This window comes from Bradyrhizobium sp. 2TAF36, from assembly GCF_052114925.1.
Taxonomy (GTDB): Bacteria; Pseudomonadota; Alphaproteobacteria; order Rhizobiales; family Xanthobacteraceae; genus Bradyrhizobium; species Bradyrhizobium barranii.
In genome coordinates, this window is record NZ_JBFRFR010000002.1 from 115,343 (window position 1) to 172,409 (window position 57,067).

A 57,067-nucleotide genomic window follows, 5' to 3' on the forward strand; every position below is an offset into this window, starting at 1 on the left:
ATGATCTTCAGGAGCTCGGCATTCAGCGCCTTGGCTGACGCGAGATCGGTGCCGAACGGCTTTTCGATTACGAGCCGACGCCAGGCGCCGTTCTCCTTCATCATGCCGGTGCGGCCGAGCTCGCGCGCAGTCGGCGCGAACGCGGCGGGCGGCGTTGCCAGATAGAACAGTCGGTTACCGCCGGTGTCCTGCGCGCATTCCAGCGAATCCAGATGCGCGCGCAAGCGGTCGAAGGACGGGGGATCCTTCGGATCGGCCTCGACGAAGGTCACGCATTCCAGCAGCTTCCGGGCGATGTCGTCGTCCACGGGACGGGTTGCGAACTGGCGCAGCCCCTTCAACAGGCTGTCGCGCAGCTCGTCATCCGACTGGCGGTTGCGGGCCACACCGACGACGCAGAACTTCTCCGGCAACAGGTGCTCGGCGGCCAGATTGTACAGCGACGGCATCACCAGCCGATGGGTGAGGTCACCGGTCGCGCCAAAGATGACGAAGGCGCAATTTTCGGGCTTGCGCTTGGCCTGCGGGTCTTTTGTCACGAATGATCGGCCTTCGCTCTGTTACTTGTTACTTCGGCTCTTATTTGGGTTTCGAAGCGCCCGGCTGCTTCGGCTCCTTGTGGCCGCYGAAACCCGCGCGCATTGCGGAGAGAATTTTTTCGGCGAAGGTGTGTTCCTTGCGGGAACGGAAACGTGTGTAGAGGGCCGCGGTCAAGACTTCGGCCGGCACGGCCTCGTCGATCGCCGCATTCACGGTCCAGCGGCCTTCGCCGGAATCCTCGACGAAGCCGGAATATTCCGCAAGCGCAGGGCTGTCGGCGAGCGCCGTCGAGGTGAGGTCGAGCAGCCAGGACGGGATCACGCTGCCGCGCCGCCACACCTCCGCGATATCGGCAAGGTCGAAATCGTAGCGATGATCCGCCGGCAAGGCCTCGATGTTGGCATTCTTGAGAATGTCGAAACCTTCGGCATAGGCCTGCATCAGGCCGTATTCGATGCCGTTGTGGATCATCTTGACGAAATGGCCGGCGCCCACGGGACCTGCATGGATGTAGCCCTGCTCGATGCGGGGATCGCGCCCCTCACGTCCCTCCGTGCGCGGAATGTCGCCGGCGCCGGGCGCAAGCGCCGCGAAGATCGGATCGAGCCGGTCGACCACTTGCTTCTCGCCGCCGATCATCATGCAATAGCCGCGGTCGAGCCCCCAGACGCCGCCTGAAGTGCCGACATCGACATAATGGATGCCGCGCTCCTTCAGCGCCTTGCCGCGGCGGACGTCGTCCTGCCAGAACGTATTGCCGCCGTCGATGATGACGTCGCCGGCCTGCATCACGCCCGCGATCGTGTCGATCGTCGTCTCGGTGATGTGGCCGGCGGGCAGCATCACCCAGGCTGTGCGCGGCCGCTCCAGCTTGGCGACGAACTCTTCCAGCGTCGCCGAGCCCTGTGCGCCGTCTGCGGCGAGACCCGCGACGGCCTTGGCGTCCTTGTCGTAGACTACGGTCGTATGACCGTGGCGCATCAGGCGGCGAACGATGTTGCCGCCCATCCGGCCGAGGCCGATCATGCCGAGTTGCATCGAGAGATTCCCTTAGTTCAGCGCATCGTTAAGCGCCGCGTTGAGCGCCGCGAGACCTTTCTTGAGCCCGCCCTTGAGGTGGACCCGGAGCGCACGCCGGCCGCGCTCGGTAAGCACGTCGAAGTCGCCGCGCGCCTGCGCGGCCTTGATCACGCCGAAGCTCGCCTTCTGGCCCGGCACCGACAAGTCCTTGGCATCGTCGGCCGTGATCTGGAGAAACACGCCGCTGTCGGGCCCGCCCTTGTAGGCCTGCCCGGTCGAATGCAGGAAGCGCGGTCCGAACTCGGCGCAGGTCGCGACGTGACGCTTCTCGCGCACTTCGAGACGCATCGCCTGGAGTGCGTCGATCGTCGCCTTGTCGCGCGCGATGTAGCCGAGCAGGGCGACATAGTCGCCATGGCCCGAGCGGGAGAGATGCGCTTTCAGCCACGAGGTGAGGTCGCCGTTGGCGCCGGCGGCGCGCAGYGCCGTGGCGTTGGCCTCGTCGGTGTAGAGATCGGCCTCATCCGTGCTGACCACCGGCTGTTCGGCCGGCAATGCACCGGTCTTCTCGAACGACGCGGTGAGCTCGCGGGTCTTGATCTTGGCCGCTTCCACGTCCGGCTGGTCGAACGGGTTGATGCCGAGGATGCTGCCAGCGACCGCCGTCGCCATCTCGAAGCGGAAGAACTCCTGACCGAGATGGTCGATCGATTTCATCACGATGCGCACGACGGGATGGCCGGCGGCTTCGACCGCGGCGAGCTTGGAGTCATGCGCTGGGTCCGCTTCGCCTTCGGTGCGAATGTCGATGAAGAAGCGGTCGTTGCCGTAGAGCGCGGGCTCGCCGAGTGGTTCGCCGGCGATCGGGATCAGGCCCTTGCCTTCCTTGCCGGTCGATTCCGCGATCAGCTGTTCGGCCCAGGCGCCGAAATCGGCGATCTTCTTCGACGACAGGATCGTCACCTTGTCGCGCCCTTCGAGGCCGGCGAGGCCCATGGCAAGGCCGAGCTGGACGCCCGGGTTCTCACCTGGCGGCACGTCGGGTCCGCAGGAGCGGGCCATGGAGAGCGCGTGTTTGATCAGCGTCTTGACGTCGATGCCCGCGGTTGCCGCCGGCACCAGGCCGAACGGCGAGAGCACCGAATAGCGGCCGCCGATCGAGGGTTCGCCATGGAAGATGCGGGCGTAGTCGAGGCTCTTCGCTGCCTTCTCCAGCGACGAGCCGGGATCGGTCACCGCGATGAAGCGGTGGCCGGTCTTCACTTTCGGCCCGACCGCCTGTGCGACGCGTTCGTGGAAATAATCCTTCATCGCGTTCGGCTCGGTGGTCCCGCCGGATTTGCTGGACACGATGAACACGGTGTTGGCGATGTCGATCCTGGCCTCCATTGCCCGGACCTGTGCCGGGTCGGTGGAATCCAGCACGTGCAATTTCGGGAAGCCGGACTTCCGCGCAAAAGTCTCGGCCAGCACCTCGGGGCCAAGGCTCGATCCACCCATGCCGAGCACGACGGCATCGGAGAACTTTTGGCCCTTCACGCGGCTCGCATAGTCCTCGTAGTCGGCGACGTCGGCCTTCGCCGCGCTGTCGAGCCAGCCGAGCCATTTGTCCTCATCGGTGCCGGTCCAGACCGATTTGTCGCGCTGCCACAACCTGCGGATCTTTGCCGACGCGCGCCATTCCTCGGTGCTCTTGGCCACCGCCTTGCCGAGGCCGTCGCCGAGCGAGAGAAGCTGGTGGTCGATCGCGGGCCCGAGCACGGTCGCCCGCTTGTGGGCGACGGCGCCATAGAGCTTGTCGGCGGCATCGGCGAACTGCTTGACGCCGTCCTTGACGAGCTCCTCGGTGATCGCCTCGAGCGAGACGCCGGAGCGCTCCAGTTCTTCCAGCACGCGGCGGGCGTCGTCGACGTTCTCTTCAAGGCTGTCGCGCGGCTTGCCGTGGTCGCGGAACGCATCGAGCGTCGCCGGCGGCACGGTATTGATGGTGTCGGGACCGATCAGCTCCTCGACATAGAGGACGTCGCTGTAGTCCTTGTTCTTGGTGCCGGTGGAGGCCMACAGCATCCGCTGCGGCTTGGCGCCCTTGGCAGCCAGCTTGTCCCAGCGCGCGCCGGAAAACAGGCGCTTGTAATCCTGGTAGGCGACCTTGGCGTTGGCGATCGCGACCTTGCCCTTCAGCGCGGCGAGCCGCTCCTTCTCGGATGGATCGTTGGCGCGGGCGATCTTCTCGTCGAGCTGCTTGTCGACGACCGAGTCGATGCGGCTGACGAAGAAGCTCGCGACGCTCGCCACGTGCGACGGGTCGCCGCCGCCGGCGACGTATTTTTCCAGACCGGCGAGATAGGCCTCGGCGACCTGGAGGTAGACGTCCCTGGCGAACAACAGCGTGATGTTGATGCTGATGCCGTCGCCGATCAGCGTCTCGATCGCCGGCAGGCCCTCCGGCGTCGCCGGCACCTTGACCATCAGGTTCTTGCGGTCGACATCCTTCCAGAGCCGCCGCGCCTCGGCGACCGTGCCGGCGGTGTCCATCGCCAGATAGGGCGAGACTTCCAGGCTGACATAGCCGTCGCCGGCCCTCAGGCGGTCATAGACCGGGCGGAGCACGTCCGCGGCGTTCTGGATGTCCTCGATCGCGAYGGCCTCGAACAGGTCGGCCACGGTCCGGTCGCCGCGCTTCAGCGCCTTGCCGATCGGGGCGTCATACTCGTCCGAACTGCCGATCGCCTTCTCGAAGATCGACGGGTTGGAGGTGACGCCCTTGACGCCGTCGGTGTCGATCAGCCGCTTCAGGTCGCCCTTGGCGATGAAGCCACGGGCCAGGAAGTCCAGCCAGACGGCTTGTCCGTGCTTTTCCAGTTCTTTGACGGGATTCATGATGTTTATTTATCTCCAAGCCTGCGGCGAGGGGTTTCCGCACCGGTCCTGACGCGCTATCCTCTAACCTACATGCTCCCGGGAGGGAACCAATCAAGGGGATAGGCGTCTACCCTCCAGTGTAACTCCGTCGCGATCATGGCGATCCAGGCGGAAGTAGCCGTGTTGCGTAAAAAGTCGTCGGCCGGAGCAGTGGCCAAGGGCTCGTTACCAACGTAGCCGCTTCGTCTCGTCAGCCCAGTCTGCGTGGAGTGTCATCAGCGGATTACGGTCCGCCTGATAGATCGTCGCTCGGCCGCGAATGGCCATGCTGGGGAAAAGCATGCACGCACATCATGACCGCCTGACGCTCGCTGTTGCCGACAGCCCGCAATCGGTCGCGCCGGCCGCATGCATCGATGCGACCCACGATCTCGAAATCAGCCCGTGTACGACCCAGCTGCGGCTGCTGGTCGCGGCGGGTTTCGCGATGACCCTGTTCAGTGCGACCCTTGCCTTCGACTGGTGGGACGGTCTGGGCGACTACGATACGACGGTCGGCTATGCCGGCGTCGTGCTATTCGGCCTGGTGACCGGCCGGCTGATCTGGCTGCTGCCCGCCGAGCGGGGACCGGTGGTGATCGTCACCCCCTATGGCATCCGCGACCTCCGCATCGGCAACGAATTTCTGCTGTGGGACTCGATTGCGGAGGTTTCGACTGAGGAAGGCCGCGGCCACAAGGCGATCGTGCTGACGCTGACGCCGGCCTTGCAGCGGCAGCTCTGCACCATGAGCACCTTGGCGCACCGTGCGGAGAACGAACGGCAGAATGAACGGCAGAATGAACGGATTGTCATCCGCTCCGAGGGTTTGGCGACCGATTTTGATACACTGCTGCGCGCTTGCCGCGATTGTCATGCTGCGAGCGCTGCGCGCACCGCATTGCAGCAGGAAGATGAACGCGGCACGCAAGGCTTCGCCGTACAAGCGTCATAAGATTGCCGCTCGCAGATCGCTCCATGTTGCAGTGCCGGATGGGCTCATCCCCGGTAATGCCCGGATGTTGCGACCAAGTGACATTTTCTGGAAATGAGCGAAGATAGATACAGATTCGCACAAATTACAGGCATGTGCCTGTTCGTAACTCAACGAGTGCCTACGTTGTGCGTTGCGTCGTGTTGGCACCAGGGTGTCCAATGATCGTCATGTGCTCACGCTGATTCGAAATGGCCTGAGGAACGGTCCGGTAACTGCTTTCGTTTCAGCTTGTGGCGGAACTCACGCGGAGAGGGATCATGTATAACGATTCTCTATTCAACGCTTTCGCTAAGTCGTTCGAGGCGAGAAGCCAACACGACATGTCGATGGCGGAATATCTGGAATCGTGTCGAAGCGATCCCATGAAATACGCGAACGCGGCCGAACGACTGCTAGCAGCGATCGGTGAGCCTCAGACGATTGACACGGCCAAGGACCCACGCCTTGGCCGTATTTTTTTGAACCGCACCATCCGGACCTATCCGGCCTTCGCCGGCTTCTACGGCATGGAAGAAACCATCGAGCGCATCGTCGGTTTCTTCCGTCACGCGGCGCAGGGGCTCGAAGAGCGCAAGCAGATCCTCTATCTGCTCGGCCCGGTCGGCGGCGGCAAATCCTCGCTCGCCGAGCGGCTCAAGTCGCTGATGGAAGTGCAGCCGATCTACGTGCTCAAAGCCGGCGATGAATTGAGCCCGGTGTTTGAAAGCCCGCTCAGCCTGTTCGATCCCGATCATCTCGGACCGATGCTGGAAGAGAAGTACGGCATTCCGCGCCGTCGCCTCACCGGCCTGATGAGCCCGTGGTGCTACAAGCGGCTGGAAGCCTTCGGCGGTGACATTTCTCAGTTCAGAGTCGCAAAAATCCAGCCGTCGCGGCTGCGCCAGATCGCGGTCTCCAAGACCGAGCCTGGTGACGAGAACAACCAGGACATCTCCTCGCTGGTCGGCAAGGTCGATATCCGCAAGCTCGAGACCTACGCGCAGAACGATCCCGACGCCTACAGCTATTCGGGCGGCCTCAACCGCGCCAACCAGGGCATCCTCGAATTCGTCGAGATGTTCAAGGCGCCGATCAAGATGCTGCACCCGCTGCTCACCGCAACGCAGGAGGGCAACTACATCGGCACCGAGAATATCGGCGCGATCCCGTTCACCGGCGTGATCCTCGCGCACTCGAACGAAGCCGAGTGGTCGAGCTTCAAAGCCAACAAGAACAACGAGGCCTTCATCGACCGCATCTGCGTGATCAAGGTGCCGTACTGCCTCCGGGCCACCGAAGAGCAGAAGATCTACGAAAAGCTGATCCAGGGCTCGGAGCTCGCGGCCGCGCCGTGCGCACCCTCGACCCTGGAGACGTTGGCGCGGTTCTCGGTGATGTCGCGCCTGCGCAAGCACGAGAACTCCACGCTGTTCGGCAAGATGCGGGTCTATGACGGCGAGAGCCTGAAGGAATCCGATCCGAAGGCACGGAGCGTCCAGGAATATCGCGATGCCGCCGGCGTCGACGAGGGCATGGACGGCGTCTCCACCCGCTTCGCCTTCAAGATCCTGGCTGCGACCTTCAACCACGATCCGCAGGAAGTCGCTGCCGACGCCGTGCATCTGATGTATGCGCTGGAGCAGTCGATCCGCCGCGAGCAGCTCCCCGAGGAAGTCGAGAAGCGCTATCTCGAATTCATCAAGGCGGACCTGGCGCCGCGCTACGCCGAGTTCATCGGCAACGAGATCCAGAAGGCCTATCTCGAATCCTACTCGGATTACGGCCAGAATCTGTTCGACCGCTACGTCGACTACGCCGATGCCTGGATCGAGGATCAGGACTTCAAGGATGCCGACACCGGCCAGCTGCTCGATCGCGAGCTTTTGAACCAGGAACTGACCAAAATCGAGAAGCCGGCGGGTATCGCCAACCCGAAGGACTTCCGCAACGAGGTGGTCAAATTCTCGTTACGGTCGCGGGCCCAGAACGGAGGCAAGAATCCGACCTGGATTTCCTACGAGAAGATTCGCGACGTGATCGAAAAGCGGATATTCTCGCAGGTCGAGGACCTGCTTCCGGTCATCTCCTTCGGGTCGAAGAAGGACGGCGAGACGGAGAAGAAGCACGGCGAGTTCGTCGCACGCATGGTGGAGCGCGGCTACACCGAGCGTCAGGTTCGCCGGCTCGTCGAATGGTACATGCGTGTGAAGCAGGCCGGTTGAGGCGGATGGAGCGGATGGAAAAGTGCCCATTCACATTATTGACAGGCGCCTGAATCCAGGCGGCAAGAGTCTTGAGAACCGGCAGCGGTTCTTGCGTCGGGCCAAATCCCTGGTGCAGGGCGCCGTCAAGAAGACCTCGCAGGAACGCGACATCAAGGACGTCCTGGAGGGTGGTGAGGTCACGATACCGCTCGACGGCATGCACGAGCCGCGTTTCCGCCGTGAAGGCGGAACGCGCGACATGGTGTTGCCCGGGAACAAGAAGTTCATCGAGGGCGATTACCTCCAGCGATCCGGCCAGGGCAGCGCCAAGGATTCCGGTCCCGGCGAAGGCGACAGCGAGGACGCGTTCCGCTTCGTCCTCTCCCGCGACGAGTTCGTGGATCTGTTCCTCGACGACCTCGAGCTGCCGGATCTTGCCAAGCGCAAGATCGCGCAGACCGAGAGCGAGGGCATCCAGCGCGCCGGCTACACCACGTCCGGCTCGCCCGCCAACATCTCGGTCAGCCGGACGGTGAAGCTCGCGCTGGCGCGGCGCATCGCGCTCAAGCGTCCCCGCAAGGAGGAGATCGAGGAGCTGGAAGCCGCGATCGCGGCGTGCACCGACGAGGACGAGCGTGTGGTGCTGCTCGCCGAGCTCGAAAGGCTGAAGGCGAGGACCAAGCGCATTCCCTTCGTCGATCCGCTCGATATCCGCTACCGCCGCTACGAGAAGGTGCCGCGGCCGGTGGCGCAGGCGGTGATGTTCTGCCTGATGGACGTCTCCGGCTCGATGTCCGAGCACATGAAGGATCTTGCCAAGCGCTTCTACATGCTGCTCTACGTGTTCCTGAAGCGGCGCTACAAGCATGTCGAGATCGTCTTCATCCGCCACACCGACCGCGCCGAGGAGGTGGACGAGCAGACCTTCTTCTACGGTCCGGCCTCGGGCGGCACGCTGGTCTCCAGCGCGCTCCACGCCATGCACGAGATCGTGCGCGAGCGTTTCAATCCGGCGGACTGGAACATCTACGCCGCGCAAGCCTCCGACGGCGACAATTCCTATTCCGACGGCGAGCTCACGGGCATGCTGCTGACCGACAAGATCCTGCCGGTCTGCCAGTTCTTTGCCTATCTCGAGGTCGGGGAGTCCGGCGGCAGCGCCTTCGATCTCTCCGACTCCTCACTCTGGACCCTCTACGACCGCCTGCGCAACAGCGGCGCACCGCTCTCGATGCGCAAGGTCAGCGAGCGCAGCGAGATCTTCCCGGTGTTCCACGATCTGTTCCAGCGCCGCGAAAACTCCCAGGAGAAAGCCGCTCCATGACGGAACGCTTGTTCGAAGGCGCCGATTGGGATTTCCACACCTTGCAGCGCATCACCGATGCCTGCGAGGAGGTGGCGACGAAGGATCTCGGGCTCGACGTCTATCCGAACCAGATCGAGGTCATCACCGCCGAGCAGATGCTGGATGCCTACTCGTCCGTCGGCATGCCGCTGTTCTACAAGCACTGGTCGTTCGGCAAGCACTTCGCGTTCCACGAGGCCTCGTACCGCAAGGGCCTGATGGGGCTTGCCTATGAGATCGTGATCAACTCCTCGCCCTGCATCTCCTATCTGATGGAGGAGAACACGGCGACGATGCAGACGCTGGTGATCGCCCACGCCGCCTTCGGCCACAACCACTTCTTCAAGAACAACTATCTGTTCAAGCAGTGGACCGACGCCGACGGCATTCTGGACTATCTCGACTTTGCCAAGAACTACGTGATGACCTGCGAGGAGCGCTACGGCCGCGTCGAGGTCGAGCGCACGCTCGATGCCGCGCATGCGCTGATGTCGCACGGCATCGACCGCTATCCCGGCAAGAAGAAGCTGGATCTGCGCGCCGAGGAGAAGCGGGCAGGGCGCCGCCGTCAGCACGAGGAGGAAGTCTTCAACGACCTCTGGCGCACCGTGCCGAAGGGGGCGTCGAAGACCCGGTCCGCGCTCAGCATCGAACGCCGCCGCAAGCTGCTCGGCCTGCCGCAGGAAAACCTGCTCTACTTCCTGGAGAAGAGCGCGCCGCGGCTGGCGCCCTGGCAGCGCGAGCTTTTGCGCATCGTCCGCCACATCGCGCAATATTTCTATCCGCAGAGCCAGACCAAGGTGATGAACGAGGGGACGGCGACCTACGTCCACTATCGCATCATGACCAAGCTGCATCAGCAAGGCCGCATCTCCGACGGCAATTTCCTCGAATTCCTGCAGTCGCACACCAACGTGGTGTTCCAGCCCGAATTCGACGATCCGCGCTTCTCCGGCTTCAATCCCTATGCGCTCGGTTTTGCCGTGATGCAGGACATCGAGCGCATCGTCACCCGGCCGGAGGACGAGGACCGCGAGTGGTTCCCCGACATTGCCGGCAAGAACGACGTGATGGGCGTGCTGCGCGACGTCTGGGCCAACTACCGCGATGAAAGCTTCATCGCGCAGTTYCTGAGCCCGAAGCTGATGCGGCATTTCCGCATGTTCCACCTGCACGACGATCCCGAGGAGCGCGCCGGCATCCGGGTCGATGCCATCCACGACGATCGCGGCTTCCGCCGGGTGCGGCGCGAGTTGGCGCGGCAGCATGATGTCGGCTTCATCGATGCCAACATCGAAGTGGTCGACGTCGATCTCTCCGGCGACCGCCGGCTGATCCTGCATCACCACGTCATCAAGGGCTCGCAGCTCAACGAGACCGACGCCAAGCGCGTGCTCCAGCACCTCGCCGATCTCTGGACTTACGACGTCTCACTGATCGAGGTCGACGCCAACGACAAGGTCCTGCGCGAATATGTCGTAAGCCCGCGCCCGATCCCGGCGGCGGCCTGAGACGGCTGGTAGCTGCTAGAACATCGACGTGGCGGTAGCTCGCCCGCGGCCCATCCTTCGAGACGCCCGCCTCTGGCGGGCCCTCACGATGAGGACGGAGTGTGCGGGAGCTATGTCGACAGACAGCGCTTCTGCTTAGCCTCATCCTGAGGAGACCGCGGAGCGGTCGTCTCGAAGGACGAGGCGCTTGCTCTGGCCGTCACCAAGAATTTGCATCGACTTGACGTGGTCTAAGTCGATCGCTTCTTCGCCGGCTTCTTCTTGGACGCGTTCAGCTCCACCCCCGCGCGAATGAGCGCCTTCAACGCCTTCTCGTTGATCTTTTCGCCTTCGCGAATGTCGATCGCGCGGCGCACGTTTCCCTCGAGGCTGGAATTGAACAGGCCGGCCGGGTCATCCAGCGCCGCGCCCTTGGCGAAAGTCAGCTTCACGACGGCCTTGTAGGTCTCGCCGGTGCAGATGATGCCGTCGTGCTCCCACACGGGAACGCCGCGCCATTTCCATTCCTCGACGACGTCAGGATCGGCCTCCTTGATCAGGCCGCGGATGCGCCCCAGCATCTCGCCGCGCCAGTCGCCGAGCTCCTTGATCCTGCCRTCGATCATCCTGGAAGGCGAAGCGCCGTCCGTCTTGGTCGCGCTGCCTGTCTTCGCGGTCACAGCCTTCTTCATGATCACGCCTCTTGCCGCGCGCCGCTGCGACGGCTGACATAGGGCAGCGCGAACATGTAGAGCCCGGTCGCGAGCAACGGAATCAGCGGGACGAATGCCAGCAGCCCGATCCACGTGGCCTGGATTTGCAGCGTCAGGGCAACAATGTTCGCGATCACGGCGAGCGTGAAAGCAAGCGACAGCCAGCGATGGATTTGTCGAACCCACATATTCCCGGTCAATGAAACCTCCTCTTGAGATGATCGGATGAAGGCCGGCGACGGACCTAGTCAGCTCGCGCCAGCACCTCGTCCAGCTTGGCGAAAAACTGCTTCCAGCCGGCATGCGCGCCGCCATAGGCCTGCTTCTGCGTCGGGCTGAAGCCCGCCTGCTCGACGCGCAAATGCGTGCCCGCGTTCGTCGGCGTCAGCGTGAAGGTCACCACGCTTTTCAGATCGAACGCCGCGTCCTCATGCGAGAAATTCCAGGTATAGGCGAGCGCGCGCTGCGGCTCGAGGGTGAGCACCTCGCAGTCCAGCACGCCGCCCCATTCGCCGCGAAGATTGAAGCGATGACCGACGACCGGCTTGAAGTCGTTCTTCATCAGCCATTCCTCGATCAGATGCGGCTGCGTCAGCGCGCGCCAGATCCGCTCGGCCGGAAAGGCAAATTCGCGCTCGATCACCACGGAGCGCATCTCGGCGGCAGCTTCGGTCATTGGTCCATCCTCTTCAGGAGATCGTCGAGAGCATCGAGCCGGTTCTGCCAGAAGCCGGCCATCTGGCCGGTCCAGTCGATCAGCGGATTGAGCGCGCCGGGCTGCGCGCTGTAATGGGTCTGGCGTCCTGCATGGCGGTCGCGCACCAGCCCGGCCTGCTTCAGCGCGCCGAGATGTTTTGAGACCGCCGGCTGGGAAACGCCTGAAGTCGCGGTCAGTGCCCCGACCGTCTGCTCGCCCTCCCGGCACAGCCGCTCGAAGATCGCCCTCCGGGTCGGATCGGCGAGCGTCCTGAACAGAAGATCGTGCGCGGCGGACATGTGAAATCCATAACCCATAAGTTATGGATTAATTCATAACCGCAGAGTTATGGGTAAGTCAAGTGCGATGGAAGGATGTGGCGCTTCGCTGACGCACCCCTATCCGCCGTCATTGCGAGGAGCCCTTGCGACGAAGCAATCCAGTCTGCCTCCGAGGAGGGACTGGATTGCTTCGCGGAGCCTGTCATCGGGCCGCGCTCCGCGCGGACCCGGTGGCTCGCAATGACGGAGAATGTGGCGGCGCCGCGGGCAGCCCTAAGGCCGCAGGTAGAGATAACCCTGCGACTGGAGCTCGGCCAGGCGGACCACGCCGCCCTTCTCCGCGCTGACGAAGCCCGGCAGCAAACCCGTCAGCGTGACGTTCTGCGCCTTCATGGTGTTGGCGGACGCCGCGAGCTCGATACCGTCCCTGGAGAAATCGCCGACGCGCTTGCCGACGTCGGGGTTGGCCGGTGCCCGGCGAAACGCCTTCAGCGCCGGCCCGTGAATCACCAGCGCGATGATGACGTGTTGGGGGCCGCCGACGCCGTCAATGTGGTTCTGGATGTTGCCGAGCACGAAATTGACCTTCTCGGCGTCGCTGAGGTGATAGACGACCTTGAGCTTGTCGCCCGCGCCGGCTTCCGTCGCGGCCTTCGCGCTGGAGCCGCCAAGCGCCGCGCCCAGGGCCGAGACGGCGCTCCACAAGATGCTCCGGCGGTTTTCATGATCGCACCGGGCGCGTGAACCATTGACGGCCGCATCGGAGGGGGGTGAGAGCCGACTGGCGGTTAGTCGCAAGCCGAACGCCGCGCGTTCAAGTGCCGATGCCTTGCATTCCCGTGGGCAGCCTCGCGCAAGGTTCCAGTCCTAATAACTCGGGAGAAGGGGCGTTCGTAAACCCAGGGTTGCTGCAAAAGGCTGGTGGCGGTCGAACATGTCCGTAGGTCAGAACTTGCCCAACATTACGATCGGCTATTCCCGGGGACGGCTGCTGGTGTTTTTCGGCGCCGGTCTGCTGCTGACGCTGCTCTGCGCTGCGCTCGCATTCATGTGGCAGCAAGGCAAGAACATCACCACGTTCGAGGTCGCCGCCTGCTATGTCGGCGCGGTGTTTTTCGGCCTCGCCACCTTCAGGATGCTCTGGAGGTTGATCTCGGCCAGGTCGCCGGTCGTCTTCATCAGCCGTGTCGGCATTCGCGACCTCAGGCTCGCCGACGAGACCATCGCCTGGAGCTCCGTGCGGAAGATACAGATCTGGGAGCAGCGCCTGCAGAAGTTCGTGGTGCTCAAGCTCGATCCTCTTGTCGCCGGGCGGTTCTCCGGGGGCTTCCTGGGGCGTGCCTTGTCGCTGATGAACAAGACGCTTGGCGCTGACAGCGTGATCGTCAATGCGGGCGGCCTGACCATGGACGTCAAGACATTGCTCGAGACCTGCAAGCAATATTGGGGCGCCGGACGACCGGCCCCTTCGGACCACTCCGTGCCGGAGCCTGAACCGGCGCCCGAGGCTGTCAGCTGAAGCGGGCGAGGAATCGCCAGCATCGGGTAAGATGCCGCGCATCGCAGCGGCGGTCGAAGCAGGCATAGGCTGCGCTGCCGGGTCGTCGCGCGAGCCTTAGTCCGCCGTCGGTCCGCGAAGGTTCAATCCTTGCCGCGATTCCGCCCGGGAACTCGGCGCCGCTGATTTCTGCGAGATTGTCGCGGATCATCAATGTGATAGTCTTCACAGACAGCAGAAATTCGATGTCGTAAGCTCACCCGCGTTTGTGGAGTTCCCCGCAATGGGCGAGATTCGTAACTTCAGATCCGGAAATCATGACGAGCCGCCTCCACACGGCTCGATGCCTCGTCGTCTCGCCGCAATCATCGTCGGTGACATCGCTTCCTACAGCCGCTTGATGCAGGCCGACGAGGAAGGCACGCATGTTCGCGTCAAGCGGATCGAGCGGGATCTCATCGAGCCCAGCATCGTCGAACACCATGGAACGTTGGTGAAGACGACGGGAGACGGCTTCATCGCGATCTTCGACAGTCCGGTCGAGGCCGTTCGCTGCAGCATCGTCATTCAGCAGAATCTCGTCGGGCGCAACGCTTCGCTTCCGAAGGACTCCCGGATCGAATATCGGATTGGCGTCAATCTCGGTGACGTCATCGTGGAGCCGGACGACGTCTACGGCGACGGCGTCAACATCGCCACGCGCATCGAGGGGATCGCCGAGCCCGGTCAGGTCTACATCTCCGGCGCGATCTATGAGCAGATCAAGCACAAGGTGGTGTGCGGCTATGAGTCGCTCGGCGACCGCAAGGTCAAGAACATCACCGATCCGGTGCGCGTCTATCGCGTGCTGCCGGACGCAGATGCGGTCGGGAGGACGCGAGGCCGGCGCGAGAATACCCTGATCTTCCTTCTGGGCGTCACGCTCCTCGTGATCGCTTCCGGTGTGTTGTGGTATCTGCTGGCGCAGCCGTCGGGCAGGGTGAAGGAGCAGGCCGCCGCGCCAACTGCGGCTCCGGTCGCATCACCGAGCCCGCAACCTGCGCCGCGAGAAGCCGCGACACAAACGCCGCAGYCGTCTCCTTCATTGGCGGCATCGTCTCCATCGCCCGCTCCGGCGCCAAGTGCTTCAGCGCCAAGTGCTCCGGCGCCAAGTGCTTCCGCGCCAAGTGCTTCGGCGTCAAGTGCTTCGACGTCAAGTCCAGCACCAAGCCCATCGGCCACGCCGTTCCGCGAACCCGAGATGATCGCCATTCGCGGCGGCAGCTTCGCGATGGGAAGCAATGACGACCCGACCGAACGTCCGGTCCACCAGGTCACGGTCAAGCCGTTCTCGATCGGCAAATATCCGGTGACCGTGCAGGAATGGAACGAATGCGCGGCTGCAAAGGCGTGCGGCTTCACCGCCATTGGCAAGGACGATGCGCCGATCACCAATGTGAGCTGGACCGACGCGCAGCAATATGCGGCCTGGCTCGCGCGGACCACAAAGAAGTCGTATCGGCTTCCGAGCGAAGCCGAATGGGAATACGCCGCGCGCGGCGGGACGCAGACGAAATATTGGTGGGGCGACAAGCTCCAGCCGGGCGTGGCGGGATGCAAGGATTGCGGTGACCTCGCGGCCGAGCAGCCGGCGAAGGTCGGCAGCTTCAAGCCGAATCCGTTCGGCCTCCACGATATGGGTGGCGGTGTCGATCAGTGGGTCGAGGACTGCTGGCGCAGGACCTATCAGGGCGCACCCGGTGACGGCTCGGCATGGACCGGCGGGGACTGCTCGTCGCATGTCCTGCGCTCGGGTTCATGGAAGAACGATTCGAGATATGTGAGGCCGTCCAACCGCGATGGCTACGATACCAATGTTCGTTATCCGACGCATGGATTCCGCGTTGCGCTAAGTCCTTAAGTGGTGGAGTCATTTCGATGCAGATCATTCGTTGCGCCGCCCTGGCGGCGGCGCTCGCATTGCTTCCAGGCGTCGCCTATCCGCAGGGCAAGACCGCTCCTAAGGATGCCAAGCTCTATTTCATCACCCCGCGTGACGGGCAGAAGGTTCGGGGCGGGTTCTGGGTCCGGTTCGGCTTGCGCAACATGGGCGTGACGCACGCCGGCGACGAGTACCAGAACGCCGGCCATCATCATTTGCTGGTCGACGTCAACGATCCCATCGATCCCAAGGAGCCGATCCCGCAGGACAAGTCGCATCTGCACTTCGGGGCGGGGCAGACCGAAACCTTGCTCGAACTTCCACCCGGGATGCACACGCTGCAGCTGGTGCTGGGCGACGCGAAGCACTATCCGTTCGAGCCGCCTGTCGTATCGGAGAAGATCACCATACGTGTCAGGCAGCCGGTCGAGCGCGGTCGATGATCACCGCAGGCTGGCGTTGAACTTGTCCAGCGCAGCCGAGCCCGGGCACAGCGTGTCCGCCTCCAGCGTATTGAGCGGCGTCTCGACCGTGTTGAGATGCGTGTGCAGGTCTTCCGCATCGGGATCGACGTAGAGCAGACCGGTGACGATCTGGCCCTTGGCGGCGTGCTTCTGGAGGAAGGTCTGGGCGCCGAGGCGGTCGTGCGGGTCGTAATCCGCGTCGATCTTGCGCAGCGCGATCTTGCTGCCGTCGTGCTGCTCGACCACCTGCACCGTTCCCGGCGCATACTCGACGGCGATGGGATCGCGGCCGACCAGCACGTCGAGCCGGTTCACGGCGTCATTGTGCTCCCGCACATAGTCGAAGCTCTTGGTCGATCCGGCGTGGTTGTTGAAGGCGATGCAGGGGCTGATGACGTCGATGAAGGATGCGCCCTTGTGGCCGATCGCGGCGGCGATCAGCGGCACCAGCTGGCTCTTGTCGCCGGAGAACGAGCGCGCGACGAAGGTGGCCCCTAGCTGCAGCGCGATCGCGACGAGGTCGATCGCGTTGTCGGTGTTGGTCACGCCTTTCTTGGACTTCGAGCCGCGGTCGGCGGTCGCCGAGAACTGGCCCTTGGTCAGGCCGTAGACGCCGTTGTTCTCGACGATATAGGTCATGTTGACGCCGCGCCGGATCGAATGCGCGAACTGGCCGAAGCCGATCGAGGCGGAATCGCCGTCGCCGGAGACGCCGAGATAGATCAAATCGCGGTTGGCGAGGTTGGCGCCGGTCAAGACCGACGGCATGCGGCCGTGCACGGAGTTGAAGCCGTGCGAGTTGCCGAGGAAATAGTCCGGCGTCTTCGACGAGCACCCGATGCCCGAAATCTTCGCGACCCGATGCGGTTCGATCGAGAGCTCGTAGCAGGCTTCGATGATCGAGGCCGTGATCGAGTCGTGGCCGCAGCCGGCGCACAGGGTCGAGATCTTGCCCTCGTAGTCGCGGTGCGTGTAGCCGAGCTCGTTCTTCTTGAGGCCCGGATGATGAAATTTCGGCTTTGCAATGTAGGTCATGCGCGCACCTGCAGTCCCAGCATCGTCATGGCCGGGCTTAACCCGGCCATCCACGTCTTGGCCGGAGAGAAGGAAGGCGTGGATGCCCGGGTCAAGCCCGGGCATGACGGTGGAGAGAGCAAAGCGTAGGTCATGACACGGCCTTGCGGAGCGGGGTCACCTTGAGGTGATCCTGGTGGTCGCCAATGGCTTTCGCGATGTAGCGGGCGGTGATCGGGGTGCCGTCATAATGCACGATCGGCACGAGGCGCACCGGGTCGATGCCGTTCTCGTTGACGATGAGCTGGCGGAGCTGGGCGTCGCGGTTCTGTTCGACCACGTAGACGAAGTCGTGCTCGGCGAGGAAGCTCGCCACGCTCGAGTGGAACGGGAAGGCGCGGATGCGCAGGCGGTCGAGCTGATGTCCGCGCGCCTCCAGCAGGCCGATCGCCTCGTCCATCGCGGGCGAGGTCGAGCCGAAATAGATCACGCCATATTTGGTCGGCCGTTCCGCGTTGGCCTGGAGCGGGCGCGGGACCAGGTCCTGCGCGGTCTCGAACTTGCGCACCAGGCGCTGCATGTTGTCGGCATAGACCGAGCCTTCCTCGGAGTAACGCGCATAGCGGTCGCGCGAGGTGCCGCGGGTGAAATAGGAGCCCTTGGTCGGATGCGTGCCGGGATAGGTGCGGTAGGGAATGCCATCGCCGTCGACGTCGAGATAGCGGCCGAAGTCGCGGCCTTCCTCCAGCATCTCCGTGGTCATCACCTTGCCGCGGTCATACTGTTTCGCGTCGTCCCACTTTAGCGGGCGGCAAAGACGGTGGTTCATCCCGATGTCGAGGTCGAGCATCAGGAAGATCGTGGTCTGGAGCCGTTCGGCAAGATCGAATGCGGCCGCCGCGAACTCGAAGGCCTCAGCCGGATCTTCCGGGAACAGCAGCACGTGCTTGGTGTCGCCATGCGAAGCATAGGCGCAGGCGATGATGTCGCATTGCTGGGTGCGGGTCGGCATGCCGGTCGAGGGACCGGCGCGCTGGATGTTCATGATCACGGCCGGGATCTCTGCGAAATAGGAGAGGCCGATGAACTCGGTCATCAAGGAGATGCCGGGGCCGGAGGTCGCGGTGAAGGCGCGGGCGCCGTTCCAGGAGGCGCCGATGACGATACCGATCGARGCCAGCTCGTCCTCGCCCTGCACGATGGCGTATTTCGCCTTGCCGGTCTCGGGATCATGCCGGTACTTCTTGCAGTGGGCGGTGAAGGCCTCCGCCACCGACGAGGACGGCGTGATCGGATACCAGGCGCACACGGTGGCGCCGCCATAGACCGCGCCGAGCGCTGCGGCGCTGTTGCCCTCGATGAAGATGCGGTCGCCGACCTTGTCGGTTTTCTTCACCCGCAGCCCGATCGGGCATTTCAAATTCTGCAGCGCCCAGTCGCGGCCGAGATGCAGCGCATGGACGTTGGAGGAGAGCAGCTTCTCCTTGCCCTTGTACTGCTCGCCGATCAGCTGCTCGATCAGCTTCGGGTCCATGTCGAGCAGCGCCGAGAGGCTGCCCAGATAGATGATGTTCTTGAACAGCTGGCGCTGGCGCGGATCGGTGTAGGTCGAGTTGGTGATCGCGGTGAGCGGCACGCCGATCACGGTGATGTCGTCGCGGAATTTGGTCGACGGCATCGGCTTGGTGGAATCGTAGAACAGATAGCCGCCGGGCTCGATGCCGGCGATGTCCTTGTCCCAGGTCTGCGGGTTCATCGCCACCATCATGTCGACGCCGCCACGGGCGCCGAGATGGCCGTCTTCCGTCACCCGCACCTCGTACCAGGTCGGCAGGCCCTGGATGTTGGAGGGGAAGATGTTGCGGGGGGAGACCGGAACGCCGTGACGCAGGATCGCGCGCGCGAACATCTCGTTGGCGCTGGCCGAGCCCGAGCCGTTGACGTTGGCGAAGCGGACGACGAAGTCGTTTACGCTGCTGAGCGGCTTTTTGTCGGACATGTCGAACCTGCGTAAGTCATCTCGATGAAATATTTCTGCATGTCCCAGGCTCCGGTGGGACAACGCTCGGCGCACAGCCCGCAATGCAGGCAGACGTCCTCGTCCTTAACCATCACGCGCCCGGTCTTGAGATCAGAGGACACGTAGAGGTCCTGGTCCGGATGCGGCGAGGGCGCCTTCAGGCGCTGGCGTAGGTCGCTTTCCTCGCCATTATCAGTGAAGGTGATGCAGTCCATCGGGCAGATGTCGACGCAGGCGTCGCACTCGATGCAGAGCGAGGTCGAGAACACGGTCTGGACGTCGCAGTTCAGGCAACGCTCGGCTTCGCCCAGCGCCAGCTTGACGTCATAGCCGAGCTCGACCTCGGTGCGGATGTCCTTCAGCGCAATCACCTTGTCGCGATGCGGAACCTTGAAGCGCTTGTCGTTGGAGATGTCGTTGTCATAGCTCCATTCGTGGATGCCCATCTTCTGCGAGGAGATCTGCACCTCCGGCAGCGGCCGTTCGGTGATGTCATCGCCCGAGAGCATCTTGTGGATCGACAGCGCGGCGTCATGGCCCTGCGCCACGGCCCAGATGATGTTCTTCGGGCCGAACGCGGCGTCACCACCGAAGAACACTTTCGGATTGGTCGAGACGAAGGTCTTCGGATCGACCTTGGGCATGTGCCATTTGTCGAACTCGATGCCGCAATCCTGCTCGATCCAGGGGAAGGCGTTCTCCTGGCCGACCGCGACCAGCACGTCGTCGCAGGGAATGGTCTGATCGGGGTCGCCCGAAGGCACCAGATTGCGGCGGCCTTTGGCGTCGTATTCGGCTTTGACGTGCTGGAAGGTGACGCCGATGAGCTTGCCGGCGACATGCTTGAATGCCACCGGCACCATATAGTTGAGGATCGGAATGTCCTCGTGGATCGCGTCTTCCTTCTCCCAGGGCGAGGCCTTCATCTCCTCGAAGCCGGAGCGCACAATGACTTTCACGTCTGCGCCGCCGAGGCGGCGCGCGGTGCGGCAGCAATCCATCGCCGTGTTGCCGCCGCCGAGCACGATCACGCGCTTGCCGATCTTGTCGACATGGCCGAACGACACCGAGGACAGCCAGTCGATGCCGATATGGATGTTGGCGGCAGCTTCTTTCCGGCCGGGAACGTCGAGCTCGCGTCCGCGCGGTGCGCCGGAGCCGACGAAGATCGCGTCGTATTTCTCCGCGAGCAGCGCCTTCATGCTCTCGATGCGATGACCGCCTTTGAACTCGACGCCGAGACCCAGGATGTAGCCGGTCTCCTCGTCGATGACCGAATTGGGCAGGCGGAATTTCGGGATCTGCGTGCGCATCATACCGCCGGCTTCGGGATCGCCGTCGAACACGGTGCAGTGATAGCCGAGCGGAGCAAGATCGCGCGCCACCGTCAGCGAGGCGGGGCCACCGCCGACGAACGCAACGCGCTTGCCGTTCTTCGGCGCGGGGCGCGGCAGGCGCTGCCTGATGTCGTCCTTGAAGTCGGCGGCGACGCGCTTGAGGCGGCAGATCGCCACCGGCGTTTCCTCGACGCGTCCGCGACGGCACGCCGGCTCGCATGGACGATCGCAGGTGCGTCCCAGAATTCCTGGGAACACGTTCGATTTCCAATTGATCATGTAGGCGTCGCTGTAGCGGCCTTGTGCGATCAGTCGGATGTATTCGGGAACCGGGGTGTGTGCAGGACAGGCCCACTGGCAATCGACCACTTTGTGAAAGTAGTCGGGGGCCGCGATGTCGGTCGGTTTCATTCCTACCCTGTCCGCACAGGCCCAAAGACCCGGCGGCCTTTTCTTGAGCTTGGCGAACGCTAATGCGCGTCGATCTGGTTTATGAATGACGTCATTGGGTTAGCTTATTAGAACCGTTCCGAAGTACAACGGCAAATTTACGCGATCACCTGCTTTCATAGGTGCTGCGCGCGCTCAGCATTAACGGCCGCGCGCAAGATGCGTGCGGTGCAATATGTTGCGTTGCGGATGGCCGCTAGCCGGGCGCGATATCGCTCTTCGCGAGATCCCACATCAGGCTGTAAGTGCCGACGGAGACAGGAAGCGGGAAGGGCGATGCGGCGGGGCCGGTAAAGCGTTCAGCAATGACGGCGGAGACCGCGCCGACATGCGTGCCGTCGATCAGCACGAACCAGTCGCGCGCGCCCTCATTGCGCACCGCTGGAATGTCGGCCGTCGCGCCCGACAATTCCGGCTCGCTTTCGAGCAGATGCATCGAGATGATGCCCTCGCGCTCCCCGGGCGTCAGCTTTTCGTGCAGTGCATCACGCCATGTCCCGGCATCGTCGGCGCTCGGCCGCAGCCGCACCAGCCCGAGTGCTGCGCCGCGACCAGTGCCCTTGCTGATGGTGATGCGCGCGACGACGCGCAGCATGTTCTTGAAATGCGCCATGGTCCGCCGCGACCATTCGGTCTGGTTGGCGAGGCGGGCCCGGTAGGCGGGACTGTCGAGCACGTCGAGCGTCGCGGTCGAGTACAGCGAGAGATATTTGGGATTGGCGGCATGCGCGACATAGCGCCGCGCCTCCAGGAAACCCTCGATCGCGACGCGCTCTTCCAGATGCTCGCGATCGTACCAGCGGTTGAAATCGGCCTCATCTGGAACGTCGATGTTCATCGACGTCAGCAGCATGCCTTGCCCGGCGAGCGGCATTGTTCTTGTCCTTCCCATTCAGACCCTCATGGCGGGGAGCCACGAAGTGGCATCTCGAACCATGAAGGCCCCGCTGCTAGATCCGGCCCTTATCCTTCGAGACGCGCTCCTTTTGGAGCGCTCCTCGGGATGAGGAGATCGATCTAGCCCGCGGCTTTCGACGCGAGATCGGCGATCGACTTCATGACCGCGTCCCGCACGCCGGCATCATAGAGCGAATGTCCGGCTTCTTCCACGATCCGAATCTCGGAACCCGGCCAAACTTTCGCAAGCCGCTCGGATATCTCAGGAGGGCACAACAGATCGTAGCGGCCCTGCACGATGATGCCGGGAATGCCGGCGAGCTTGCCCGCATTCCGCAACAGCTGGTTATCCGTCATGAAGCTGTCGTGGACGAAATAATGCGCCTCCATGAATGGCGTCGCGGGCAGCGTGCGCCACACGTTCAGCGATGCCAGGTCCAGCCGTGTCTTTGCCGCCTTGTGCTCAGACAGAGCGCGCTCGGTGTCGTGCCAGGCCCGCGACGCAGGACCGTGCACAGCCGGATCGGCATCGAGGATGCGGCGCCAATAGGCGTCCACCGGGTGTGCGCGCTCATCGACCGGCAGCACGCTCAGAAAATCCTCGAAGAGCGCCGGATAGAATTGTGACAGGCGCGATGTGAAAGCGGTTTCGACCTCGGCGCGGGTGCCCAGGAAGGTTGCGCGGAGCGCAATGCCGGAGACACGCTCGGGATGCGCCTCGGCATAAGCCAATGCCAGCGTCGCCCCCCAGGAGCCGCCGACCACCATCCAGCGGTCGAAGCCAAATTTCTCGCGGATATTCTCCATGTCCGCGATCAGATGCGCCGTCGTGTTGTGCTCGCGCGATCCCTTGGGCCGGCTGCGACCGCAGCCGCGCTGGTCGAACAGCACCGCGCAGAAGCGTTCGGGATCGAACAGCTTGCGATGGTCGGGTTGGCAGCCGCTGCCGGGCCCGCCATGCAGATAGATGGCGGGGACGCCGTCAGCACGACCGACGCTCTCGACATAGAGCTCGTGGCCGTCGCCGACGTCGAGCATGTCGGAGGTCAGCGGCGCAAAGGGATCGGCGCGTTTGGCGGATGCGGCCGCGTCGGCGTCAGGCATCATTCCCGGATTCCAGAGTGCCGCCGGCGAAATTGCGATAGAGGAAGCGGTTGGTCTCGCCCTCGGCCTCGCGCTCGGCCTGCTTGAAGATGGTCTCGTGCAGCGGCGACAGCGCGCAGGCGGGGTCGGTGTTGGCGGCATCGCCCGTCAGCGCAAAGGCCTGGCAGCGGCAGCCGCCGAAATCGATCTCGCGGAATTCGCAAGATTTACACGGCTCCTTCATCCAGCCGGTGCCGCGATAGCGGTTGAAGGCGTCGGAGTTCTGCCAGATCCAGGCGATCGAATGGTTGGAGCGCACGGATTCGAACTCGAGCCCGGTGATGCTCTCGGCGGCGTGGCAGGGCAGCACCTTGCCGGCCGGCGAGATGTTGAAGAACTGCCGGCCCCAGCCGCCCATGCATTTCTTCGGCCGCAGCGCGTAATAATCGGGAACGACATAGTCGATGGCGAGTGTGCCCTTCAGCCGCTCGCGCGCCTCCTCGACGATGCGGGTGCATTCGTCTAACTGCGCCACGGTCGGCATCAGCGCGGCGCGGTTCTTCAGCGCCCAGCCGTAATACTGGACATTGGCGACCTCGAGCCGGTCGGCATCGAGATCGATCGACATCTGGATGATGTCGGGGAGCTGGTGCAGGTTCTGCCGGTGCATCACCGCGTTCACGGTGAGCGGCAGATCGAGCTCGCGCGTCCATTTCGCCACTTCGAGCTTCTTGCGGTGTCCGTTCTTGTAACCGGCGACGCGGTCGGCGATGCCTTCCTCGACACCCTGGAAGCTGATCTGCACATGGCAGAGGCCGGCGTCCGCGAGCGCGCTGAGCCGCTCGCGCGTCAGCAGCACGGCCGAGGTGATCAGATTGGTGTAGAGGCCGGCATCGCTCGCATGCTTGACCAGCTCGACGAGGTCCTTCCGCGCCGTCGGYTCGCCGCCGGAGAAATGGACCTGAAGCACGCCGATCTCGGCGAGCTCGCTCAAGACCTTCTTCCACTCCTCGGTGGTCAGCTCCTTGCCGGAGCGGTCGAGCTCGACGGGATTGGAGCAATAGGGGCATTGCAGCGGGCAGCGATGCGTGATCTCGAGCAATACGGCGAGCGGAATGCCGAACGTCTCCGCTGTCGAGCGTTGCTTCTCCAGCACCGCGAGGCTGTCGCTGATGTCGGGCGGAAGATTGCCGAGCAGGTCGCTCATGACGTCTTCTCCCGGGCCTCGGTGAGGAAGCCCTTGTCGGCGAGATCCTGCAGCATGACGATGACGTCGGCCAGGATCGCTTCGCGCGGCGCGGCGTATTTCGCGGCCAGCTGGTCGGCGACGTCGCCGACATTGCGCTCGCCGTCGCAGAGCTGCAAGACCTCGACCGCGATCTCGTCGGGCGCTAGCACCCGTTCCGGCGCCAGGATCACCCAGACCTTGCGCGTCTCGTCATATTTCAGCTTGGCATGCCGCGGCAGCACCGGGCGGCTTGCCTCGCTGACGCTGATGTTACGCGGCCCGGCCATCGCGCTTGTCCCTCAGCTCGCTTTGGGCACGAACGCGCCCGGCGGAATGTGGCCCTCGACATAGGCGTGCTGGAGTGCGTCCAGCTGCACCCATAATACGTTGGTCTTGAAGATCAGCGCGTTGCAGACGGAGGCGCGCTGCTCCGGCGTCGTGGCATGCGCCTTGACATAGTCGAGCGCGAAGCCGGCATCGCGCGGCGCCTGCGCCAGCCGCCGCTTGAAGTAGCTCATGATATCAGGATTGACGAAGTCGTAGTGCTCCAGCATGCCGGAGATGCGCTCCTCGTGCAGGTTCGGCGCGAACAATTCGGTGAGCGAGGAGGCAATCGCCTCCAGCGGGCTCTTCTCGCGGCAGTAATGGACATAGGCTTCGACCGCGAAGCGCGTCGCCGGCAGGATGCCTTCGGTCGATTCCACATAGGCCGTGTCGAGGCCGAGGCCTTCGGTCAGCTTCAGCCAGCGCTCGATGCCGCCCTCGCTGCCGACGTCGCCGTCATGGTCCTCGATGCGGTGGCGCCATTCCAGCCGCGTAGCGCGGTCGCGGAAGCGCGAGATCACGACGGCGTCCTTGATCGGGATCGTGCTCTGGTAATAGTAGCGGTTGAGCGCCCAGGCCTGCACCTGGCCCTTGTTCAGCTTGCCGCCGTGCAGCAGCTTATGGAACGGATGCAGACTGTGATAGCGCGTCGCGCCGATATGGCGCAGCGTCGCCTCAAGCTCCTCGGCCGAGTTGAGCCTGATGTCCTTGCCAACAGAGAGCGCGGTCATTCCAGTCAGTGACGCGGCATTCACAGCACGATCTCCGTTCCGTCGGCGGGTATCCGCCAGCCCGCGGCTTCAAGCGCTTTGCGCTCGGGCGTATCGGGCAGCAGCGCCGGATTCGAGTTATTGATATGCAGAAACATCTTCCTGTCGAGAGTGAGGTCGGCGAGGCGCGCGATCGCGCCATCGTGACCGGACATCGCGACATGGCCCATGCTCTTGCCGGTCTTGTGGCCGAGCCCGGCCTTGATCATCTCGTCATCCTGCCAGACCGTGCCGTCAAAGAACACCAGTGCGGCGCCGTCGATCTCGGCCTTGAGCGCGTCGGTCACCTCGGCGCAGGCGGCGATGAAGTAGAAGCACTTGCCGGTGCTCTTGTCCGTGATCTTAAGGCCCAGCGTATCGCCGTCGCCGGTCTCGCCGCCGGGATGCGCCTTGCCTTCCAGATACCACGCCGACTTGCCCGGCACCGCGAAGGGCAGCACCTCTATCCCTGAGCGCGCGCCATCAGGCAGCCGCGGCTCGAACGGCTCGTGGATGGAAATCGGCTGGCGCTGTACGCTCTTCTCGTTCAGGGCGTTGAAGATGCTGTTGCTCTTCAGGATCGCCAGCACCTTCTGATGCGCATAGACCGTGAAGGGCGAGCCCTCGCGCATCGACAGCAGACCCGCGACCGCATCCACCTCGCTGTTGGTCAGGATCACGCCTGCAACAGGCGTATGGCGCAGCGCGCCGGCCTTGGGATGCAGCTGCGGCGTGGCGTTCAATTGCTGGCGAAGGTCGGGGGAGGCGTTGATCAGGAACCAATGCTCGCCGTCGCCACTGAACGCGACCGAGGCCTGGGTTCTCTGAAACTCATGGCCATTTTCACGGGCCGCCCGGCAGCCCTCGCACCCGCAATTCCATTGCGGGACTCCGCCGCCGGCCCCGGCGCCCAGGACGACGACGCGAAGCATAATACGTCTCCTGGAGGGAACGTCGCGAGGTGGATCTCAGGCCGACACGGATGCCGACAAAGTTCGTGTCTTCCGGAAACCGATCGTGACCGAAAGATCCACCTGCGCAGAAACCACCAACCGCTTACTTGCGGGTGGCGCTCACATACATGTTGATTTCCATGCCACAGGGCACTTCGACGATCTTCGGGGCTTTCCAAGCCATTTTGGCTCTCCATTTTCACGAATTCGGACGTATCCGCCCAACGGTTAAAGTAATGCGAGCGGAAAACTTCGCTAGTGAAATCTTCCCGAGAAAGCCATGTTGCGCCGCGAAAATGATGTTGGAACATCACTTCCCGTGATGCTGCCTTGCGCGTGGCGCATTCGGTCGCGAACCCTGTCCTGATAAAGCAGTTGTGAGTGCAGTGCAGCTTTCAATCCGGTACAGGCCTCCCAATTTGGACCCTCGTGATGCCCAGATACTTCTTCAACACCCGCATCGGCGACGAATTGATCGTGGATCCCGACGGAGAGGACCTGCGTAACCCCGATCGCGCCTGGGAGGTCGCCCGCCAGATGATCCTGGAGGTGGTGAAGTCGGAGGGCGCCCAGCCGGCGCTCATGGAGGCCGTGATCGAGGTGACCGACGACGACGGGGAGATCGTGCTCGAATTCCCGTTCACCGAGGCCCTGCTGGACATCCCGGATCAGTCCGCGACCAGGCATTGAGGCCCCCGCGCTCTCCCCCGTCATTGCGAGGAGCCCTTGCGACGAAGCAATCCAGACTGTCTCCGCGGAGGGATTCTGGATTGCTTCGCTGCGCTCGCAATGACGGAGAATGAGGCGCCACCCGGCGCCAAACCCGCTCTTCCTCCCCGCGAAATCCGCATGGCTTTGCCGCGTTCCCGGCGCTAAAAGACGCCGGTTAAACGGAGCAAGCCATGCAAGATCTCTGGCGCCTGTCGGCCGCCGACCTCGCCACCCTCGTCAAGGCCAAAAAGGTGTCCGCCCGGGAGGCCGCCAAGGCCGGCCTCGCCCGCCTGGACGCCGTCAATCCCCAGCTCAACGCGGTGATCGACCACCGGCCGGAGGACGTGCTCAAGCAGGCTGACGCCGTCGATGCCGCCATCGCCCGGGGAGAAGACCCCGGTGTGCTCGCCGGCGTGCCCGTCACCATCAAGGCCAATGTCGACCAGGAAGGCTTTGCCACCACCAACGGCCTGAAACTCCAGCGCGACCTGATCGCGCACGAGGATAATCCGGTGGTCGCCAATTTCCGCAAAGCGGGCGCCATTCTGCTTGGCCGCACCAATTGCCCGGCCTTCTCCTATCGCTGGTTCACCACCAATCTGGTCCATGGCGACACCAAGAACCCCCGCGATGCCTCGCTGACCCCGGGCGGCTCGTCCGGCGGCGCCGGCTCGGCGGTCGCGGCCGGCATCGGCCATATCGCCCACGGCACCGACATCGCCGGCTCGATCCGCTATCCCGCCTATGCCTGCGGCGTGCACGGCCTGCGCCCGACGCTCGGCCGCATCCCCGCCTTCAACCCGGCGCTGCCGGAGCGTCCGATCGGGCCGCAGATCATGGCCGTCTCGGGCCCGCTGGCGCGCACGGTCAACGATCTCAGGATCTCGCTCGAAGCCATGTCGGCCCGCGACATCCGCGACCCCTGGTTCGTGCCGGCGCCGCTGGAGGGCCCCGCGCGGCCGAAGCGCGCCGCGCTCTGCCTCAATCCGGACGGGCTTGCGACCAAACCGGAGGTGAAGGCGGCCGTGACTGACGCCGGCAAGCGGCTGGAGCGCGCCGGCTGGACTGTCGAGGTCATCGAGAACACGCCGCCGATGCGCGAGGCGGTCGCGTGGCAGAGGAAACTCTGGCTTGGCGACGGCTATGAGGCGCAGCTGGAGATGGCTGAGCGCGAAGGCGATCCCGGTGCGCTGGCCTGCCTGCGCGGCAATCGCGCCAAGGTCACGCCGATGGACCAGGCGGACTACGCCAAGGCGCTCACGCGCCGCGCCGCACTGACCCGCGACTGGATGCTGTTCTTCGAGAAATATGCCGTCGTGCTCACGCCGGTGTCCGGCGAGTTGCCGTTCCCGGATCATCTCGACCGCAAGGACAGTGAGTCCTTCGAGCGTGTCTGGGAGGCGCAGATGCCGCAAATCGCGACCCCGTTCATGGGACTGCCGGGCCTGGTGGTCTCCACCGGTCTGGTCGGCAAGGCGCCTGTCGGCGTGCACATCGTGTCCGGCCGCTATCGCGAGGATCTGTGTCTGCTCGCAGGCGAAGCGATCGAGGCGGGCGGCGTGCCGCCGTCGCCGATCGATCCCGTGGGTTAGTGATGTCTGTGATCTACGACTTCAAGGCCAACTCGCTTCTCGGCGAGGAGGTGCCCATGCGCCGTTTCGAGGGGCAGGTGCTGCTGATCGTCAACACCGCGAGCAAATGCGGCTTCACGCCGCAATATCGCGGGCTGGAGGATCTCTATCGCGACCTCTCGCCGCGCGGCTTCTCGGTGCTCGGCTTTCCCTGCAACCAGTTCGGCGCGCAGGAGCCGGGGCAGGCGAGCGAGATCCAGTCCTTCTGCTCGACCCATTACGACGTCACCTTTCCCCTGTTCGAGAAGATCGACGTCAACGGCGCCCATGCGCACCCTCTGTATGACTACCTGAAACGCCAGCAATCCGGCCTGCTGGGCGCCTCCATCAAATGGAATTTCACCAAATTCCTCGTGGACCGTGCCGGCAAGGTGATCGCGCGCTACGCGCCGACCGCCCGTCCCGAAGGATTGCGGCAGCAAATCGAGACCCTGTTATGAGCGAGACAATCATGAGCGACGAATTTCCGGACCGCCTGTCGGTCGACCCGAACAGCCCCTATTACAACGCGGATATTCTCTCGCGCGACGTCGGCATCCGCTTCAAGGGTGTCGAGAAGACCAATGTCGAGGAGTATTGCATCAGCGAAGGCTGGGTCCGCGTCACCGCCGGCAACGCCAAGGACCGCCACGGCAATCCGCTGACGATCAAGGTGCATGGTCCGGTCGAGCCGTATTTCAGGGATAAGAAGTAAGCGCGCGTATACTCTGTCCTCGTCATTGCGAGGAGCGCAGCGACGAAGCAATCCAGGGTCTTTCCGCGGTGACAGTCTGGATTGCTTCGCTCCGCTCGCAATGACGAACGTTTCTCACCGTTAGCGAAAGCCAATCCCATGTCCGTCCGCATCGTCGACGTCCGCGAGATCACGAAGCCGATCTCTTCGCCGATCCGCAACGCCTATATCGACTTCACCAAGATGACGACGAGCCTCGTCGCCGTCGTCACTGACGTCGTCCGCGACGGCAAGCGCGTCGTCGGCTACGGCTTCAATTCCAACGGTCGCTACGGGCAGGGCGGCCTGATCCGCGAGCGCTTTGCCTCGCGCATCCTGGAGGCCGATCCGAAGTCGCTGCTGAATGCGGCCGGTGACAATCTCGACCCCGACAAGGTCTGGGGCGCGATGATGACCAACGAGAAGCCGGGCGGCCATGGCGAGCGCTCGGTCGCGGTCGGCACCATCGACATGGCGGTGTGGGACGCGGTGGCGAAGATCGCAGGCAAGCCGCTGTTCCGGCTGCTCGCCGAGCGGCACGGCGTCAAAGCCAATCCGCGCGTGTTCGTCTACGCCGCCGGCGGCTACTACTATCCCGGCAAGGATCTCTCGATGCTGCGCGGCGAGATGCGCGGCTATCTCGATCGCGGTTACAACGTCGTGAAGATGAAGATCGGCGGCGCGTCGATCGAAGACGACCGCACCCGCATCGAGGCGGTGCTGAAGGAGATCGGCAAGGACGCGCAGCTCGCGGTCGATGCCAACGGCCGCTTCGATCTCGAGACCGGCATCGCCTACGCCAAGATGCTGCGGGACTATCCGCTGTTCTGGTACGAGGAGGTCGGCGATCCCCTCGACTACGCGCTGCAGGCCGCGCTCGCCGAATTCTATCCGGGCCCGATGGCCACGGGCGAAAACCTGTTCAGCCACCAGGACGCGCGCAACCTCATCCGCTACGGCGGCATGCGTCCCGACCGCGACTGGCTGCAATTCGACTGCGCGCTATCCTACGGCCTCTGCGAATACCAGCGCACGCTGGAGGTCCTGAAAACCTACGGCTGGTCGCCGAGCCGCTGCATCCCCCACGGCGGCCACCAGATGTCCCTCAACATCGCAGCCGGCCTCGGCCTCGGCGGCAACGAGAGCTATCCCGACCTGTTCCAGCCCTACGGCGGCTTCCCGGATGGCGTGCGCGTCGAGAACGGCCACATCACCATGCCCGACCTGCCGGGCATCGGCTTCGAAGGCAAGTCGGATCTCTACAAGGAAATGAAGGCGCTGGCGGAGTAGGATTGGGCTCGACGGCCGCGCCGACACTCTCCGTCATTGCGAGCGCAGCGAAGCAATCCAGAGTCTTTTCGCAGAGGCAGTCTGGATTGCTTCGTCGCTGCGCTCCTCGCAATGACGGCGGAGAGAGCTGCGTTCTGTCACGCCTATTGCAAATGCTGCTCGCGATCATCTCTTGGTTGTGATATCGTGAACGCTCTCGTTGATCGAGAATAATCATGAAGCAGCCCTGCGTGTACATGTTCGCCAATCGTCGCAATGGGACGATCTACGTCGGCGTCACCTCGAATCCGCCGCGCCGCGCGTTCGAGCATCATGAGGGCCTGGTGAAGGGCTTCTCGTCGAAATACGGCTGCAAGCTTCTCGTCTGGTACGAACTGCACGCGACAATGACCGATGCGATTGTACGTGAGAAGCAGATCAAGGGTGGCAGCAGAGCGAAGAAGCTTGCGCTGATCGAGAGCGCCAATCCGGACTGGACGGATCTCTACGAGACGCTGATCTGACTACAGGGGGAGTGGCGGTAGTAGGCGAGAGGGCGCCACTCATCCCGTCATTGCGAGCGTAGCGAAGCAATCCAGAATCTTTCCGCGGAGGCAATCCGGATTGCTTCGTCGCAAGTGCTCCTCGCAATGACGGCGGAGGGACCTTGGTCACTGCACGCCCTCCACCCGTGACAACAACATCGGCTGCAGTGCACCATACATCAGCGTGCGCCACAGCCATTCGATCGGGCCGTGTCGGTAGTGGCGCAGCCACCATGCGCTGAACAGCACCTGTCCGACGTAGACGGCGATGCCGATAGCGAGGGCCTGGGTGATGCCGAGCCGTCCGAACAGGCCAAGGCCGTAGCCGTAGAAGATCCAGCCGAAGATGAGCGATTGTGCGATGTAGTTGGTGAATGCCATCCGGCCGAGCGGCGCGGCCCAGCCGAGCAGCCTCTTGCCGCGTCCGAAACTGGCGATGAAGAGGATGGCGGCACCATAGCCCAGCGCCAGCAGGATGTTGCCGAGCGGCTCGATGCCGACGTAAAGCAAGGCCGCGCCGAGACAGATAGCCGGAAGCGCGATGACGAGCAGGCCGCGGGCATTTTGCAGAATGCCGCTCCGCCAGGCCAGCGCTCCGACGAGAAACAGCCCGATCGTGCGCAAGAAGACGAACGCGTGCAGGGACGCGATGAGAGGAATTTCGCGGAGACGAAACGCCAGCACGTCGAGGAAGCCGCCCGTCGCATAGATGCGATTTGCATCCATGACGTCCCGCCAGATCGCGGTCCTGCCGGGAAACAACCCCGCGGGCGGAAAGGCCTGCATGGCCAGATACAGCGCGAGAGACGCCAGCGCGGCGAGCGTCAGCAACCAGCGCGGGCCAAACAGGAACGGCAGCACGATGAATCCCGCCAGTGCATATTCGGTGAGGATATCGCCGTTCCAGATCAGGCACAAATGAATGACGCCGAACACCAGCAGCACAGCGAGCCGCCGCAGGAGCAGGAAAGTGCGGCGCTCGCTGTTCGCGAGCCGGTCGAATTGAATGGCAAGGCCTGCGCCGAACAGCAGCGAGAACAGCGCAAACGCCTTGAGCTCCACGGCCTGCGTCAGGATCGTTTCGACAGCGCGATCAACCGGCGAAGCAAGCGTCCTGGCACCAAGAAACTGCTCGAAGATCGAAATGCGAAATTCCATGACCACGTTGATGGCCATGACGCCGAACAGGGCAATGCCCCGCAGCACGTCGATGGCGTCGATCCGGTCCGAGGGGCTTATTGCCCGAGGAGATGCGGCACCATCGGATGTCATGGAAGAATTCCAATTGTAGCTCGACGACGCGTGGCGCGGGGCGAGATGCCTGCCACACGCTCCGTCATTGCGAGCGCAGCGAAGCAATCCAGAATCTCTCTGTGGAGGCAGTCTGGATTGTTTCTTCGCAAGAGCTCCTCGCAATGACGATGTGGCGAAAGTCTGCCATCCCTTACGAAATTTCGCTCCTCACACGCGTTGCAGCAGCGGCCGCAAGCTGCGGATGTCGGTCACAGCCTCAATCGCATACACCGACTTGATCAACCGCTCGGCCTTCTCGCCGCCGACCACTGGGGCAATCAGATCGCGCGCCTTGTCGATGACCTCGTCGCGCGTCATCGGGTTGCGCGGCGTGCCGCGCACGGCGGTGACGCGTTCGGAGAGGCGGCTTCCATCAGTGAGCTCGATCTCGACGACGGCGACGCGCACCGGCAATAGTTTGGCCAGCTCCTCGTCGCGCACCAAATTCACTTTGGCGCGCTCCTTCAAAACCGCCGCGTCCTGCATGCGCGGCTTGTCGTGGGCGGCGTGGAAGGAGGCGGTCTTGTCGAGCAGCATCACGGCGACCATGTGCTGGAGACAGATGTCGGGGATGTCGCGGTTGTCCACGACCTCGGCGACGGACGGCGCGAGGCGCACGGTCACGCGCTTGACCTGATCGGCCTCGAACGCCTGCTTGCTGCGGATGGCGTAGACCGCATCGAGCGGTCCCTGGATCGGTGAACCCACCGTCCATTTCTTGATGTCGGTGCCTGCGATCTCGTAACGCTCGCCAAGCTTCTCCACGAGTTTGCCGGTCGCAGCCTTCGGCGCATAGGCCAGGAAGTAATTGTCTGGCCCTGAGAACACGTCGTCGACGCCGTTCCAGTCCGAACGCACCAGCAGTGCTGACGTCACGCCGTTGCGGGCCGGCATGCCGGCGAACACAAACCCTTTCTCGATATGGTCGACGTCGCGCCGCCACACGATGAAGCCGGAGGATTGCTGCGCGGCATAGTCGAGCACCCAGCGCATCCGGCGCGCATCGAAGCCGGCGACACAGGCGGCAGCAGCCGAGGCGCAGAACGTGCCGGCAATGCTGTGCGTGCTCAGCACGCTCTCATAGCTGAAATCGGCCCCGCCCATTGCCATCACCACGCGCGTGCCGACGTCGTAGCCCAGCGTCACCGCACGCAGAAAATGGGCGCCGTCGATTCCGAGGTGTTCGCCGAGCGCAAGTGCCGCGGGAACAGTCGAAGAGCCGGGATGCGAGCGCGACGGGCTGTGCGAATCGTCGGTCTCGTCGGCATGCGCCATGACGCCGTTGGCAAGCGCGGCCTCGACTGGCGACGCGGTGAGCGATGTGCCGGCAATGGTCGATGTCCCCTGCGCAGCATTGGCGCGAATGTAGCGCTGCGCCGCCTGACCGGGCGGCAGCTCCGATCCTGATACCATCGACGCCAGCGTATCGAGGATGTGGTGCTTTGCTTGTTCGACGACTTCGGGTGGCAGCGCGCGGGTTTTCGCAGCGCTCATGTAGTCGCACAGCGCCGTCATTTCTGGCCCGGAGCCAGATCCCTCCGCGAAACTCCGTGCGGGCGAAAGCGAGAGGCTGGTTGCCGCCGCTGCGGTCAGGCCGAGAAAGTCGCGTCGTTTCATGGTGTCCCGTCTTTGGTGCAGGAACTGATGAAACGTCTAGCGCTTAGGACAGCCGCGTGTCTAGTAGCCGACGCTGGCGCCAGAAGCGCCCTGGGTGCCACCACATCCTCCGTCATTGCGAGCGCAGCGAAGCAATCCAGTCTCTCTCCGCGGAGACAATCTGGATTGCTTCGTCGCAAGAGCTCCTCGCAATGACGATGGGGCGCGAGCAGGGCTGCCCCTACGACAGCCGCATATCCAGCAGCCTGCGCCCCTCGCCCTTCAGCAGCTTCTTCACCGCGCTCGACGCCACGACCTCACCGTCGTTGGCGTAGGCTTCGTGGTTCTTCTCGATGTCGTCGAGGCGGTAGAGGTAGTTGACCATCACGCCGGCGGACTCGCGTGCGCCTTTCGGCGAGAGGTCGCCGAGCCAGTTGATGCGCTCGAGCCGTGCGCCGTTGCCGAGATGGAAGCGGGCGACGGAATCGATCAGCTTGCCCTTCGGCGTGCGCGCCTTCAGGAAGTAATAGGCCGCGAGCGGCTCGATCACGGTGCGGAGCAGCGTCGTCGTCTCGGGGTTCTCGAACCATTTGGGATCGTCGAGGCGCTTCAGCACCTCGCGGTCCTCGTCCGAGAGCGGCAGGTCCCTGTCCTGCTTCACCCATTGCATGAAGCCCGGCACCGGCGACAGCGTCACGAAGGTGTCGAGTTTTGGCGTCTCGCGGCGCAGCTCTTCGACCACCTGTTTGATCAGGAAGCTGCCGAAGGAGATGCCGCCAAGCCCGCGCTGGGTGTTGGAGATCGAATAGAACACCGCGGTGCGCGCACGCTCGATCGGCAGATGCTGGCGGTCGACCGCCAGCAGCGGCGCGATCGCACCGGGGATCGTCTCGGTCAGCGCCACCTCGACGAAGATCAGGGGCTCGTCAACCATCGCGGGATGGAAGAAGGCGTAGCAGCGCCGGTCGACCGGATCGATGCGGCGGCGCAGGTCGTCCCAGTCGCTGATCTCGTGCACGGCTTCGTAACGGATGATCTTTTCGAGGATGTTGGCCGGGGTCGACCAGTCAATCCGGCGCAGCACGAGAAACCCCCTGTTGAACCACGACGAGAGAAGGTGCGAGACGTCGCGATCGAGCGCGGCGAGATCGGTGTGCCCGTTCATCATGCCGAGCAGATCGGCGCGCATGTTGACGAGATCGCCGGTGCCGCCCGGCGCGCGGTTGAGGCGGCGGATCAGCTCCTGCCGGCGCGGCTCGGAGGCGAAGTGCAGCGAGCTCGCGTCTTCGTCACTGGGCTTGGCGCGCCATTTTTCGATCGCCTTGGACAGGCGTTCGCGATCGGGGCCGAAATCGCGCACCAGGGCTTCGAAGAAGGCGCGGCGTCCTGCCGCATCCAGCTCCTGGTAGATGTCGAGCACCTCACGCGCCATGGCAGTGCCCGAAGCTTCGCCCCGGCCCGACAGCAGCGCACCGCAGAGCTCGATCAGCCCGTCGGCATCGTGCTTGGTGTCGTCGGAATCCCCGCGGCGCAGCAGCGTGCGGCCGCGATCGGAGATGGTGGCGAGCAGGTCTGAGAAGAAGGCGTTGGCCATCTGGTCGTTTCGATTCCGGTTTGTGCGCTGCGGAAGCTTACACGGGATTTAGGCGGAAGCCGATCACAATCAAGCAGGGGAATTTTGTATCTTTCGTGGTGCCATGCGCCACCAGGAAAGCTGTCATGCCCCGCGAGGGCGAGAGTGCCACCAAAGCTGTCATGCCCCGGCTTGACCGGGGCATCCAGTACGCCGCGGCCTCTCGGCTCAATCACGGCCGTCTGGAATACTGGGTCGCCCGGTCAAGCCGGGCGACGACACCGTGACTACTTCCCCGCAAACTCCGTCGGCGTCCGCCCCGTGACCTGACGGAATGCTGCCGAAAACGCCGGCACGCTGGCATAGCCGAGCTGGGTGGCGAGCTGCTTCACCGACACATTGGGGTCGGTCGACAGCCGCTGGATCGCTGCCGCAACCCTTGCGCGCTGGCACCAGCTCTTGAAGCTCAATTGCGTCTCGGTCGAAAACAGCCGCGACAACGTACGCACGGAGGTTCCGACCTCGCGCGCCAGCGTGTCGATGTCGTGCAGGCCGGTGGGATCGTCGAGCACGATCATCGCGGCGCGCCGGCAGCGCGGCTCATGCGGCAGCGGCACGAAGGTCGCGGAATCCTCCGCCTGGTGCAATTCCAGCATCACCAGGCGGACCAGCAGCTCGGTCCGCTCCTCGGTGTTGCGTGTGTCGAACAGCGCGAGGATCGCCTGGTTGAGCAGCGGCGATACTCGCACCACGAATTCCTTGGTCAGCCCCTCATAGCGTTGCTCGCGCTTGAGCCAGGGCAGGTCGAAATACAGCGTGCGCATCTCGATGTCGGCGAGCAGGTCGAGGGCATGCTCGAGCCCGGCCGGCACCCAGACGGCGCGGTCCGGCGGCACCAGCCAGCGCCCCGCGGGCGTCGTCACCTGCATCGTCCCCCTGGCCGCGTAGATGAGCTGTGACTCGCGGTGCATATGCGGATCGATCCGCATGCCCTTGGGATAGTCGCGTGCAACCAGGTGCACGCCCGCGGGCGAGAGATGGTTGCTCCGGACCTCCCGGAGGATTGGCGTTTCCAAGACATTCATTGGCGGCATCCCGTCATGGGTCCGACATATAACTCATTTCGGAGCAAGAGAGGATTCGGAATGAACAGCCCCAGCCGGGTGATCAGTTTCGTCAACGCAGGCCATTTCATCGACCATTATGCGATGCTGATTTTCGCCGCCGCCGTAATCATCATGGGGCCGGCGCTCGGCATGGCCTATTCGGAACTTCTGCCCTATGCGACGCCGGGCTTCGTCGCCTTCGGCGCGGGCTCGCTGCTCACCGGCTGGCTCGGGGACCGCTGGAGCCGCCGCCACATGATGCTGATCTTCTTCGTCGGCATCGGTGCTTCCATGATCTCGGTCGGCTTCGTGCAGACCCCGGCACAGCTTGGCGCGGCGCTGTTCGCGATCGGCATTTTTGCTTCGATCTATCACCCCGTCGGCACCGCGATGATCGTGTCCTATGCCGACCGGCTCGGCCGCGAGATGGGGATCAACGGCGTCTGGGGCAATCTCGGCGTTGCGTCGTCCGCGCTGGTTACCGGCGTGATCGGCCAGTATCTCGGCTGGCGTTTTGCCTTCATCGTGCCCGGTGTCGTCACCATCCTGATCGGCATCGCCTTTGCGATGATGGTCGTGCACGAGGACCGCAAGGGCTCGAAGCAGGCGGCAGCTCAAGCGCGCGTGGCGAAGAAAGACATGTGGCGCGTGATCCTGTCGCTGCTGATCGTGGTCATCGCGATCTCGACCACGTTCAATGCGGTCACCGTCGCGCTGCCAAAACTGTTCGCGGAACGGCTTGCGGACCTGACGAAAAGCCCGGCGCTGCTCGGCGTCATCGCCGCCTGCGTCTACGTGTTCGGCGCGATGACCCAGTACACGATCGGCCGGTTGCTCGACCGCTACTCGCTGAAGACGGTGGCGCTGCCGCTGTCCTTTATGCTGGCGCCGTTCCTTTATCTCGCCGCGAGCCTGTCCAATCTGCCGCTGATCCTGGTCTCGATCGGCATCGTCATGGGTGCGTTCGGGCAGGTCACGGTGAACGATGCCATGGTCGGCAAATACACCAGCGAGGAATGGCGCTCGCGCGCCTATGCGGTGCGCTATTTCATCGGCTTCACCGCCGCGGGCGCCTCCGTCGGCCTGGTCGCCTGGCTCTACGAACAGGGCGGCTTCGTCACCATGCTGCACGCCTTCGCCGCGCTCTGCCTTCTCGCGATCGCCGCCGCCATCATCCTGCCGCGCGAGATCAGGACGCCGGCGGCGGCGTGAGGCCGGGGCTCTCTCCGCTCGTCATTGCGAGGAGCGTAGCGACGAAGCAATCCAGACTGCCTCCGCGGAGGGACTCTGGATTGCTTCGCTGCGCTCGCAATGACGGGTGATGAGGAGGGAGGTCGCCCATACCCCCATCATGCCATTCTGCCGGTGTTTTGCCCGACGTGTCAAAGCACCGGAACGCTCAAAAAAGCCCAATGCCATCAACGCCGTTCTACTGTGCATGGGGTTGTTTTCGACTTTTTTGTTTGTCGGCAGCCCGCCCTCCGCGGAAAAACTACGGCTTCACCTCGGCCACCGTCTTTGCCTTCGGCGCCTTCTTCGACGTGCGCCAGTTCTCGAAGCGCTGCACCACCACGAAGAAGGCCGGAACGAACAGCACCGCAAGGCAGGTCGAGGCCAGCATGCCTGAGAATACGGTGATGCCGATCGACTTGCGGGCGCTGGCGCCGGCGCCGGTCGCGATCACCAGCGGCACCACGCCGAGGATGAAGGCGAACGACGTCATCAGGATCGGCCGGAAGCGGGCGCGCGCCGCCTCGATCGCGGATTCCAGCACCGGCTTGCCGTCGCGGTTATGCAGCTCGAGCCCGACCTCGACGATCAGGATCGCGTTCTTGGCCGACAGCGCGATCAGCAGGATCAGGCCGATCTGGCAATAGAGGTTGTTGTCGATCTTCAAGGCGTTGAGGACGAGCATGGGCCCGATCAGCGATAGCGGCACCGCGAGGATCACCGAGATCGGCGCGTACCAGCTCTCGTACTGGCCGGCGAGCACGAGATAGACCAGCAGCATGGCAAGGCCGAACACCCAGTAGATCTGGTTCGAGACGGCCTTCTCCTGATAGGACATCGCGGTCCACTCGTAGCCCGTGCCCGGCGGCAGCGTCTTGTCCGCGATCTCCTCCATCAGCTGCAGCGACTGGCCGGACGAGTAGCCCTGCGCCGGCAGGCCGACGATGGTCGAGGAAGGGTAGAGGTTGTAGAGGCTGATCAGCGACGGGCCGGTGGCCGGCGTGATCGTGGCGACGGTGCCGATCGGGATCATGTCGCCGTTCGAGTTGCGTACCTGCATGTTGGCGATGTCGCGCTCGGTGACGCGGAATGCCGGATCGGCCTGGGTATAGACCTGGAACACGCGTCCGAACTTGTTGAACTGATTGACGTAGGACGAGCCGAGATAGGTCGACAGCGCCGCGAACACCTGATCGGTGGTGACGTGCAGCGTCTGGGTCTTGATGCGGTCGATCTCGACGTTGAACTGCGGCACCGACGAGCGGAACGAGGACGATACGCGCTGCAGCGCGCTCTGGCTCTGGGCGTTGGAAACCATCGCGCCGGTGATGGCCTGGAGCTTTGCAAAATCGCTGTTGCCGTCGCGCAGTTCGATCTGCATCGAGAAGCCGGCCGCGTTGCCGATGCCCTGGATCGGCGGCGGCGGCAGCACCAGGGTGCGCGCCTCCATGATGGTCGCGAGCTTGTCATTCAGCCCGTAGACCAGCGAACGCAGATCCTCGCCGGGCCCTTTGCGCGCCGACCAGTCCTTCAGGATGATGTAGGCGACGCCGGCATTGGCAAGGCTGGCGCTGTTGTCGAGCGCGGAGATACCGGCGATGGTGATGACCTGCTGGACACCAGGCGTGTCCTTGATCAGCTCGCTCGCCCTGTCGAGCACCGTCTGGGTCCGCTCCAGCGCGGCGCCATCGGGCAGTTGCACGGCCGCTATCAGGTAGCCCTGGTCCTCGATCGGCAGGAAGCCGGTCGGCACCCGCGACAGGCCGTAGCCGCCGATCCCGATCAGCACCAGTGCGAATGCGACCGAGATCGTGCTGTTCCTGCACAGCACGCCGATGAGGCGCGTGTAGCCCCGCTCGACACGGTCATAGACGGCGTTGAAGCCGCGGTAGAAGAAATTGCGCTGCTCCGGCGGCACCGTGGGCCGCAGCCAGAGCGCGCATTGCGTCGGCTTCAGCGTCGCCGCGTTGATGGCGGACAGCAGCGCGGTCGCCGCGATCACCAGCGCGAATTGCGAATAGATGCGCCCGGTGAGGCCGGCGAGGAACGATGCCGGCAGGAACACCGAGATCAGCACCAGGGTGATGCCGACGATCGGCGCGAACAGCTGGTCCATTGCCCTGATCGCGGCGTCGTGGCCGTTCATGCCCTGCTCGATGTTGTGCGCGGCACCTTCGACCACGACGATGGCGTCGTCGACGACGATGCCGATCGCGAGCACGATCGCGAACAGCGTCGACATGTTGATGGTGAAGCCGAGCGCCGCCATCGCCGCGAAGGCGCCGATGATGGTGACGGGCACGGTGGTCGCCGGCACCAGCATTGCGCGCCAGTCCTGCAAGAACACCAGGATCACGACCAGCACCAGCAGGCCGGCCTCGATCAGCGTCATGTAGACCTCGTGCACCGAGGCTTCGACGAATTTGGTGGTGTCGAACGGCGTGTCGTATTTGATGCCTTCGGGGAATCGCTTTGCAAGCTCCGCCATCTTCTTCTCGACGGCCTGCTCGACCTGGAGCGCGTTGGCGCCCGGCGACTGGAACACGCCGATGCCGGTGGCCGGCTGATTGTTCAGCGAGAAGATCTGGCTGTAGGTCTGCGCGCCCAATTCGACCCAGCCGACGTCGCGCACGCGCGTGACGTCGCCACTGGTGCCGGTCTTGACGATGATGTTCTCGAACTGGGTGGTGTCGTCGAGCCGGCCGTTGACGTTGAGCGTGTACTGGAACGCCTGTCCCGGCGGCGTCGGCGGCGCGCCGACCTGGCCGGCCGAGACCTGCTGGCTCTGCTGCTGGATCGCCGTGACGACGTCCGACGGCATCAGTCCGCGGACCTGGAGCTTGTTCGGATCGAGCCACACCCGCATCGAATATTGGCCGGCGCCGAACACCGTGACGTTGCCGACGCCGGGCAGACGCGAAAGCTCGTCGCGGATGTTGATGGTGGCGTAGTTKCTCAGATAAAGGCTGTCGAACGTCCTGTCCGGCGAGGTCAGCGTCACGAACAGCAGGATCGAGGTCGACTTCTTCTGGACGGTGACGCCCTGGTTCTGCACGGAGGTTGGCAGCTGCGACAGCGCGCTGGAGACACGGTTCTGCACCAGCACCTGCGCGAAGTTGAGGTCGGTGCCGATCTTGAAGGTCACGGTCAGCGTATAGGTGCCGTCGGAGCCGCTGTAGGACTGCATGTAGAGCATGTCCTCGACGCCGTTGACCTGCTGCTCGATCGGCAGCGCGACGGTGTCGATCACGGTCTTGGCGCTGGCGCCGGGATAGCGCGTGGTGACCTGCACCGTTGGCGGCACCACGTCGGGATATTGCGCGACCGCGAGGTTGAACAGCGCGACGCCGCCGATCAGGATCATCAGAAGCGCGATGACATTCGAGAGGACCGGCCGTTCGATGAAGAATTTCGAGATCATGGCTGGCGACCCCTCACTTGGCCGACGCCTGCGGCTGGTCGATCTTCGTCGGTTGCGGATCGATCTTCTGGCCCGGGATCACGCGCAGTAGCCCCGCGATCACCACGCGATCGTCCGGCTTCAAGCCGCTTTCGATCACGCGCAGGCCGTTGTCGACCTGACCGATCTGCACCTTGCGCTGCTCGACAATGTTGTCGCTATTGACCACCAGAAGATAGCGGCCGCCCTGGTCGCTGCCGAGCGCGGTGTCGGGGACGAGGAGGGCGTTCTTGTCCTGGTCGAAGGGCACCCGGACCCGGACGAAATAGCCGGGCAGCAGCGCTCGCTTGCCGTTGGGCAAGACGCCGCGTACCGCGAGCGTGCCCGTTGATGTATTGAGGGTCGGCGAGACGTAGTCGAGGTGGCCTTCATGCGGATAGCCGGTCTCGGTCTGGAGGCCCACCTGGATCGGCAACTGTTTGAGGTCGGCCACGGTCAGCCCGCGACGGGCCGCTTCGGCGCGGATGCGAAGGACGTCCTGCTCGCTGACCGTGAAGTTCACCCAGATCGGATCCAGCGCGACGATGGTTGCGAGCTGGGTCGGGGAGGAGACGCCGACGAGCTCGCCGATCGAGACCAGGTGCGCGCTGACGATGCCGTCGAACGGCGCGCTCACCTTGGTGTAGCCGTAATTGACCTCGGCGAGCCTCGTATTGACCTGGGCCTGCTGGAGACTGGCCTGGGCGTTGTCGCGGGTGGATGTCGAGGTGTCGAGAGTCGCCTGCGAGACAGCCTGGCGCTGCACGAGGTCGACCTGCCGCTTGAAATCGGCCTCGGCCTGCTTGAGCGTGGCCTGCGCACCGACCTCGGCCGCCTGCGCCTGCTCGAGCTTGAGCTTGTAGGTCTCAGGCTCGATTAAGAAAAGCTGGGTGCCCTGCTTGACGAAGCTGCCGTCCTGATAGTCGATCGATTGCAGGAAGCCCTGCACGCGCGCCACCAGATCGACGCTCTTGACCGGCGCGGTGTTGCCGGTGGCTTCGACATAGCGCGTCACCGCGCGCTGCACGGGCGCCGCGACGTCCACCTTCGGCGGCGGCGGTGCCACGAACGTGTTCTTGTCCTCGCAGCCGGCGAGCGCCACCACGGCCGCTGCGGCAACGAGTGCCCGCCCGACATGTCTCCACGCTCCGTTCCGTTGTGCGAGATCAGCGGGATTCGCGCAGGTCATTCGGTGGCCCCCGATTATTGTCTGTCGGTGTGGCAGGCTACCAACAAATGCCCGGCCGTGGAACACCATAGCCATGGCGGTCACCAGCCTTGCATTGCAAATGGCGCAGTGGCCTTTGACACGTTTGTCATGGCAAACCGCTTTTCATCGTGCATGATCGACCAGAATTGTGTCAAAGGCCGAGTGACGGAAACGAAGCGGTCGAGAAGCAGAGAAGAAAAGGTGAGGAGAACATGACATGCCCACGTCCCTCCAGGCGGCCCTTGCCGGCCTCGTTTTCGCAGCGGCAGTCGCCATGCCCGCGCTAGCCGATGGCCTGAAGGACGAGATCGCCCCGACCGGCAAGCTGCGGGTCGCGATCGCGATCAGCCCGGCGGGCGGCGCGTTCTGGTCGACCAAGACCGAAGCCGGCTATGCCGGCGTGCCGGTCGACCTCGGCAAGGAGATGGCCGGCCAACTCGGCGTGCCCGTCGAATATGTCGTGCACCAGAATTCCGGGCAGATCACCGACGCGGCCGGCAAGGGGACCTGGGACGTCACCTGGCTGCCAAAAGATCCCGAGCGTGAGACCAAGATGATGTTCGGCCCGATCTACGAGGTCGCGGATGCCACCTACATCGTCAAGCCCGGCTCAGCCGTCACCAACTTCGCCAGCCTCGACCAGCCCGGCATCAAGGTCGCGGCCGTCAATGCCACCACGACCATGCGCGGCGCGATCGCGCATCTGAAGAATGCGAAAGTCACGGGCTATCAGACCTATGACGAGATATTCGGCTTCCTGAAGAGCGGCGAGATCGACGCCTTCGCGCTGTCGCGCGACCAGCTCAACAAGATGGCGCAGAAGATCCCGGGCACGAAGGTGCTGGACGAGACCTTCAAGAAAACGGTGACGGCCGTCGCCGTCCCGCTCGGTCATCCCCAGGCGCTGRCGTTCGTTTCCAGGTTCATGACGGAAGCCACGACGAACGGCACCTTGCGCAAGGCCTATGACAACAACGGCCTGAAGGACACGCCGATCCGGACGGAATAGCGGCGCCGCCTCCATGGCAAGCGAGATTCGGATCCGCGCTTTCTTGCCCGCCGATGCAGCCGCCGTGCGCGAGCTGTTCATCCAGGTCAATCGCCTGTTGGCGCCGGTGCATTTGGCGGAGGCGTTTGAAGGATACATCACCCGCTCCCTCGCGGAGGAGATAGATCGTCTCGCCGATTATTATTCGGGTCGGAGCGGCGGTTTCTGGGTCGCCGTCGATGACGATGAAATCGTCGGCATGTTTGGACTGGAGGCCTCTGGCGAACACGCGATGGAGTTACGGCGCATGTACGTTGCTCCCGGCGCGCGGCGCCGGGGTATCGCGCGAAAGATGCTGGCGTTTGCGGAAGGGGAGTGCCGCCGCCGCAATCGTCCAGAATTGCAGCTGAGCACGTCCGAGCTTCAGCAGGATGCGCTGACGCTGTATCGAAACGCGGGATACGAGAATGTGCGCGAAGAGATCGCCGATGCCGCCAGCAACAAGACGCTAGGTGGTGGCATTCGTCGCTACCATTTCACCAAGCGGCTCTGACGGCATCTCGGGGCGCTTCGCCCGTTATTAGGGCTGACTCACGGCTCCGCGGTGCGAATGCCTGCGGGGCTCACCTGCAGCTTGAGCGTCGACGTCCTGGTCAGCGCCTTGCCGTCGAACGAGAATGCGATCAGCTCGTTCTCGACCATGCACTGCGCCACGACATGTTTTGAGTCCTTTGACCACACCATGCCCTGGCACCAATGGCCGATCTTGGCCTCCGCCACCGGCGTGAGGTCGGTGCCCGAGATCTTGTAGACTTTGAGCAGGCCGAAATCGTTGAAGAAGGGCGAGGCCGAGGGCTTGTTCGAGCCGTTCATGACGGTGACGGCGACATGGCTGCCGTCCGGCGACATCTTCACGGCCTCAGGTGTCTGTCCAACGGTAACCGTCGTGACGACGCGGATCGGCTTGGCGGTCATGTCGATCAGACTGATCGTGTCACTGTCGCCGCTGCTGGCACCGACATTGCCGACGACGGCCACCGCGCTGCCGGTGAGGTCGATGTCGTAGGGGCGGATGCCGGCGGAGAGGTCGCGCTTGGTGTATTCGACCTTGGTCCCGTCCACGCTCAGAAGCGAGATCTTGCTGTCGCCGTCGCGGGTGACCAGCGCGGTGGCTCCGTCGCGGGAGAACACTACATGGCTGGGGCCCGACTTGGCATCGCCGAGTTGAATCTTCCCGCCTGCGGTCAGCGTATTGCCGCTGATCGCGAAGACCGAGACGGTGCCCTCGCTGCGGTTGGCAACCAGCGCCAGCGTGCCGGCACGGTTGATCGAGACGCCGGCGGCGCCTGGTCCGGCCTGCAATGTCGCAAGCACCTTTGGCGGGGTGGATTTGAGGTCGATCACCGAGAGCTTGTCGTCGGGGACCGTCTTGGTCGTATCCGCGGGATCGAGCTTCATCGCCCCCGTGACCAGCGCAAGCGAGCCGTCCGGCGCAATCGCGACGCTCGGCGGCGGCCCGACTACGCTGGCGGGTGCCGGCACCTCGCCCAAAAGCTTCAGCGCGCCATCGGTGAGATCGATGACGCTGACCGTGTCCGGCAACGGCTGCTTGCGCACCACGGCATTGCCGTTCTCCAGCATCATCTTGCCGTCATTGGCGGTGACGACGATCTCGGCATGAGCGGCGAAATTTGCAAAGCCGGCAAAGGACGTTGCGACCAGAGCAGACGCGACATCGCGCGTGCGCCTGTGAACAGCGGCTTTCATGTTTCCCCCTGAGACTTTGTTCTTGTCCGGCAAAGCTAAATGCAACCCGGTGCATCACGCAACAACCTGCCCGTGATCATTTTTGTCTTCGCCCTTGGAATAAAACGGCAAGACGCGCCCCGGTGAAGCGAAGCGGGTGGCTGCATAAAAAATTATGCCTCGACCACTGCGCAAAGTGTCTCGTGCGTCAAACTGACACGGCTCTGTCACTCGCGATGTTTAGAACGTTTCTGATCGTAAACATCCTCATTTCCGGGGCGTCAAAAAAATGAAATCGAGACTACTGACGACGGCTGCGATTGTCGCGGCCGCGAGCGCGCTCGCGTGCACTCTTCCCGTCCTTGCGGACGACTTCGGCCGTGACCGCGATCACGGGCATGATCAAGGTCGCGACAACGATCACGACCGTGATCATCACCGTCATCCGCATGACATCCACACCGAGACGCCGATCAAGCATCTCGTGATCATCTTCAACGAGAACCGCTCGTTCGACCATTACTTCGCGACCTATCCGAACGCGGCCAATCCGTCCGGCTCGATCCCCTTCGTGCCGAAGCCGCATACGCCGAAGGTCAACAATCTCGCCAACGCGCATTTGCTGGTGAACAATCCGAACAACAGCGCGGCCAACGGCACCGGCGCGACGGATCCGTTCCGCCTCGACCGCACCCAGGCCAACACGCGCTCGCAGAACCACTCCTACACGCCCGAGCAACAGGCCGTGGACAACGGCAAGGAAGACTTGTTTCCGAAATTCACCGGCCGCGGCACCGCCGGCGGCGCCGGTGCGTTCGGCACCAACGGTCAGGTCATGGGCTATTTCGACGGCAACACCACCACCGCCTTCTGGAATTACGCCCAGCACTTCGCCATGAGCGACAATGCCTGGACCGACACTTTCGGTCCGTCGACGCAGGGCGCGCTCGCGGTGATTTCTGGCCAGACCAATGGCGCGCAGAACATCGTCGGCACCTCGGCGTCGATCGCCGACGGCCAGGGCGGCCTGACGCTGATCGGCGACACCGACCCGGCCTACGATTCCTGCTCGAGCACGAGCAGCACCGTGCTGATGACAGGCAAGAACATCGGCGACCTGCTCAACGACGGGCGCATCAGCTGGGGCACATGGGCGGCTTTGACCTGACGCTCAAGAATGCCAACGGCACCACCGGCTGCGCGCGCACCACCTTCTCCAGCAACGTGAACGGCACGATCGTGGACTACAGCCCGCACCACGCCTGGTTCCAGTACTACAAGTCGACCGCCAACCCGACCCATGCGCGGCCGAGTTCGGTCGATGCGATCGGCCACACCTACGAGAAGGGCGGCAAGACCGTCGATCCGGCCAACCACGCCTACGACCTCGAGGACTTCTACGCCGCCGTGAAGGCCGGCAATTTCCCGGCCGTCTCCTACATCAAGATGTCGGCCTACCAGGACGGTCACGCCGGCAACTCCGATCCGCTCGACGAGCAGGTCGGCAACGTCGAGCTGATCAACTTCCTCCAGAAGCAGCCGGAGTGGCGCGAAACCGCGGTCATCATCACCTATGACGACTCCGACGGATGGTACGACCACCAGTACGTTGCGCCGAAGACCGCCTCCTACGATCCGACCGCCGATCAGGTCAACGGTCCGGGCCTGTGCGGCCTCGGCCCGCAGAAGCAGCCGGCACCGAAGGGTCTCTCCGGCAAACCGGTGAACGGCCGCTGCGGTCCGGGCACGCGCATTCCGTTCATCGTGGTCTCGCCCTACGCCAGGACCAACCACGTGAGCAGCACCTACATCTCGCAGGCGTCCGTGGTGCGGTTCATCGAGGACAACTGGCTGCGCGGCCAGCGTATCGGTGGCGGCTCGTTCGACGCCAGCTCCGGCTCGATCATGGACCTGTTCGACTTCGATCAGGATCACAGCCATGACTACCGGACCGACGCGCTGTTCCTCGATCCGACCTCCGGCACGGCGATCACCAGCCCGCCGGACGAGCATCACCACCACTAGTCCAACGGGACGCTTGATGAACAGCCGCACCATGTGGCTCCTCGGCGCCGGCCTGCTTTGTCTGGCCGGCGCCGTCTTTGCAGCCGGGACGCAAGGACTTGCGGAGACGAGCCAGCTCGGCGCGAACCCGAATCCGGTTCGCCTCATGCGCCCGCCCGTCGCGCCATTGTCCGCGATGGCGCAGCTCGGCAAGGAGATCTTCTACGACGCGTCGCTGTCGTCGTCCGGCGCGCTGTCCTGCGCATCCTGCCACAGCCCGGATCACGCCTACGGCCCGCCCAACGACGGGCCGGTGATGCTCGGCGGCGCCGCCCTGTCGCGGCAAGGCGCACGCGCGGTGCCGTCGCTGACCTATCTCGATCGCCATCCCAATTTCAGCATCGGCCCCGACAAGGGCGACGACGACAACGTCATCGATCTCGCGCAGATGGCTGCAATCGGCCAGCAGGCCGCGCGTACGACGAAGACCGCCGGCGGCAGCGGCGCATCGGCGAACATCGTGCCGCAAGGCGGCCTGTTCTGGGACGGCCGCGCCGACACGCTCCAGGACCAGGCGCTGTTCCCGCTGCTCGACCCCAACGAGATGGACGGCGGCAGTGCCGAGATCGTCGCGGACAAGCTGCGCCGTGCGCCTTACGCCTATCGCTTCGTCGAGCTGTTCGGCGCCGGCGTGCTCAGAAATCAGCGGCTCCTGATCGCGGAGGCGATGTTCGCGGTGGCGCGTTATCAGGTGGAGGAGCCGAGCTTCCATCCCTACACCAGCAAGTATGACTACTGGCTCGAGGGCAAGGCGCGGCTCACCGAGACCGAACTGCGCGGCCTGCAAGCGTTCAACGATCCTGACAGGGCCAATTGCGCCGGCTGTCACACCTCGGCGCCGACCCGCGACGGCCTGCCGCCGCTGTTCACCGATCACCAATACGAGGCGCTCGGCGCGCCGCGCAATGCCGCGCTCGCCGGCAATCGCGATCCCAACCATTTTGATCTCGGCGTCTGCGGCCCGCAGCGCACCGACATTCCCGAGCAGACGCAATATTGCGGCATGTTCCTGACGCCGACGCTACGCAACACGGCGACGCGCCGCGCCTTCTTCCATAATGGCGTTTTCAGTACCCTCGAGCAGGCTCTGGATTTCTACAATCTTCGCGACACCAATCCGGAAAAGGTTTTTCCGCGCGGCGCCGACGGCGCGGTGCGGAAATACGACGACCTGCCGCAAAAATATCATGCCAATGTCGACGTCACCGATCCGCCCTTCGATCGCCACCCCGGCGACAAGCCGGCGATGACGGAGCTGGACGAAGCCGACATCATCGCGTTTCTGAAGACACTGACGGACGGCTACAAGCCGGAGAATTAGAGTGCCGACGAATTAGAGTGTCGACGCATGATTCCGGGATGCGGATGCGGCGAAAAAGTCAGTCATCGCCTGCATGAACACTCCTGCCGCCGCCGTGTCGGATCGCGTGGCCGTATTCAAAAGAACTCAAGCGAAGGAAAGTGATTGACCAGTCTGTCCCAGAGCGAGGACGGCGGCCGTGGCTGCCTTTTGGCCTCCTGGAGGGACAGGCACCGCGGTGCCAGTCTCATTCCATAATAGAGGTTCGCTCCAGAGAGGCTCTGACCGCCCTGTATGCTGACAGTCGGATCGAAATTATTCTTTATCAAGTCCGTCGTTTGCTCCACGGAGCCCGCCGCTGAATTGTCATAGGCCGCGACGTATTTCGTCGATGCCTTGAGAACCCGCTGTCCCTGGCAAACGTATTCCCCGTTTTCCAGATAACGTTTCACTTCCCGATCGCAGGACTCGCGGCGGAACAGCTCCTCCGCGATGATTGATAGATCTTCAAGTGAGATTTCCAACACTTGAACGTCATCAAGCTCGAGCTTTACAGCTTCTGCCAATTTTGCATCGGTATGTGACTGAATCGAACGCACGACTTTTGAGTCGAGCGAATACTGTGTCTTTCGTAGCTCCGAAGTGACCTGGGTCGCTGAAGATGAAGTACGAGTGACGCCGACCAGCCGATCCGGCGAGACTTCGCACAGCATGTCGTAATCCTGGCCGTTCGGAGAGACATGATAGATGGAGCCTGGAGCGCGCAGGAGGACCGGTGGCGTTATCGGGTGAAAGCCGATAGCGGTGATTGCTTCGTTGAGCTTATTTGGGGGTGTGCGTAGATGTATCGCGGCCACGGATGCCAGTGGTGCGATGCTCACGATCGCGACTAATGCCCCCCACTTGACCAATGGGCGCATTGGAATTCTCCGCCGATTATCCGCAACAATAGTGTCCGCAGGGGCGCGCGCACGCGTTGGCCGAATCTGCAGGAACAGTCGTCGTGAGTGCGGCGAGAGTGAAGACAAAAAGCAGTGCTGCGAACTTCATGGCCTGTCCTCCTATGGATTGACAGATGTTCGCTCGGCTTGACGTCCGGAAACCCGCAACGCTTTGGCGCCGGGACGCGAGACATCTCCTTGCAAAACTACGCCCGGCATGGGGTCGCTGATATGAACTAGCTCACACTCTATCTATAATTGTGCTGAGTCTCGCGGGGCGTCGCCCTTCTGTATGTCCTCAGCGCCCCTTGATCTCCGAATATTTCACCATCGCGCGCTCGAACTTCCGGTTGAACAGCCACATCGCAGCGAGGATCTCGCGGAAGCTGGCCGAGGTCCGCGCCCGGTCGGCCTGTCCAAACGCGAAGATGCTGTTGTTGCGCAGGTGCTTCATAATCGTTGGACTGGACACCCTGTAATTCAGGAGATCGCCGGACTTGAGCGCGGACCGCGTCGGGGTGGGAACGATCTGGATCAGTTCGAACAACTTCATCTGGTCGATCGGATCGGGAAGCGTCTTCACGATTCCCGGGATCTCCCGAAACACCTCCGCGTGCGCGTTCATCAGGCCGTCGCGCACGTTGGTCCAGTGGTTGAAGCGATAGTCCGTGCCGCGGGCGCGTGCCTCTTCCTTGTCGTCGCGCGCGCTCAGCTCTGGGTCGGCTGCCGCGATGTCTCCCTTGATGGCTTCCCACTTCCGGCGGCCGTTGCGGTCCTCGGACGGGCCGGTCTGGAAGCTGCCCATATAGGTGTTCGAGCGCCCGTTGCGGACATTCTGCTTGCCGTTGGTCTCGGCGAAGAACAGCCCGAGGCTGATCCGGCCCGCAGCTTCGGCGTGAGCCGGTGCAAGCCCCTTGGCGCGTGCGATAGCTGTGGCGAGATCGACGACGTCCTTGAACGGCGTCGCCGAGTTCTGCGCGCCGGCGGGCGGCGCCTCCATGACGTCGAACAGCTTTGAATATTCGTCGATCAGCGGCTCGATGTCGGCGTCGAAATAGGCCGGTGGTATCTCGAACTTGTTGGGCTTGCCGATTCGCGACGGCATGGCGTCGGTGAGATCCTTGTAAGCACTGATGACCGCGACGCGCGCCAGATAGAGCGCCTGTCCCGGCAGGTTCGGCAGCGGCTCCTTCGCCTCGATCTGTCGGCGCCGCTCGGCAAGGATGGATTTGAAATCGCCGAGCGCGCGATCGTAGGTAGCGAGCGCCTCCGATTGCTTTGCGTTAAGCGTTTGTGCCCGGCTGACTGTGAACGTCGTGAGGATCAGCCCAAGCACCGCCAGGGCCGTGGCGGCATGACATCGTCGTCCCATGGCGGGTTCCCATGTGCCGGAGATTCGTCGGTCACGGGATCGTAAACATCAAACGCGCGGACTGGCGAGTTGCAAATCACGCACAGCCCGGGTTCTCCGACCTTACGCTGTGGCCCGGTAATCCGGCGCCGTCGCCAGGAATTTCGCGTAGGCATCCGCATCCGGCGGCTGGAAGTGTCCGGCGAGCCCGCCGCGCTTCTGATTCCTGGCGCCGATGTCCGCCATCAGCTCGTCGAAATGGCGGTAGTGATAGGGCGCGACGCAGAGGCCGCCATAGACGCCGGCAGCCGGCCGTTCGACCCGCTTGAAGTGCAGCATCATCTCGACATTGTCGCGCATCGCTTGTGCCGTCGGCTGGTTCGCGAGCTGTCCGTCGGCATAGCGCACCAGCCAGTTCGCCGCCAGATCAGCACAGAGAACGGTGCAGAACGACGAGTTGAAGCCGACGAAGCCCATCTCCGGCAGATCAGGGTTGGCGATCAGGCGGTAGAGCCGGTACTGCCCGTCCGCATCGACAAGTTTCTGCCGATAGGCCTCGGGCAGGAACGGCACGCCGAGCTTGTAGCCGATCGCGAGCACGGCGACGTCGGTCGCGACGCGCTCGCCGCCGCTCATCACGATGCTGTCGCCTTCATAGTGGTCGAAGCTGCCGAACACCGCCTTGATGCGGCCGTCGGCGACCATCGGGTAGAAGTCCGGCGTTGCGATCGGCACCGAGCAGTTGACGCCGTCCTCGATCCGCTCCTTCGGCACCATCTTGCACCGGTTCAGCTTGAGCTGCGCCTTCAGCAGGCTCTCCAGCCCGCGCCAGTTCGCCCAGATCAGCGGCGCGGCGATGCGGTGCGCGAGCCGTGCCATGGAGCTCGCGCCCCAGCCCGGAAACATCTCCTCCTGCGCGCGGATGTAGAGGATGCGCTTGAAGTTCACGAGCCCGCCAATGAAATAGGGGATGCGCCACACCGGCTCGCGCATCACGATGGTAACCTCGCGCGCGCCCGATTTCACCGCGTTCACGGCGATGTCGGTCGCGGACTTCGAGCCGCCGAGCACGACGACGCGCCGCCCTTTCGCCAGCGTCGGATCGCTGTATGTCGACGAATGCAGGATCTGGCCGCCCTGCGCCAGAAAGCCGTCCTCGCCCGGGCAATGCAGCTCGCGCGGCTCGTTGAACTGCCCGGTGCAGACCGCGACGAAATCGAAATTCTCGTTCGTGGTCGCGCCGTCCTTGCTTGATAGCGTGAGCGTCCAGCCCGGTTTGCCATCGGCGCGGCGCTCCATGCCGGCGACCCCAGTGTTGAGGCGCAGCATGCGGTCGAGGCCAAAGTTTTTCGCATAGTCGCAGAGATAAGCATGGACCTGCGGCCCGGTCGGCCATTCCGGATAACTGTCCGGCATGGCGCGATCGGTGTAGCGGTAGAGCTCCTTCGGGCTCTGGGTCTGCACGTCAGGATAGGAGCGCGCCGGCTCCCAGACGCCGCCGAGATCGGCACTGCGCTCGACGATGGTGACGCGGTGGCCGTGGCTGGAAAACGCCTTTGCGGCGGCGAGGCCGGAGACGCCGGCGCCGATCACGCAGACATGCTTGGGACTGACCATGGGATTCCTCGCAATCAATGTGTTTCGGGCGCAAGCGACCACGCTCGGCCGCGATGCGCGCCCGGCGGACCTGCAGGCAGATGAAACTGGACGAGAAGGCTGGCCGCCTAATCGTTGGCCTCGGGCGGCAGGAAGTCGACCTCGTGCAGCGCCGAGATGCGCACGACTTCGGCGGGGTCCGTCAGATTGTGGAGCTGGTTGAACAGCGCCTCCAGCTTCTGCATCGGCGAGACCCAGAACAGCGCGCGGCACGGCTTGTCGGACTTGTTGAAATAGCCGTGCGGGATGCCGCGCGGCATGCGCACGAGATCCCCGGCATGGGCCTTGACCCATTGGCCGTCGAGCTTGAGGTCGAGCGTGCCTTCCTGCACCAAGATGAACTCGTCCTGGGTCGGATGAATGTGCACGGGCACGAACTGGCCGGGCTCGCTGTTGGTCTCGAACGCGAAGGTGGAATCTGTGATGGCCTTGGGAAAATAGACCTGGCCAAGGATGTTCCAGCTCTTTCCGCCATAGCCCGTGCCAACAGCGGTTATGCCCTTTTCGAGTGCAGTCATGGCTCACTCCTCATGGATTCCGGCGAGGATGGAGCTTCGGCCCGTCGACGGTCGCTGTCTATCCGCTAAACGAATCCGGATGCGGCTGTTGCCATGCAGCACGACGATTTTGCGACGCGGCTCTTTTCGCATCCCGGGAACTATTATAGGCTTAAAGCAACTCCGTGGCCCGAGGCGTGGTCGACGATGTCCGCAGCCGAGCTGGAAATGAGCACGCGGCGGTCCGAAGCCGAACGGCTTGCGGACTTCGCCCGCGTCACCACGGACGATGTCGACGAAGCGGCAGAGCAGATCGGACGCATCTTCTGCCCGCACGATCTCAAGCCGGTACGGCCGCGCGGACCGGGGTTCTCAGCCCGGCACAATTGCGCGGCGTTCGACGGCTTCTCGATCAACTATGTCGCCTATGGCGGGTCGGTGAGCATCGATCCCGGCTGCCTCGAGCGCTTCTTCCTGGTACAGGTCCCGCTCACCGGCACCGCCCGCATTCGTGCCGGCGTCAGCGAAATCGATGCTGCGCCGGGCCGGACGGCGTCGCTGCTGTCGCCGACCATCCCGACCCGGATGATGTGGAGCGACTGTGCGCAGGCGATCCTGCTGCTCGACCGTCGCATGGTCGAGCAACGCGCTGCGTCGCTGTCGGGCAGGGCGGCCGGCCCAGTCGAGTTTGATGCCGCGATCGACCTCGACGCACCGGCGGGGCAGGCCCTGCAGACCAGCCTTGCCGAGCTGATGCTGCTCGCCGAGCGTCTCGGGCCGTCCGGCAGGCTTTCACCGGTCGCGATGGCCGATTGGCGCGAGGTGCTGCTCGATCATCTCCTCAACGGCCGGCGGCATGGCCTGTCGGATGCCATCAGGAGGTTCTCGGGGCAAGCCGAGCGTTTGCCGCGTGCACTGCGCGCCGCGCGGGACCATCTTGCGGAAAATGCCGGTGAGCCGCTCGACCTCGCGCAGCTCGCCTGCGCGTCCGGGATCGGCGTCCGCGCGCTCCAGCTCGGCTTCCGCCGCCACTTCGGCGTATCGATCTCGGAGATGCTGCTCGACATGCGCCTCGCTGCTCTGCACGCCCGGCTCGCGCAGGCTTCGCCGGATGTCTCCATCACCGAGATCGCCTTCGATCTCGGCTTCACCCATCTCGGCCGCATGGCGGGTGCCTACCGCGAAAAATTCGGCGAGACGCCGTCGGCAACGCTGCGGCGAAGGATGAGCTAGGCGGCAGGCATCTATTTTCGCGATCGCGTCGTGCCGCTGTCTTCAGCCGCCTGCCTGCGTAAAAAGCCCTCGACATCCGCCTGCACCGAGTACGGCGTCGGGATCGGATCGCCCGCGGCGTCGACGGCGGTGTCGAGGGAGCGGCGCAGCATGCGCGCGAGCTCGGCCTTTCGGTACGGCTTCGCCAGAAGCGGCGCGCCCATGGTGGCGCGTCCCTGCGCGTGCAGCGAATCGTAGGCATAACCCGACGTGAACAGCACCCGCAGCGAGGGCCGCGCAGCCACCATCTGTTCGGCGAGCTCGCGTCCGTTGACGCCGCCAGTCATCACGATGTCGGTGAAGAGCAGATCAAACGGCGTGCCTTCGGCCACGATGGCGAGCGCTTCGGTCGCATTGGCGGCGGAAATGACCTGGTAACCGAGGCTTTTTAGCTGGACGGTGACATATTGGCGGACGTCGCGATCGTCCTCGACGCAGAGGATTGTCTCCGTGCCGCCCACCACCTTGCGCTCGTCATAGCCAGCCGGACGGAGCGTGCTGGTCTCGGCCTTCGGCAGGTAGATCGTGAAAATCGTGCCGCGGCCTTCTTCGGAAGTGACCTTGATGCCGCCGCCGGACTGCTTGACGAAACCGAACACCATGCTGAGACCGAGCCCGGTGCCCTTGCCGACATCCTTGGTCGAGAAGAACGGATCGAAGATGCGTTCGAGAATGGCTTGCGAAATACCCGTGCCGGTATCGGCGACCTCGATCTCGACATAGTCGCCGGCATAGCCGGCGCCCACCGCCACGGCCTCGCGCACGCCGAATACCACGTTGCGCGTCGTGAGCGTGAGCTTGCCGCCATCCAGCATCGCGTCGCGGGCGTTGATCGCGAGGTTGAGCAGCGCCGCGCTCAGTTGGCCGCGGTCGGCGAAAGCCAGCCAGACGTTGCGGTCAAGCCTGGACACGATCTCGATCTTCTTGTCGAAGGTCGCCAGCAGCAGCTTTGCGACCTCTTCGAGCAGCTCGTTGACGTCGATCTCGGCCGGCTGGAGCGCCTGCTTGCGGGCAAAGGACAACAGGCTCGACGTCAGCGCGGCGCCGCGATCGGCCGCTTCGCTGATCAGCTTGGTGATGGTCGCAAGCGGCGGGTCGTCCTTCACGGCGTCGGCGAGGATCTCGATCGTGCCCGTGATCACGGTGAGCATGTTGTTGAATTCGTGCGCGATGCCGCCGGTGAGCTGGCCGACCGCCTCCATCTTCTGGGCCTGGATCAGTTGCTCCTCGGCGGCGCGCTTCTGGGTGACGTCCTTGACGAAATTGTTGATGATGGTGCGCCCGCCGAGCTGGAGCGCCGTGCTCGACGCCTCGATCAGGATCTGGTCGCCGTTCCGGTGCAGCAGCGTCGCTTCGAACCGGATGCCGATCGGCGTATCCGACAGTTCCGGCAAAAGCCGCATCATGCGTTGCCTGAAGCCGTCGCGGAGCGGCTCGGCGATGAGGAGGTTGACGACGTCGGCGCCGAGCGCCTCCTTGCGGGTCCATCCGGTCAGGGCCTCGGCCTGGACACTCCACTCCAGGACGATGCCGTTCGCATCGGTCTGAACGAAGGCGTCGAGCGCGGTCTTGATGACGGCCTGGGTCATCTGTGCGCCGGCCTGGGCCTGCTCGGCCAGTTGCGCGGCGGCGCGTTTGTCCTGCGCCGTTTCGATCGCGCGCGTGCACAGCCGTGCGAGCAGCACCGCAACGGCGCCGCTTGCCAGCAAAGCGATGATCTGGGCCAAGCCGAACCCGGTCCCGGTCGCGGCATAGGAGGCGAGGAGGGCCGCGGCGGTCACGGCGACCTGCGCGGCCAGCGCGAGTGTCAGAAGCGGTCTGAGTTTCATGGTCTCACACCAGCGACGTCAATCGCGGGACCCTCGCGTTCGCGCTGTAGATTGCTCCGGCTTCACGTCAGCTACAGGCTCCGCGAGCCTGCGTCGAGGGGCAATTTCCGGCGGGGCGCCGGCGTTCCTCGCGCTCAACCTGCCGGCGAATCGGTCTGGCGCAGCGTCGTGACCCAGATCACACGCGCGGCCTGCTGGGTCGGGTTGTCRAACATGTGCGGCACGATGCTCGGAAAGCGGAAGCTGTCGCCGGCCTCGAGCAGATGAGCCTGGTTGTCGAGCCACAGCCGCAGGCTGCCGGACAGGATGTACCCGGCCTTCTCGCCGGTGTGCTGCAAGAAGTCGGTGCCGGACGAGGCGCCGGGGTTGAGCGTGAGCTCATAGAGTTCGAGCTGGCCCTCGTCTGCCGGCGTCAGCGCTTCCTTGACGACGCCGCTGGCGGTGAGCCGCAACAGGCGCCGGCTGTTCTTGCGCACGATGTAGCGCTGTACGTCGGCGGGATCGGTGGTCTCGAAGAAATAGGAGATGGGAACGTCGAGCGCGATGCTGAGCAGGCGCAGCGTCCGTATCGACGGCATGGCACGCGCGCGTTCGAGCTGGCTGATCATGCCGTTGGAGAGCCCGGTCTTGGTGGCGACGTCCTGGATCGAGAGGCCGGCGCGCTGCCGCAGCAGCCGCACGGTTTCGCCGAGCCGCTGGTCGACCGCATCGTCAGCCTCGATCGCCGGGGCATCCTTCGGGCCGTTGGTCTCGCCGCGACCATCCATGTCGCTCTCCCATGCATTGCCTCGCCGCCGGAATGGCCGGCGGCGTGAAAAGGTCGCGCATCCTAGCAATGTGATTGACAGCTGTATTTAGTCATGATGAACTTTTGACTGAAAAATTTAGAAGCACTAAAGCCCACTCCTGTCCCTTTGCCGGGTCTCGGGGGCGCGGGAGACGGTGCCGTGTGCGGGAACGGAGACTGGTCATGGCAGACAGCACCGGCAAGTTCGGCGTTGGC

At 63.9% G+C, this 57,067-nt stretch carries 52 protein-coding genes (2 of these 52 cut by a window edge); 21 read left to right on the plus strand and 31 right to left on the minus strand.

Features of this window, described 5'->3' with window-relative positions:
* The 3 genes in view from zwf to AB4Z51_RS01685 are tightly spaced (at most 40 nt apart) and all read right to left on the minus strand, a layout consistent with a single transcriptional unit that may run on beyond the window.
* Positions 1-539, minus strand: partial view of a glucose-6-phosphate dehydrogenase gene (zwf, locus tag AB4Z51_RS01675; protein WP_441496905.1) — the beginning only. Its footprint begins 973 nt before the window's first position; the window shows 539 of its 1,512 coding nt (coding positions 1-539); the start codon lies at positions 537-539; the stop codon falls past the left edge of the window.
* 40 nt (positions 540-579) lie between these two features.
* A complete protein-coding gene (gene gnd / locus AB4Z51_RS01680) occupies positions 580-1,578 on the minus strand; it encodes a phosphogluconate dehydrogenase (NAD(+)-dependent, decarboxylating) (protein ID WP_441496906.1) in 999 nt (332 codons plus the stop codon).
* A gap of 12 nt (positions 1,579-1,590) precedes the next feature.
* On the minus strand, positions 1,591-4,440 hold the full coding sequence (locus AB4Z51_RS01685) for a bifunctional transaldolase/phosoglucose isomerase (protein WP_441496907.1): 2,850 nt from the start codon (positions 4,438-4,440) through the stop codon (positions 1,591-1,593).
* Between the two features lie 301 nt (positions 4,441-4,741).
* Here AB4Z51_RS01685 and AB4Z51_RS01690 point away from each other — a divergent pair, with 301 nt between their 5' ends.
* The 4 genes from AB4Z51_RS01690 (at position 4,742) to AB4Z51_RS01705 (ending at position 10,497) form a co-directional block, all read left to right on the plus strand.
* Positions 4,742-5,416 (plus strand): STM3941 family protein, encoded by a 675-nt coding sequence (locus AB4Z51_RS01690; protein ID WP_441496908.1) that lies wholly within the window; start codon positions 4,742-4,744, stop codon positions 5,414-5,416.
* A 299-nt stretch (positions 5,417-5,715) separates the two neighbouring features.
* Positions 5,716-7,659 (plus strand): PrkA family serine protein kinase, encoded by a 1,944-nt coding sequence (locus AB4Z51_RS01695; protein ID WP_063981411.1) that lies wholly within the window; start codon positions 5,716-5,718, stop codon positions 7,657-7,659.
* Positions 7,660-7,687: 28 nt separating this feature from the next.
* On the plus strand, positions 7,688-8,965 hold the full coding sequence (locus tag AB4Z51_RS01700) for a YeaH/YhbH family protein (RefSeq protein ID WP_193560884.1): 1,278 nt from the start codon (positions 7,688-7,690) through the stop codon (positions 8,963-8,965).
* Positions 8,962-10,497, plus strand: coding sequence for a SpoVR family protein (locus AB4Z51_RS01705; RefSeq protein WP_028147051.1), 1,536 nt, complete (start codon positions 8,962-8,964; stop codon positions 10,495-10,497). Before AB4Z51_RS01700 ends, AB4Z51_RS01705 begins: the two co-directional genes overlap by 4 nt.
* Before the next feature lie 230 nt (positions 10,498-10,727).
* Here AB4Z51_RS01705 and AB4Z51_RS01710 read toward each other — a convergent pair whose 3' ends face one another.
* From AB4Z51_RS01710 to AB4Z51_RS01730, 5 genes are all read right to left on the minus strand, one after another.
* Positions 10,728-11,168, minus strand: coding sequence for a DUF1801 domain-containing protein (locus AB4Z51_RS01710; protein WP_354176354.1), 441 nt, complete (start codon positions 11,166-11,168; stop codon positions 10,728-10,730).
* A gap of 2 nt (positions 11,169-11,170) precedes the next feature.
* A complete protein-coding gene (locus AB4Z51_RS01715; protein WP_085405218.1) occupies positions 11,171-11,389 on the minus strand; it encodes a hypothetical protein in 219 nt (72 codons plus the stop codon).
* 44 nt (positions 11,390-11,433) lie between these two features.
* Positions 11,434-11,865, minus strand: a complete 432-nt coding sequence (locus AB4Z51_RS01720; RefSeq protein WP_085405217.1) for an SRPBCC family protein — start codon at positions 11,863-11,865, stop codon at positions 11,434-11,436.
* On the minus strand, positions 11,862-12,185 hold the full coding sequence (locus AB4Z51_RS01725; RefSeq protein WP_028147048.1) for an ArsR/SmtB family transcription factor: 324 nt from the start codon (positions 12,183-12,185) through the stop codon (positions 11,862-11,864). The genes AB4Z51_RS01720 and AB4Z51_RS01725 overlap by 4 nt, the downstream gene beginning before the upstream one ends.
* A 255-nt stretch (positions 12,186-12,440) precedes the next feature.
* Positions 12,441-12,875: a DsrE family protein gene (locus AB4Z51_RS01730; protein ID WP_085405320.1), complete on the minus strand. Its 435-nt coding sequence runs from the start codon at positions 12,873-12,875 to the stop codon at positions 12,441-12,443.
* 226 nt (positions 12,876-13,101) lie between these two features.
* Between AB4Z51_RS01730 and AB4Z51_RS01735 the strand changes: the two genes are divergently transcribed.
* The 3 genes from AB4Z51_RS01735 to AB4Z51_RS01745 all read left to right on the plus strand — a co-directional run bounded on the left by AB4Z51_RS01735 (position 13,102) and on the right by AB4Z51_RS01745 (position 16,029).
* The gene (locus AB4Z51_RS01735) at positions 13,102-13,686 is read left to right on the plus strand and encodes an STM3941 family protein (protein ID WP_085405216.1); all 585 of its coding nucleotides are present in this window, start codon (positions 13,102-13,104) and stop codon (positions 13,684-13,686) included.
* A gap of 262 nt (positions 13,687-13,948) precedes the next feature.
* Complete coding sequence (locus tag AB4Z51_RS01740; RefSeq protein ID WP_441496909.1) at positions 13,949-15,565, plus strand: SUMF1/EgtB/PvdO family nonheme iron enzyme; 1,617 nt, start codon at positions 13,949-13,951, stop codon at positions 15,563-15,565.
* Positions 15,566-15,582: 17 nt separating this feature from the next.
* The gene (locus tag AB4Z51_RS01745; protein ID WP_063981418.1) at positions 15,583-16,029 is read left to right on the plus strand and encodes a DUF4399 domain-containing protein; all 447 of its coding nucleotides are present in this window, start codon (positions 15,583-15,585) and stop codon (positions 16,027-16,029) included.
* Here AB4Z51_RS01745 and AB4Z51_RS01750 read toward each other — a convergent pair whose 3' ends face one another.
* The 10 genes from AB4Z51_RS01750 to pqqA all read right to left on the minus strand — a co-directional run bounded on the left by AB4Z51_RS01750 (position 16,030) and on the right by pqqA (position 26,289).
* Positions 16,030-17,085: a 2-oxoacid:ferredoxin oxidoreductase subunit beta gene (locus tag AB4Z51_RS01750; protein WP_063981419.1), complete on the minus strand. Its 1,056-nt coding sequence runs from the start codon at positions 17,083-17,085 to the stop codon at positions 16,030-16,032.
* Positions 17,086-17,215: 130 nt separating this feature from the next.
* The gene (locus AB4Z51_RS01755) at positions 17,216-19,063 is read right to left on the minus strand and encodes a 2-oxoacid:acceptor oxidoreductase subunit alpha (protein WP_071910167.1); all 1,848 of its coding nucleotides are present in this window, start codon (positions 19,061-19,063) and stop codon (positions 17,216-17,218) included.
* Positions 19,033-20,832, minus strand: coding sequence for an FAD-dependent oxidoreductase (locus AB4Z51_RS01760; protein WP_441496910.1), 1,800 nt, complete (start codon positions 20,830-20,832; stop codon positions 19,033-19,035). The genes AB4Z51_RS01755 and AB4Z51_RS01760 overlap by 31 nt, the downstream gene beginning before the upstream one ends.
* Positions 20,833-21,067: 235 nt before the next feature.
* Positions 21,068-21,745, minus strand: a complete 678-nt coding sequence (locus tag AB4Z51_RS01765) for a hypothetical protein (RefSeq protein WP_441496911.1) — start codon at positions 21,743-21,745, stop codon at positions 21,068-21,070.
* Between the two features lie 143 nt (positions 21,746-21,888).
* On the minus strand, positions 21,889-22,875 hold the full coding sequence (gene pip, locus AB4Z51_RS01770; RefSeq protein ID WP_085405210.1) for a prolyl aminopeptidase: 987 nt from the start codon (positions 22,873-22,875) through the stop codon (positions 21,889-21,891).
* Positions 22,865-24,058: a pyrroloquinoline quinone biosynthesis protein PqqE gene (pqqE, locus tag AB4Z51_RS01775; protein ID WP_441496912.1), complete on the minus strand. Its 1,194-nt coding sequence runs from the start codon at positions 24,056-24,058 to the stop codon at positions 22,865-22,867. Before pqqE ends, pip begins: the two co-directional genes overlap by 11 nt.
* A complete protein-coding gene (gene pqqD, locus AB4Z51_RS01780; protein ID WP_028147039.1) occupies positions 24,055-24,366 on the minus strand; it encodes a pyrroloquinoline quinone biosynthesis peptide chaperone PqqD in 312 nt (103 codons plus the stop codon). Before pqqD ends, pqqE begins: the two co-directional genes overlap by 4 nt.
* 12 nt (positions 24,367-24,378) lie before the next feature.
* Positions 24,379-25,134, minus strand: a complete 756-nt coding sequence (pqqC, locus tag AB4Z51_RS01785; protein WP_175618535.1) for a pyrroloquinoline-quinone synthase PqqC — start codon at positions 25,132-25,134, stop codon at positions 24,379-24,381.
* Positions 25,135-25,154: 20 nt separating this feature from the next.
* Positions 25,155-26,084: a pyrroloquinoline quinone biosynthesis protein PqqB gene (gene pqqB / locus AB4Z51_RS01790; protein WP_441496913.1), complete on the minus strand. Its 930-nt coding sequence runs from the start codon at positions 26,082-26,084 to the stop codon at positions 25,155-25,157.
* Positions 26,085-26,208: 124 nt separating this feature from the next.
* Entirely contained in the window at positions 26,209-26,289 is an 81-nt protein-coding gene (pqqA, locus tag AB4Z51_RS01795) for a pyrroloquinoline quinone precursor peptide PqqA (RefSeq protein ID WP_007595659.1), read from the minus strand.
* 248 nt (positions 26,290-26,537) lie between these two features.
* Here pqqA and AB4Z51_RS01800 point away from each other — a divergent pair, with 248 nt between their 5' ends.
* The 6 genes from AB4Z51_RS01800 to AB4Z51_RS01825 all read left to right on the plus strand — a co-directional run bounded on the left by AB4Z51_RS01800 (position 26,538) and on the right by AB4Z51_RS01825 (position 30,952).
* On the plus strand, positions 26,538-26,795 hold the full coding sequence (locus tag AB4Z51_RS01800; protein WP_063981427.1) for a DUF6894 family protein: 258 nt from the start codon (positions 26,538-26,540) through the stop codon (positions 26,793-26,795).
* 212 nt (positions 26,796-27,007) lie between these two features.
* Positions 27,008-28,408 carry an amidase family protein gene (locus AB4Z51_RS01805; protein ID WP_085405206.1) on the plus strand — a complete coding sequence of 467 codons (1,401 nt, stop codon included), beginning with the start codon at positions 27,008-27,010 and terminating at the stop codon, positions 28,406-28,408.
* 2 nt (positions 28,409-28,410) lie between these two features.
* Positions 28,411-28,887, plus strand: coding sequence for a glutathione peroxidase (locus tag AB4Z51_RS01810; protein WP_441496914.1), 477 nt, complete (start codon positions 28,411-28,413; stop codon positions 28,885-28,887).
* A complete protein-coding gene (locus AB4Z51_RS01815; protein ID WP_015684132.1) occupies positions 28,884-29,141 on the plus strand; it encodes a DUF3297 family protein in 258 nt (85 codons plus the stop codon). The genes AB4Z51_RS01810 and AB4Z51_RS01815 overlap by 4 nt, the downstream gene beginning before the upstream one ends.
* Positions 29,142-29,279: 138 nt before the next feature.
* Complete coding sequence (gene tarD, locus AB4Z51_RS01820; protein WP_071910182.1) at positions 29,280-30,449, plus strand: D(-)-tartrate dehydratase; 1,170 nt, start codon at positions 29,280-29,282, stop codon at positions 30,447-30,449.
* Between the two features lie 215 nt (positions 30,450-30,664).
* Positions 30,665-30,952 carry a GIY-YIG nuclease family protein gene (locus AB4Z51_RS01825; RefSeq protein ID WP_085405204.1) on the plus strand — a complete coding sequence of 96 codons (288 nt, stop codon included), beginning with the start codon at positions 30,665-30,667 and terminating at the stop codon, positions 30,950-30,952.
* Between the two features lie 147 nt (positions 30,953-31,099).
* Here the strand turns inward: AB4Z51_RS01825 and AB4Z51_RS01830 are convergent, their stop codons facing one another.
* The 4 genes from AB4Z51_RS01830 to AB4Z51_RS01845 all read right to left on the minus strand — a co-directional run bounded on the left by AB4Z51_RS01830 (position 31,100) and on the right by AB4Z51_RS01845 (position 36,520).
* Complete coding sequence (locus AB4Z51_RS01830) at positions 31,100-32,245, minus strand: DUF418 domain-containing protein (protein ID WP_085405202.1); 1,146 nt, start codon at positions 32,243-32,245, stop codon at positions 31,100-31,102.
* A gap of 189 nt (positions 32,246-32,434) precedes the next feature.
* Positions 32,435-33,883 (minus strand): MmgE/PrpD family protein, encoded by a 1,449-nt coding sequence (locus AB4Z51_RS01835; RefSeq protein ID WP_441496915.1) that lies wholly within the window; start codon positions 33,881-33,883, stop codon positions 32,435-32,437.
* Positions 33,884-34,103: 220 nt separating this feature from the next.
* Positions 34,104-35,456, minus strand: a complete 1,353-nt coding sequence (locus AB4Z51_RS01840; RefSeq protein ID WP_085405200.1) for a malonyl-CoA decarboxylase — start codon at positions 35,454-35,456, stop codon at positions 34,104-34,106.
* 266 nt (positions 35,457-35,722) lie between these two features.
* Positions 35,723-36,520 (minus strand): AraC family transcriptional regulator, encoded by a 798-nt coding sequence (locus AB4Z51_RS01845; RefSeq protein ID WP_167768049.1) that lies wholly within the window; start codon positions 36,518-36,520, stop codon positions 35,723-35,725.
* Positions 36,521-36,580: 60 nt separating this feature from the next.
* On the opposite strand from AB4Z51_RS01845, the gene AB4Z51_RS01850 reads away from it, so the two are divergent.
* Positions 36,581-37,753: an MFS transporter gene (locus AB4Z51_RS01850; RefSeq protein ID WP_085405199.1), complete on the plus strand. Its 1,173-nt coding sequence runs from the start codon at positions 36,581-36,583 to the stop codon at positions 37,751-37,753.
* A gap of 280 nt (positions 37,754-38,033) precedes the next feature.
* Here AB4Z51_RS01850 and AB4Z51_RS01855 read toward each other — a convergent pair whose 3' ends face one another.
* Together AB4Z51_RS01855 and AB4Z51_RS01860 are read right to left on the minus strand one after the other, a co-directional pair.
* Entirely contained in the window at positions 38,034-41,192 is a 3,159-nt protein-coding gene (locus AB4Z51_RS01855) for an efflux RND transporter permease subunit (RefSeq protein WP_441496916.1), read from the minus strand.
* 13 nt (positions 41,193-41,205) lie between these two features.
* Entirely contained in the window at positions 41,206-42,399 is a 1,194-nt protein-coding gene (locus tag AB4Z51_RS01860; RefSeq protein ID WP_085405197.1) for an efflux RND transporter periplasmic adaptor subunit, read from the minus strand.
* 238 nt (positions 42,400-42,637) lie between these two features.
* On the opposite strand from AB4Z51_RS01860, the gene AB4Z51_RS01865 reads away from it, so the two are divergent.
* Positions 42,638-43,429: an ABC transporter substrate-binding protein gene (locus tag AB4Z51_RS01865; protein WP_441496917.1), complete on the plus strand. Its 792-nt coding sequence runs from the start codon at positions 42,638-42,640 to the stop codon at positions 43,427-43,429.
* Positions 43,430-43,442: 13 nt separating this feature from the next.
* Positions 43,443-43,961, plus strand: coding sequence for a GNAT family N-acetyltransferase (locus AB4Z51_RS01870; protein WP_085405195.1), 519 nt, complete (start codon positions 43,443-43,445; stop codon positions 43,959-43,961).
* Between the two features lie 38 nt (positions 43,962-43,999).
* Here the strand turns inward: AB4Z51_RS01870 and AB4Z51_RS01875 are convergent, their stop codons facing one another.
* Positions 44,000-45,175 carry a mandelate racemase gene (locus AB4Z51_RS01875; protein WP_085405194.1) on the minus strand — a complete coding sequence of 392 codons (1,176 nt, stop codon included), beginning with the start codon at positions 45,173-45,175 and terminating at the stop codon, positions 44,000-44,002.
* 268 nt (positions 45,176-45,443) lie between these two features.
* On the opposite strand from AB4Z51_RS01875, the gene AB4Z51_RS01880 reads away from it, so the two are divergent.
* From AB4Z51_RS01880 to AB4Z51_RS01890, 3 genes are read left to right on the plus strand one after another with little or no spacing between them, the layout of a single operon-like run.
* Positions 45,444-46,322 (plus strand): alkaline phosphatase family protein, encoded by an 879-nt coding sequence (locus AB4Z51_RS01880; RefSeq protein WP_441496918.1) that lies wholly within the window; start codon positions 45,444-45,446, stop codon positions 46,320-46,322.
* Positions 46,304-47,179: an alkaline phosphatase family protein gene (locus AB4Z51_RS01885; protein WP_441496919.1), complete on the plus strand. Its 876-nt coding sequence runs from the start codon at positions 46,304-46,306 to the stop codon at positions 47,177-47,179. The genes AB4Z51_RS01880 and AB4Z51_RS01885 overlap by 19 nt, the downstream gene beginning before the upstream one ends.
* 16 nt (positions 47,180-47,195) lie before the next feature.
* Positions 47,196-48,539 carry a cytochrome-c peroxidase gene (locus tag AB4Z51_RS01890; protein ID WP_085405192.1) on the plus strand — a complete coding sequence of 448 codons (1,344 nt, stop codon included), beginning with the start codon at positions 47,196-47,198 and terminating at the stop codon, positions 48,537-48,539.
* A 116-nt stretch (positions 48,540-48,655) separates the two neighbouring features.
* On the opposite strand, the gene AB4Z51_RS01895 is transcribed toward AB4Z51_RS01890, so the two are convergent.
* From AB4Z51_RS01895 to AB4Z51_RS01910, 4 genes are all read right to left on the minus strand, one after another.
* Positions 48,656-49,438 carry a hypothetical protein gene (locus tag AB4Z51_RS01895; protein ID WP_085405191.1) on the minus strand — a complete coding sequence of 261 codons (783 nt, stop codon included), beginning with the start codon at positions 49,436-49,438 and terminating at the stop codon, positions 48,656-48,658.
* A gap of 319 nt (positions 49,439-49,757) precedes the next feature.
* Positions 49,758-50,831, minus strand: a complete 1,074-nt coding sequence (locus AB4Z51_RS01900; RefSeq protein ID WP_085405190.1) for a hypothetical protein — start codon at positions 50,829-50,831, stop codon at positions 49,758-49,760.
* 102 nt (positions 50,832-50,933) lie between these two features.
* Positions 50,934-52,445 (minus strand): flavin-containing monooxygenase, encoded by a 1,512-nt coding sequence (locus tag AB4Z51_RS01905; RefSeq protein WP_434057413.1) that lies wholly within the window; start codon positions 52,443-52,445, stop codon positions 50,934-50,936.
* Positions 52,446-52,534: 89 nt separating this feature from the next.
* Positions 52,535-52,984: a cupin domain-containing protein gene (locus tag AB4Z51_RS01910; protein ID WP_085405188.1), complete on the minus strand. Its 450-nt coding sequence runs from the start codon at positions 52,982-52,984 to the stop codon at positions 52,535-52,537.
* A gap of 186 nt (positions 52,985-53,170) precedes the next feature.
* Here AB4Z51_RS01910 and AB4Z51_RS01915 point away from each other — a divergent pair, with 186 nt between their 5' ends.
* Positions 53,171-54,196, plus strand: coding sequence for an AraC family transcriptional regulator (locus tag AB4Z51_RS01915; RefSeq protein ID WP_085405319.1), 1,026 nt, complete (start codon positions 53,171-53,173; stop codon positions 54,194-54,196).
* Positions 54,197-54,207: 11 nt separating this feature from the next.
* On the opposite strand, the gene AB4Z51_RS01920 is transcribed toward AB4Z51_RS01915, so the two are convergent.
* On the minus strand, positions 54,208-56,064 hold the full coding sequence (locus AB4Z51_RS01920) for an ATP-binding protein (protein WP_135214824.1): 1,857 nt from the start codon (positions 56,062-56,064) through the stop codon (positions 54,208-54,210).
* A gap of 134 nt (positions 56,065-56,198) precedes the next feature.
* On the minus strand, positions 56,199-56,831 hold the full coding sequence (locus tag AB4Z51_RS01925) for a cupin domain-containing protein (RefSeq protein WP_085405186.1): 633 nt from the start codon (positions 56,829-56,831) through the stop codon (positions 56,199-56,201).
* Positions 56,832-57,034: 203 nt separating this feature from the next.
* Here AB4Z51_RS01925 and AB4Z51_RS01930 point away from each other — a divergent pair, with 203 nt between their 5' ends.
* On the plus strand, positions 57,035-57,067 hold the beginning of the coding sequence (locus tag AB4Z51_RS01930; RefSeq protein WP_085405185.1) for a peptide ABC transporter substrate-binding protein. 1,659 nt of this gene lie beyond the right edge of the window; the window shows 33 of its 1,692 coding nt (coding positions 1-33); the start codon lies at positions 57,035-57,037; its stop codon lies off the right edge, out of view.

Excerpts from the sequence above, each read along its gene's own strand:
- AB4Z51_RS01880 (WP_441496918.1), top strand. The coding sequence starts at position 45,444 with ATGAAATCGAGACTACTGACGACGGCTGCGATTGTCGCGGCCGCGAGC.
- AB4Z51_RS01800 (WP_063981427.1), top strand. The coding sequence starts at position 26,538 with ATGCCCAGATACTTCTTCAACACCCGCATCGGCGACGAATTGATCGTG.
- AB4Z51_RS01870 (WP_085405195.1), top strand. The coding sequence starts at position 43,443 with ATGGCAAGCGAGATTCGGATCCGCGCTTTCTTGCCCGCCGATGCAGCC.
- AB4Z51_RS01760 (WP_441496910.1), bottom strand. The coding sequence starts at position 20,832 with ATGAAACCGACCGACATCGCGGCCCCCGACTACTTTCACAAAGTGGTC.
- AB4Z51_RS01815 (WP_015684132.1), top strand. The coding sequence starts at position 28,884 with ATGAGCGAGACAATCATGAGCGACGAATTTCCGGACCGCCTGTCGGTC.
- AB4Z51_RS01845 (WP_167768049.1), bottom strand. The coding sequence starts at position 36,520 with ATGAATGTCTTGGAAACGCCAATCCTCCGGGAGGTCCGGAGCAACCAT.
- pqqB (WP_441496913.1), bottom strand. The coding sequence starts at position 26,084 with ATGCTTCGCGTCGTCGTCCTGGGCGCCGGGGCCGGCGGCGGAGTCCCG.
- AB4Z51_RS01810 (WP_441496914.1), top strand. The coding sequence starts at position 28,411 with ATGTCTGTGATCTACGACTTCAAGGCCAACTCGCTTCTCGGCGAGGAG.
- AB4Z51_RS01690 (WP_441496908.1), top strand. The coding sequence starts at position 4,742 with ATGGCCATGCTGGGGAAAAGCATGCACGCACATCATGACCGCCTGACG.
- AB4Z51_RS01735 (WP_085405216.1), top strand. The coding sequence starts at position 13,102 with ATGTCCGTAGGTCAGAACTTGCCCAACATTACGATCGGCTATTCCCGG.
- tarD (WP_071910182.1), top strand. The coding sequence starts at position 29,280 with ATGTCCGTCCGCATCGTCGACGTCCGCGAGATCACGAAGCCGATCTCT.
- AB4Z51_RS01895 (WP_085405191.1), bottom strand. The coding sequence starts at position 49,438 with ATGCGCCCATTGGTCAAGTGGGGGGCATTAGTCGCGATCGTGAGCATC.
- pqqC (WP_175618535.1), bottom strand. The coding sequence starts at position 25,134 with ATGACCGCGCTCTCTGTTGGCAAGGACATCAGGCTCAACTCGGCCGAG.
- AB4Z51_RS01890 (WP_085405192.1), top strand. The coding sequence starts at position 47,196 with ATGAACAGCCGCACCATGTGGCTCCTCGGCGCCGGCCTGCTTTGTCTG.
- AB4Z51_RS01900 (WP_085405190.1), bottom strand. The coding sequence starts at position 50,831 with ATGGGACGACGATGTCATGCCGCCACGGCCCTGGCGGTGCTTGGGCTG.
- AB4Z51_RS01750 (WP_063981419.1), bottom strand. The coding sequence starts at position 17,085 with ATGACCTACATTGCAAAGCCGAAATTTCATCATCCGGGCCTCAAGAAG.
- AB4Z51_RS01885 (WP_441496919.1), top strand. The coding sequence starts at position 46,304 with ATGGGCGGCTTTGACCTGACGCTCAAGAATGCCAACGGCACCACCGGC.
- AB4Z51_RS01805 (WP_085405206.1), top strand. The coding sequence starts at position 27,008 with ATGCAAGATCTCTGGCGCCTGTCGGCCGCCGACCTCGCCACCCTCGTC.
- AB4Z51_RS01910 (WP_085405188.1), bottom strand. The coding sequence starts at position 52,984 with ATGACTGCACTCGAAAAGGGCATAACCGCTGTTGGCACGGGCTATGGC.
- pip (WP_085405210.1), bottom strand. The coding sequence starts at position 22,875 with ATGATGCCTGACGCCGACGCGGCCGCATCCGCCAAACGCGCCGATCCC.
- AB4Z51_RS01695 (WP_063981411.1), top strand. The coding sequence starts at position 5,716 with ATGTATAACGATTCTCTATTCAACGCTTTCGCTAAGTCGTTCGAGGCG.
- AB4Z51_RS01875 (WP_085405194.1), bottom strand. The coding sequence starts at position 45,175 with ATGAAAGCCGCTGTTCACAGGCGCACGCGCGATGTCGCGTCTGCTCTG.
- AB4Z51_RS01830 (WP_085405202.1), bottom strand. The coding sequence starts at position 32,245 with ATGACATCCGATGGTGCCGCATCTCCTCGGGCAATAAGCCCCTCGGAC.
- AB4Z51_RS01915 (WP_085405319.1), top strand. The coding sequence starts at position 53,171 with ATGTCCGCAGCCGAGCTGGAAATGAGCACGCGGCGGTCCGAAGCCGAA.
- AB4Z51_RS01725 (WP_028147048.1), bottom strand. The coding sequence starts at position 12,185 with ATGTCCGCCGCGCACGATCTTCTGTTCAGGACGCTCGCCGATCCGACC.
- AB4Z51_RS01850 (WP_085405199.1), top strand. The coding sequence starts at position 36,581 with ATGAACAGCCCCAGCCGGGTGATCAGTTTCGTCAACGCAGGCCATTTC.
- AB4Z51_RS01920 (WP_135214824.1), bottom strand. The coding sequence starts at position 56,064 with ATGAAACTCAGACCGCTTCTGACACTCGCGCTGGCCGCGCAGGTCGCC.
- AB4Z51_RS01840 (WP_085405200.1), bottom strand. The coding sequence starts at position 35,456 with ATGGCCAACGCCTTCTTCTCAGACCTGCTCGCCACCATCTCCGATCGC.
- AB4Z51_RS01835 (WP_441496915.1), bottom strand. The coding sequence starts at position 33,883 with ATGAAACGACGCGACTTTCTCGGCCTGACCGCAGCGGCGGCAACCAGC.
- AB4Z51_RS01860 (WP_085405197.1), bottom strand. The coding sequence starts at position 42,399 with ATGACCTGCGCGAATCCCGCTGATCTCGCACAACGGAACGGAGCGTGG.
- AB4Z51_RS01745 (WP_063981418.1), top strand. The coding sequence starts at position 15,583 with ATGCAGATCATTCGTTGCGCCGCCCTGGCGGCGGCGCTCGCATTGCTT.
- AB4Z51_RS01825 (WP_085405204.1), top strand. The coding sequence starts at position 30,665 with ATGAAGCAGCCCTGCGTGTACATGTTCGCCAATCGTCGCAATGGGACG.
- AB4Z51_RS01765 (WP_441496911.1), bottom strand. The coding sequence starts at position 21,745 with ATGCCGCTCGCCGGGCAAGGCATGCTGCTGACGTCGATGAACATCGAC.
- pqqD (WP_028147039.1), bottom strand. The coding sequence starts at position 24,366 with ATGGCCGGGCCGCGTAACATCAGCGTCAGCGAGGCAAGCCGCCCGGTG.
- pqqA (WP_007595659.1), bottom strand. The coding sequence starts at position 26,289 with ATGGCTTGGAAAGCCCCGAAGATCGTCGAAGTGCCCTGTGGCATGGAA.
- AB4Z51_RS01720 (WP_085405217.1), bottom strand. The coding sequence starts at position 11,865 with ATGACCGAAGCTGCCGCCGAGATGCGCTCCGTGGTGATCGAGCGCGAA.